We start from the raw sequence: 57,671 nt of genomic DNA on the forward strand, positions 1-57,671 counted from the left end.
AATTACATAATGAACTTTCCAATTATTATGTGACGGCCAGTGGCTTCAATTTAATGCAGTATGTAGCGGACGATTATGTTCGCGGAAGTAAACAACAACTAACATACGTGAAGAACAAGCATCTTTGGACAATTGTACCGAATGGTGTGCTGTTCAAATATGTTCAAAATGAACAACTAGTAATGGAAGCGAAAAGTTTAATTCGTCAAGGTATGGCTACAGATTCTATTTTTAATTATAAGGATATGAATGCAAAACGTTGGTTGAATGTCACGCTAGATAATTTAAGCTTTTATCGCAGCTATAAGAAATATTTTAATAACAAAGGTCTGTCTAACACATGAAAAAACAAACTTTAGGTATAATTGGTGGCGTTGGTCCACTAGCAACAATGTTTATTGGTGAAATGATTGTAAGACGTACGAAGGCACAAAAGGATCAGGAGCATTTACATACCATCATTGATAATGATACAAATATTCCTGACCGTACGGCTTTTATTTTAGATAATACAAAGGATAACCCAGTTCCTGTCATTATTGAGGATGCAAAAAAACTAGCTTCGGTAGGAGCAGACGTAATTGCTATCCCATGTAATACGGCACATACGTTTTATCATGAAATTGAAGAAGGTTCTCCTATACCTGTATTGCATATGATTCGCGAAACAGCGAAGCGTGCTGCTGATTTAGGAGCGAAGCGTGTAGGAATTTTAGCAACAACAGGCACGTTAACGTCACGGATGTATCAGGATGCACTTGAGGAATTTGGTATTACACCAGTTGTTCCAGATAATGAAATGAGATCCTATGTGATGTCGATCATTTATGATTACGTCAAGGCTGGGAAGGATGTTACGCTAGAAGATTGGCAACCGATAGAAGAGGCGATGCTAGCATTAAATTGCGATCGAATTGTTTTAGGTTGTACAGAGCTTTCTATTGTTAACAGAGATTTGAAGCTAAGTAATATTTATATTGATTCATTAATCGTTTTAGCTGAATGTGCCATTTTAGCTTGTGGTTATGAATTAGTCGATTAGTGTTAAATGAATTGAAAAGAATCTGCTTGCTTTTCACGGGTAAGCTACAATTCTTGAAAGAGTTGTGGTCAGCCGTGTTGAGTGAAGCAGATTTTTTATGAAAGCAAGCAATGTTTTCTTGAAACGATTAGACAATTGCTTACGTACATATAAAGTAGGAACCTACGGAGTGTGTTAAACTAGTGTCAAGTAGATAGAAGGTGGGAAATAACATGTCAGTCATTAATTTATTAAAAGAAGAACTACAAGCAAAATGGAACTTTGAAACACCTATGAAAATTCAAGATGAAATGATACCAGCTATGCTTGAAGGCAAAGATATTGTAGCGGAGTCACCGACAGGATCAGGTAAAACGTTAGCATATGTCTTACCATTATTAAATAAAGTGAATGGGGCAAAAAAGCAAACACAAGGACTGATCGTAGCTCCCTCACAAGAGCTTGCTATGCAAATCGTAGAAGTCATTCGTGAGTGGACAGCTGGAACAGACATTACTGTTCAGCAGCTGATTGGTGGTGCCAATTCTGCTCGTCAAATTGAAAAGTTGAAGAAAAAGCCAACAATTGTTGTTGGCACACCTGGACGTTTAAACGAATTAGCACGAGCAGGAAAGTTAAAACTCAAAGAAGTCGAAACGGTTATTTTAGATGAATGTGATCAATTACTAAGTCGTGAATACCGTGTTGTTATTAAATCCTTTATCGAAGGTTCTGCCTATGGCCGACAAGTAGTTGTTGTTTCGGCTACGATTACAGAGGAAATTGAATTAGTGGCAAGTCGTATGATGTTTGAGCCTCTACGTTTTAAAATTAAGCCTGAGGACATGTTAAAGGTCGGTAAAGTTGTCCATTCTTTTGTGAAGGTAGAAGAGCGTGATAAAACGGATTTCCTGCGCAGACTTTCCCATACTGAGGGTTTAAGGGCGCTGGCTTTTGTTAATAATATCGATCAATTATTAATGAAGGAAACAAAACTACAATACCGTTCAGCACCAATTGTTACGCTCCATTCTGATATGAAGAAAGAAGAACGTAAAAAAGCGTTAGATGCATTCCGTAAAGGGGACGCACGTATTTTAATTGCAACAGATATTGCAGCTCGTGGTTTAGATATTGCTGGTTTAACACATGTTATTCATGTTGATGTTCCACGAACAATTGAACAGTATTTGCATCGTTCTGGTCGTACTGGCCGTGCTGGAGCAGATGGTGAAGTATTAACCTTATTATCTTATCGTGATGAAAAAACCTATAAAAAATGGACAAGGGAACTTCCATGCAAGCCTGTGCAAAAAATATGGCATGATGGCGAGCTGATTGAAGGTAATTCTAAAACAATTGGACAGAAGCGAGGGAAATAGTATGACATTTGAAGAGAAATTACAGGCATATGCAGAGCTTGCAGTAAAAGTGGGTGTGAACATCCAACCAGGTCAGTACTTATTAGTCAATACATCTGTGGATGCTTTAGATTTTGCCCGTTTAGTTGTAAAAGAGGCTTACAAGGCTGGGGCAGGCCGTGTTCATGTAAACTTTTCCGATGATGAATTGGATCGTGCTTATTTTGAGCATGCTTCCGATGAGGAATTTAATCGCTTCCCTGAATGGGTTGTGAAAATGCGTGATGAACTGATTGAACGTAAAGGAGCTCTATTATGGATTGATGCAGCAGATCCTGATAAGCTAACAGGAATTCCAGCAGACAGACTAGCAACACATCAAAAAGTATCAGGGGCAGCATTGAAAAACTATCGCAATGCAGTCATGAAGGATTTAATTGCTTGGTCCATTGTAGCTGTTCCTTCAGTTAAATGGGCAGCAAAGGTATTCCCTCAATTACCAGAAGAGCAGCAGGTGCCTGCATTGTGGGAAGCTATCTTTAAAACAGTGCATATTGGGGAAGGCAATGCAGTTGATAATTGGCGTCAGCATGTAGCTAATTTAGAATCTCGTGCACAGCTTTTGAATAATAAAAAGTATGCAAAGCTTCACTATACAGCTCCAGGTACAGATTTAACAATTGCTTTAGCACCACAGCATAAATGGCTAACTGGTGGTAGTAAAACACCAGAAGATAATGTTTTTGTGGCTAATATGCCAACAGAAGAAGTTTATACACTTCCAATGAAACAAGGTGTAAACGGTTATGTTAGTAATACGAAGCCATTAGTCTATCAGGGCAATATCATCGATGGCTTTAAATTAACATTTGAAGAGGGCAAAATTATTAAGGCAGAGGCTGAAGTAGGGCATGATTTATTGCAAGAGCTTATTCAAGTGGATGAAGGCTCATCCTACTTAGGTGAAGTAGCACTTGTCCCACACGAATCACCTATTTCAGCGTCGGAGATTTTATATTTCAATACGCTGTTTGATGAGAATGCTTCAAACCATTTAGCCATTGGTGAGGCATATCCGACTTGCTTAGAAGGCGGTAGAGACCTAGAAAACGGTCAACTTGAAGCTTTGGGTGCCAATATTTCTGTGACGCATGAAGACTTCATGATTGGCAGTGGTGAAATGGACATTGATGGTATTTTACCTGATGGTACAGTTGAGCCAATTTTCCGCAAGGGTAGCTGGGCTTTTTAACCTTTAGTAAAAAGAAAAGAGGGAAGCAGATGAAACGAATATGTAGCTTGCTAGGTATGACAATATTATTCATAACTTTTTGGGTTTCATCTGCTTTTGCTCAAACAGAAAGCTATGTGGCGATTGGTGATTCCTTAGCAGCGGGTCAAACACCCTACAAAGAAATTGATGTAGGGTATAGTGATTTGATTGCCATGAAATTAAGTTCGATTGGTCAATTATCATTTTATACAAAAGAACTGGCTTTTCCTGGCTTTACAACGGCGGATGTATTAGAACGAATACGAACTGAGGAAGCACAAAATTTATTAGCAAATGCGACACTTATTACAGTTTCGGCAGGGGCTAATGATTTATTACGTCTTGTCCAGGTAAACCCAAATGCAGGAACCTTAGCTTTTTCACAGCTTCAGGTAGATTACGCTTTAAATTTGGCAAGAAAAAATATGATATCGATTTTGGCTGAATTAGAAGAACGTGCGCCTAATGCAAAAATCTATGTCATAGGCTATTATTTTGCTTATCCAACAGTTCATCCGACGCAAAAAGAAGGAACCAATGCACAGCTAGTTAGATTAAATACGATTTTACAACAACAAGCAGAGCAAGCTGGAGCGGCTTATATAAATGTCTATGATGCCTTTGGATTGAATGCAACTAACTACTTACCAAATAGTGCAGATGTCCATCCAAATTTTGAAGGCTATCGACAAATGGCTAACTCATTTTTACAGGTTTATAGTGGTAGTGGTGCATTAAACATCTCTTCATCAGAATTGCCAGAGCCAAATCCTATGTCATTTGAGGATATCCTCAAGCAACAATCCTCAGTGAAGCCTCAGCAGCAAAAAGTGGTACAACATCAATCTCCACGTACGACTTACGTGATTCAGGGATTCCCAGGATATAAGGCATTTATCAAATACATCTAAATAATTGATATCTAAGGCATCTTACCTAATAAGATGCTTTTTTCTATGAAAACCAATTTTGGCTAGAACTACTAAACCTTTAGAGAGCACTAGATGGGGAATAGTCATGCTAAAATATAGAGAAGACTAGGAGGTACTAGAATGAAAATATTTCATACAGCAGACTGGCATTTAGGAAAGCTTGTTCAAGGCGTCTATATGACAGAAGATCAACATTATATTCTTCAACAATTTATACAAGCAATAGATGAGGAAAAACCAGATGTAATTATCATCGCAGGTGATTTATATGATCGTTCGATGCCTCCTATTGAGGCAGTTAATTTATTAAATGATGTATTAGCGAAAATAGTATTAGAGAAGAAGATTCCTGTTCTAGCAGTGGCGGGAAATCATGATAGTGCAGGTCGTTTAAATTTTGGTAGTCGTTTAATGAGTGATAGTGGTTTATATATTAAGGGCCAATTTACAAAAAATCATGTACCTATTGTTTTGAATGATCAACATGGAGAAGTGCATTTCCATTTAGTGCCCTATGCGGAGCCAGCAGCTATTCGCAACATCTTTGAAGAAGAATCAATCCGTTCTCATCAAGACGCCATGCAAAAAATTATTGAGCATATCACGGAAGACATGGACACAAGTAAGCGTCATGTATTTGTTGGACATGCCTTTGTGACGAAGTATGGTGAGGAAGAAGCCAATACTAGTGATTCCGAGCGGCCACTTTCCATTGGAGGCTCAGATTGTGTGAATGCAGCTTTATTTAAGCCTTTTCACTATACGGCACTTGGACACTTACATAAGGCACATTTTGTCTTAAATGAAACCATTCGCTATGCAGGCTCTATCTTAAAATATTCATTATCTGAGCATTCACATGAAAAAGGCTTTTTAATCATCGAATTAGATGAACAAGGTAATACAACAGTAAGTAAAAGAAAGCTTGTGCCAAGAAGAGATCTGCGAGTAGTAGAAGGTCAATTAGAGGAGTTATTAACGCACACACCAAGTGAGGATTATGTATTTGTTAGATTGACGGATACAATATCTGTGACTTCACCGATGGAACGTATTCGTAGTGTATATCCCAACGCTATGCATGTGGAACGGAAGGTACTAAGGCAAGATACATCACGTGAACTACAAGTGGTAGAGGCTGAAAAACTAGAGGATATAGATTTATTCCGTTCATTCTTCACTAATATTATTGGCGTTCAGCCTGATGAAGATACGGAACGCTTATTCACAGAGATGTTACAGGAATTATTAGATGAGGAGCGAGAGACTGTAAAATGAAGCCATTAAAGTTAACAATTACTGCGTTTGGTCCATATAAAGACACGGAAGTAATTGATTTTCAAGAGCTAGGGGAGCATCGATTGTTTGCCATTTCTGGAAAAACGGGTGCAGGTAAAACAACTATTTTCGATGCTATTTGCTATGCTCTTTACGGATCAGGTAGTGGGGAGGATCGGCAGGATACAGCTTTACTGAGAAGCGGCTTTGCGCCTGATGATGTATATACAGCTGTAGAGCTCGTCTTTGAAATGCATGGGAAAGTCTATCAAATAGTACGACAGCCAGGTCATATTAAAGAAAAAAATAAAACGGTTACTGGGAAGAAAATAGAGCTAGCAGAAGTAAAAGAGGGAAAGCTGGATTATAGCATTGTAGAGAAACAGCAAACGCTTGAAGTCGATAAGAAGTTACAGGAAATTATTGGTCTCACAAAAGATCAATTTAGCCAAATTGTGATGTTACCTCAAGGTGAATTTAGAAAATTATTAACCTCTGATTCAACAAATAAGGAAGTAATTTTACGGAAAATCTTTAAAACAGATCGTTTCGGTGTCATGGCGAAAAAGCTTGATGCCAAGCGTAAAGAAGCAGAAAGTGATCTTGAGCGTGCCAAACAATTAAAAGAACATTTACTTGGTCAAATTGTGGGCGCCTTACCACAGCGTTCATCCGCTTTATTCACATTGATTGCTGATAATACAGAGAATCTACATCAACTGACAGAGGCGCTTGATGAGGAGCTTAGCTACTATAAGAAATGTGGAGAAAGTGAACTGCTACACTATGAAGAAGCGTATAGCCTTCATCAAAAAGAGCAGGAATATTATCGCTTAGCAAAAACGCTGAATGAGCAATTCGATGAGCAAGCTAATCGACAGCAGCGGTTGCAAACCCTTTTACAACAGCAGGATTTATACCAAGCAAAGGAGCAGGAGATTGCTTTAGCAGAACAAGCAGAGCGACTTACGCTGCAAGAACAACAATGCAAGGATTTACGTGCTGAACTGAATGTAAAAGAACTAGCTTTTCAACAAGCAAAGGTTAAGCAACAGCAGTCACAAGAACAGTTGCAAGAAGCACAAGAAAATTATGAGAGAGAAGAGGCTAAAGAATCTGAACGACAGCAAATCTTACAGCAGGAAATAGAGATGCTAGCGCTATTACCGAAATTTGAAGCGTATGAACACAATGTACAACAGCTGCAAATAGCAGAGCAGTATGCTGAAAATGCAAAACGAGCAGTACATGATAACCTCAAACTTTTGGAAAATGAACAAGAGCAATTACAGCATTTTTCTCAATCATTAGAAGGCTATGAGAAACAGGTTGAACCCTATGAAAGCTATTTAGAACAATTACCGAAACTACGGGAACAGGTTGCTTTAATCAAGCAAGCGGAGAAATATAAACATGCCGTAGAGTTAGCTAGGCAGGATGTAGTTGCTTCAGAAAGTCTCTATCAAGAAAGTAAAGAGGCTCTTCAACTTTTGCAGCAACGGTGGCTGACGAGTCAGGCTAGTATTTTAGCCAAACAGCTGAAGGAAGGAGAGCCTTGTCCTGTTTGTGGTAGTATGACACATCAGAAAGCACACAATGAGCAACTGGAAGTGATTGAGCTTACTCAAGTGGAAGCATTAAGAGCGAAGGCATCCGCAGACGAACGTAAGTATCTAGAGAAAGAGGCATTTTTAGCATCTACGCAGCAACTACTTCAAGATACTTGGCAACAACTTGAGGCCCAAAATATTAAACAAGAAGACCAATCACAAATCATCGCTACCTTACATGAAATGGAACAGGAGATTGCTGCATTAAAAGCTATTCATCATCAACTAGCTGATGTGCGATTAAAAATAAAGCATCAGCATGATCGAATAGAGCAACTACGGAATAAGCAAACAAAGCTAGAGCAATATTTAGCGGAGCAGATAAAAGAATGGACAAGATTAGAAGCAGTTGTAGAAGAACAGCTTAAGCAGATGCCTGCTAATTTACCAACTTTACAGCAATTAAAGCAACAACTTATGGATGTTAGCAAACAGAAAGAAGCGCTTCAAAAAAGTTGGCAAGCAAGTCAAGAAAATTTACATGCTGCAAAGGAAGCGGCTAGCAATGCAACACTAACTGTAGAAATTACCAAACAGTCCTTTGAGGAATTGCAGCTTAAAATAAATGAAAAGCTTCAGCAATTTACAGCAAATATGCAAGAAATAGGTTTCGAAAGCTATGAGGCTTATGCTACTGCTAAACGGAGTGTCATACAATTAGATGCACTTCGAAAAGCATGTAGCGACTATGCTTTACAAGTACACACGTTGCAAATCCAGATTACCGAAGGGGCTACATATCTTCAAGGGAAAGAGAAGCAAGATTTAGTGGCGATGGAAGCAAGGGTAGAACAGCATCGTATTTCCTATGAGGAAGCATTTAAACGTTTGCAACAGATGAATGGATTTGCACAAGCATGCCAAGGCTTTAGTGAAAAGGTGAAAGAAATAGCGAAAGAGCTTCATTTACTTGAACAAGAAGCAGGGCGAGTAAAGGAGCTCTATGGATTATTAAATGGACAAAACTCGAAAAAGCTATCCTTTGAGCGTTATATCCAAATTAATTACTTAGATCAAATTACAGTTGCTGCCAATATACGGCTATATCATTTATCAAACGGTCAATTTGAGCTTAGGCGCTCAGATAGGTTAGAAAAGCATGCGAAGCAAAGTGGACTTGGTCTTGATGTTTATGATGCCTATACGGATCAATTACGAGATGTCAAAACATTATCAGGTGGCGAGAAATTTAATGCTTCGTTAAGCCTTGCATTGGGGATGGCAGATGTGATTCAAAGCTTCCAAGGTAATATTCATATTGAAACGATGTTTATTGATGAGGGCTTTGGCTCACTTGATGAGGAATCACTAAATAAAGCAATTGATACATTAATTGATTTACAGGATTCTGGTCGCATGATTGGTGTAATTTCTCATGTACCTGAATTGAAATCTGCGATGCCAGCGGTTTTACATGTGGAAAAAACATTGAATGGCCATAGTCAAACCCATTTTGAAGTGAAATAAAACGAAGGCGTATTTCCAGAAAAAGGAATACGCCTTCGTTTTATTTTTTTCTAGCTGTGGTTGTAGGCGTTGTTCCCTTTTTTGCAGCCATTACTTTTTTTACGATAGGAATAACAATAGGTGCTAACTTGACGGCAGTTTTTACAACGTTTGATACTTTCATCCCAAAACAGCTCCTTTTACAATTACTACTACCTGTTTCACTTAAAAATAAAACATTAACGGATAACACGAACAGCCTGAATTATATTCCAAATCACAATACCTAGTGAGACGAGCGCATAGATGGCGAATGAAGTAAACCAAATAATCATCATGGTCTTGTTGCTGGAGGTTGGATCTAAACTAAATGTAGAAAAAACAAAGACAATAAAGAATAGAATGCCAAAAACAAAAGGTATTAAATGAGAGACAAGTGCACGAATCGAATGTCTTTTTACATCACTGTCTTTTGTCACAAAATAAACAATTAATGGAACGATAAAAGGGGCGAAGAAAATACTAAGATAACTAAAGGCAGCTAAAATTTTTTGATTCTCCATAGTTGTACCTCCTTTTTAAATATTTACGCATGAAAAACAGCAAAGTTTCAAAAAATATATTGTATAGAAGGTTGTAATCCTCCTATCCATTGCGTACAATGAGATTGTTCAAATAAATTCAGATGTAACGACCACAAGGGGAGCTGATGATGTCAGCTGAGACTGGGCACGTAATGCCTTGACTCTTCGAACCTGTAAGTTAACGCTTGCGTAGGGATGTGGATAGAAACCGACACTTGTACGATGTGAGGCTCTGTCCTGACATCGTTTTTTCATTCTTAAAGGAAAAAGGTGTCAGAAAGAGACATATCAGCGCTTTTCTATTCCTGCTCTTGTATCCTACATCGGAACAAAGGAGAGAATATGTATGGACAAAAAAAGACTATTAATGCTAGTGGAGATTGCGATTTTTGCAGCGATTGGTCTCGTACTGGATCAAGTTTCCTTTAAAGTATGGGCACAAGGCGGTTCAGTTAGTCTTGTTATGGTACCAATTATGTTAATAGCATTTCGCTGGGGCTTAGTAGCTGGGTTAACAACGGGACTACTTGTGGGTGTTATGCAAACAATGTTTGGTTCCTATATAGTGCACTGGCTACAAGGATTATTGGATTATGGAGTTGCTTTTACAGTTGTAGGTTTAGCGGCGGTTGTACGTGGACCAGTGTTAGACGCTGCTAAACATATGAATAAAACTAAAATGGCACTTTATATAATAATAGGTACCGTTTTCGCAGGCTTCTTACGATACACAGCACATACAATTGCTGGTGCTGTATTTTTTGCCGAATATGCGGGCGACCAAAATGCATGGATCTATTCCATCATCTACAATGGTACATATATGCTACCAGCAACTATACTAACGGCAATCGTTGGTGTTCTTTTATTCACAGCCGCTCCACAATTAATGCAAAGAAAAGCTTAATGCAAGTCCCTTCACATGAGTGGAGGGACTTTTTTGTCGTGAATAGCTCTTTTAGCACTTTGCAAAGTAGGTAAGCATACAATATTTAAAGCGTTTATCGTTATACGCATAAAAAGTTATGTTATATTAAAGAATAGATATTAGATGAAAGGGACGTTATACATGATTGTAAAAACGCAAGAAGAGATTGAAGCTTTTAAAAAAATAGGACGCATTTGTGCTGAAATTCGCGAAGCGATGAAAGCTGCAACAAAACCAGGTGTTACAACACTTGAGCTTGATGAAATTGCTGGCCGCATGTTTGCAGAGGCAGGCGCTATTTCTGGACCAAAGGGAGAATATGATTTCCCAGGGTATACATGTATTAGTGTTAATGAAGAAGTAGCACATGGTATTCCAGGAAAGCGTGTTATTCAAGAAGGGGATATCGTAAATATTGATGTTTCTGGCTCTTTAAATGGTTATTTTGCTGACACAGGAATTTCATTTGTTGTTGGTGATGGCTATGAGGACAAAGAAAAGCTTTGTCGTGTTGCCAAAAGCGCCTTTGATCGAGCAATGACAAAGGTAAAGGCTGGATCTAAATTAAATCAAATTGGTAAAGCAGTTGAACGCGAGGCAAATGCTAATGGCCTAACTGTTATTATGAATTTAACAGGTCATGGCTTAGGTCAATCTTTACACGATGAACCAAACCATATTTTAAATTATTACGATGCATGGGATTCTACCATTATGAAAGAAGGTATGGTACTTGCGGTTGAGCCATTTATCTCAGCAAATGCAGAGCATATCGTAGAAGCTGGTGATGGCTGGACATTCGTGACACCGGATAAATCACTTGTAGCTCAAATCGAACATTCAGTCATTGTGACAAAAGATAAACCGATTATCTTAACGTCATTGGACGAAGAATAGAATGAAATGAAAAATCCTGCTAACCAATTTATTTTTGGTAGGCAGGATTTTTTTTAATAAATAAAATGCCAACAAAGAGAACACCACATAAAAATAAAGCAGCTGTAGTGACAAGTAGCTCATCAAAACCATTATGTATGGCGATTCCAATATAAGCCCAAATAAAAACACTCGGAAACATAACATCAAAGTGATGGAAACGGATATGTAGTGCAATTACTCCTCCTAATGTCAGTAAAATCACTGCCCAAAGAGGCGTACTGAGACCAAAGCCATTCCAACCATAAGCCGTTAACGTAAAGCTTGTATTTGTTATAAAAATAAATGTCATCCATGCCAAATAAATGGAGAAAGGAATACGACCAGACAAGGCTTTGTCCTGAAGAGGGTACGTATTATACAACATAAATAAATACAAGACTAAGAGTAATGTAATGCCAAGAGAAACAATAAATAACTCATGATGCCAGACGTATAACGTCAATGCTTGTAATATATTTATGCAACTAAAAAGCGCAGACTGTTTCAAAGTTGTCTTTTTCATGTTCATAACTAACCAATAACCGAGTAAAAAATAAATGATAATCCAAATTACATGACTTACACTAACTGGTGCAAATACAACAGAAAAACGATTAGCGATTTCTAGCGAAGATTGACCGTTGATGTTCACGAAAAAGGATGAAAAGGTTAGGATGATTGAGACAAGATAAGAGATTGTCATCATAATAAACCGAGGCATGTTTTCCTCTCCCTTCGTGTTAGATTGTATAGGGAAAAGACAAATAAGTATAGTACTGTCACTTTTTTTATTATAACGGAAATTTCCAACAATGTATTGTGTTGTTTTACTATTTATACCTACAATTTACCATGTCTGATAGGCATCCATATCTTTCTTTAGTACAATAAGAATATCCAAATAAAAGGAGTGAAGTTTCATGACACAAAATTTGAAAAATCTAGATCTAACTGTTGAACTAGACAAAAAAATGTATAAAAAGAAATTAAAAGTACTCCAATATGAAATGTTGAACGCACAACAATTTTTATTAAAAAACAAGATTGGCTTGATTTTGGTATTCGAAGGAATGGATGCGGCTGGTAAAGGTGGCGCTATTAAACGATTAATCGAACGTGTCGATCCTCGCGGTTATGTTGTACATCCTATATCTGCCCCTCAAGCTCATGAATTACGCTACAATTATTTACAACGATTTTGGAGAAAATTGCCTCAGCATGGGCAAATCGCTATTTTTGATCGCTCGTGGTATGGTCGCGTATTAGTAGAACGCATCGAAGGATTTGCAACAAAGGATGAATGGTCTCGTGCTTATGAAGAAATTAATAATTTCGAGAAGATTTTAACTGCAGGAGATTACATAATTATTAAGTTCTGGCTTCATGTATCAGATGAGGAGCAATTAAAACGCTTTAAAGAACGTGAACAAAACCCTTATAAATCTTGGAAGTTAACAGCCGAGGATTGGCGCAATCGAGATAAAACACCTCAGTATATTGAAGCAGCAAACGCGATGTTTGAAAAGACAGATAAAAAAGATGCGCCATGGATCTTAGTAGCTGGAGATGACAAAAAGTATGCCCGTGTACAGGTGCTACAAGAAACCATTGCACACATTGAACGAGAGGCTCAAAAACGTGGTCTTCATTTAACAAATGTGTTAGACAATACACAACTAGAGGATGCTGATTCCTCCAGCTTAGAAATAGTAAACGAGAAAAAGAAAGAACAAAAAACTAAATAATTGAATTGTGCTGTTATGACAATAAGACATGAGCTGTTTTGGTTGTAGCAGCCTCTTTTTTTACATACAATAATATAAAAATAGGGTTTGGAATGACGGATTGACCAATGTAACAAAGAGAAATGTATTGATTTTTATTGGAAGGCTAGTGTGGAGAAATGGTGCTTAAAATTTGGAATCTATTAAGAAAAAAGGGTGGGAATGTGGTAACGATAAAGGGGGAAAAATGCTACATCCGCACATTCCAAGAAAAAGATGCACGAAGTTTAACGGGTCTCGTAAGCCGTAATAAATATTTTTGGTCTATATACGAGCCACTGCAAAGACCTGAATACTATACAGTCGATGCTCAATACAAAAAAATCCAAGAAAGTCTCTATTTAATGGAGTCAAAGCGTGAATTTACGTTTGGTATTTTTGAGCATGGTACAAACAATCTAATAGGGCATATTGCACTTTATGCTGTCAAACGCTTACCGTACTCGAGTGCATTTGTTGGCTATGCGATGGATGAGATTTATGTTGGAAAGGGCATTGTCACAGAAGCTGTGAATATGGTGGTTCGATTTGCATTTGAACAAATTGGTCTACATCGTGTAGAGGCCTATGTATCAACACAAAATAATGCCTCCATGCGTGTATTAGAGAAGGCTGGATTCCAGCAGGAGGGTCTGCTAAGAAAGCTACTGTATATCAATGGTCATTGGGTAGATCACTATATGTATGCACGTTTAGAGGATGAATAGAATAATAAGTGCCTATCTTCCACATAGTGAGGATAGGCACTTGTTCTTTTATGAATGTATCAAGAAATAATTTTATTGTTTATTACCATCTTCAATTAAATCTAGATGACCTGTATTTGGATCAATTATTAAACCATGAACAGGTACGTCTTTAACCATTAGTGGGTGATTACGAATTGTATCGACACTTTTCTTAACACTTGTTGCTACATCACCGAAACCTCGTAAAAATTCTTTTAAATCAAAACCGGAATATTCCAACATTTTGATTGTTTCTGGATCGATGCCTCGTTGTACCATTTCGCTAAGCATGGCATCAGGATCAACCGCACTCATACCACAGTCATAATGTCCAACGACATACACCTCATCAGCTTGTAGGCCATAAACAGCAACTAATAAACTACGCATAACTGCACCGAAAGGATGGCTTACTAACGCACCAGCACTTTTCACTATTTTTACATCGCCATTACGCAAATTCATCGCTTTTGGTAAAAGCTCTACAAGACGAGTATCCATACAAGATAAAACAACAATACGTTTATCAGGATATTTCGTAGTGATGAATGGCTCATATTTTTTTTCTTGTACAAACTCTTTGTTAAATTCTAGAATATCTTGTAACATTGTCATGAATATTGCTCCCTTCCTTACAAAAAATATTGTAGAGCAAAATTTCCAATATGCAAACAATAAAGACTGTATTCAGATAATTTTTACAATAAAGAAGCAGTTTCATACGCTTTAGTAGATGAAATAACTTATAAGCTATAAAAAAACAGCTACCTATAATAGTAGCTGTTTTTTACACATTAAAATTTTTCGTTTGGCTTTGGATCTACAGTTACTGAAGACTTGCTATCTAAACCAACTTGTAGGTAGTGGATGAAGAATCCCATTGAAATTAATAAAACTACTGAAAAGCCAAGAACAGTTGTAACGAACATTATTAGAGCTCCTCTCTACTTAAATGATCTACTAAAACTCCCTAAAACAATTATACAATAGGTTACTAGGAAAATCTAAGGATAATTTATGACAACCTTAACATACTTAGCCTAGAATACTATTAGTAGGAATGGATTATTTAGAATGCCCAATTTCCATCACGGAATATTGGGTCTATTTGATCATCATGTGTTATTCCGTTTATATTCATTTTATTCGAGCCAATCATAAAGTCTACATGTGTCAAGCTTTGATTAAGACCATGCGCACTTAGTTCCTCAGAAGTCATTTCTTTGCCGCCCTCAATGCAAAATGCATAGGCACTACCAATGGCTAAATGATTGGATGCATTTTCATCAAACAATGTATTGTAAAATAATAGGTTGGATTGTGAAATAGGTGATTTGTGTGGCACTAATGCTATTTCACCAAGGTAATGAGCACCTTCATCCGTTTCAATAAGAGAAGCTAAAATTTCTTGGCCTTGCTCCGCCTTGACGTCAATGATTCGACCATCTTTAAATGTTAAGGTGAAATTATCTATAATATTGCCGCCATAGCTTAAAGGCTTAGTGCTTGATACATAACCATTAACACCTGTTTTTAACGGTGCTGTAAAAATTTCTTCAGTTGGCATATTGGCCATAAATGTTTGGCCTTGTGTACTTTTACTACTACCTCCTGTCCACACATGACGTGGAGGCAGTTCAATTGTTAGATCCGTGCCTGGTGCCGTATAGTGCAGTGACTTAAATTGCTTTGCATTTAAGTAATCAGCTTTGCTATGTAATTCCTGATCATGGGCATGCCAAGCTTCAACAGGATTTTCAACGTCTATACGTGTGGCTGCAAAGATAGCTTGCCATAATGCATCTATTTGCTGTTCTTCTGGTAGGTGAGGGAAGACCTTTGCTGCCCAAGCTTTAGAAGGAGCAGCAATGACCGACCAGCTAAATTTATCTGCTTGCAACCAATGATAATAGTTTGCAAGTGCTTGGCCAGATGCTTTTTGGAATGCCATGATTCGATCACGCTCAATACCTTTTAATAAATCTGGATTTTGTGAGCTAATGCTTAAGAAGGCAGCACCGTGTTCAGCTAACCATTCACGTTCCTGCACTTTCCATGGTGGGAAAAAATCAAATGAGTCTTTTGGTGCTCCTTCATAGCGAGCACGTACAAGTTCATCATCGGATATATCGACAAAAACTTGTTTTGCACCATTTTTATAGGCTATTTTAGTAATTATTTGTGCGAGTTTTAGATTATCAGTCGAACAGCTTATATAAAGATACTGATCTTTTTGGATATTTACTCCTACTTTCACCGCTAACTCTGCATATTTTAGTAATTTTGTGTCAAACGATAATAACAAAATCATATCCCCCTTCAATTTAAGACAGTTAAGTGTATTATTCTTAATTCAATATAATCAAAAATGGTCGAAATGTGAATAAAAAGCATTAATTACATCGAAAAATATATGAAATACATTTATACTAGAAATATATATATTTAAAATATGGAAAAAAAGACGAAATAACATTAGATAGTAGAGATTTGGAGGTTCTAGAATGGATAAGTCGTCGATTATAGGGTTAATACTTGCTTTAGTAGCATTATTAACAGGGATGGTAATGAAGGGTGTAAGTTTATCTGCATTTTATAACCCTGCAGCTATCCTAATTATCATTTTTGGTACTATTTCCGCAGTAACAATTGCCTTTCCTATGCAGGAGTTAAAGCGTGTGCCAAAGCTATTTAAAATTCTTTTTAAAGAAACAAAATTAGCAAATGATATAGAGATTATTAAAATGTTTTCACAATGGGCTGACTTAGCTCGTCGCGAAGGGCTACTAGCACTTGAAAGTAAGGCTTCAGAGATTGAAGATCCATTTTTAAAAAATGGCCTTACATTAGCAATTGATGGTCAAAATGCTGACTACATACGTGATGTCCTAACAGAAGAAGTAGAAGCGATGGAAGAACGTCATACTAGTGGAGCAGCTATTTTTACACAAGCAGGTACATATGCACCTACTTTAGGGGTTCTTGGTGCAGTAGTAGGGTTAATCGCCGCATTGGCTGATATGAATGATATCGAAAAGCTAGGACATGCTATCTCAGCTGCCTTCATGGCTACATTACTCGGTATCTTTACAGGGTATGTTTTATGGCATCCATTTGCGAACAAGCTAAAACGTAAATCTGCTTTAGAGGTAAAACAAAAGAGAATGATGATTGAGGGTATCCTTTCAGTATTAGAAGGGGAGGCTCCACGTGTAATTGAACAGAAACTATCATCATACTTAACGATGGAAGAACGTCGTCAAATTTCTGGTGAAAGCGGGGCGGGTGGCCTTGGCAAAGAAAGCTAAGAAGAAAAAGCATGATGAACATATTGATGAATCTTGGTTAGTGCCATACGCAGATATTTTAACTTTGCTGCTAGCCGTGTTCATTATTTTGTTTGCCTCAAGTTCAGTCGATCAAGAAAAGCTAGAAAGAATGTCGGCAGTTTTTAGTCAAGTCTTTGATGGTGGAACTAGTTTTCTAGACCAGCCTGCACCAGTGCCTACTCCGAATGCGGATAGCGACCAAACGCCACAGCAAAACTCTGCCTATTTAAAGGATCAACAGGAGTTAGCTGAAATAAAAGATAGTGTGGATAATTTTATTGCAGTCAATGAAATGGAAGATCAATTTGCCACAGAAATGACGGATGAAGGGCTACTAGTGACTATCCGTGATAGTATTTTATTCGATCCAGGGCAGGCAATAGTTAAACCTGAGTATGTCCCTATTGCCAAAGAGCTATCAACAATGCTGGTATCTGATCCAGCCCGAAACATTGTTATTACAGGGCATACAGATAATGTACCAGCAGGTCCGAACTTTTCATCAAATTTTGAGCTATCTGTATTGCGTGCAACGAATTTTTTAAACCTTCTTATTGAAAGTAATGACCAATTAGATCCTACGCGCTTTAGTGCAAAAGGAAACGGCGAGTATCGCGCGATCGCACCGAATGACACAGCCGAAGGACGCGCAAAGAATCGTCGTGTAGAAGTATTAATTCAACCATTAGTTACTGAGGATGGTTCAGAAACGAAGAGTTCACAGTAATAAAGAAGCTATTAGCAGCAGACAAATGTCTTTAGCTAATAGCTTTTCATTTTACCTATTTACGTAAAGATCCTAATTCAGCAACAATCGCTTGCATTTCGCTTGGACTAAAAGTTTCTCTTTTCATAACCATTTCATATAGATACACTAAATCTTCATAATTTGCTTCATCGAAGTTTTCTGATTTCATTGCATCGACATTCACCATACGAAGCTTGTCCTTCATTTGATCAACCATATACATAACGTTTTCTTTAGATGGAACTGATAAATCCATTTTTTACCCTACCTTTCGTCATCCTCGCACATATCATTTCATTGAATAAAAAAAATGTCAACTCCGTATTTGGGCATTGCTTTAAAAATAGACTGTTATTGGGTAGAATAAGTGCAGAAGACTGTTTATTTATGAAATAATAGGGAATATCCAACTATACAAGCAGGGGGTTTTAATATGGGTCAAAGTAAATTATTAGCATCTATTGTAGCAGGAGCAGCAGTAGGAGCAGCATTAAGTATGTTAGATCGCGCTACACGTGAAAAAACAATTGCCTCAACAAAAAAGATGAAGGAAGCCATCTCATACTATGCAGCAAATCGAGAAGAATTGCAGGTTTTGGTTGAGGAAAAAGTACTCGCGGCAAAGGTGCTTTGTGAAAGCGTGTCAGATAATGTCAACACAATTGCTGAAAAGGTGGATGAATTTAAGGATTTACCTTCCACGATACAGGGAATGATTGAAGATACGAAAACAGCCTTTACGTTACCTCATAAGGAGTGAAGGGCGTTTTAGGAGGAATTGTATGGAAAAGAAAAAAGCAACATTGCATAATACTTTTGGATTTGTAAAAACGTTTGTCTCTCCAGATGAGGGAGCGATTGATATTATGACATCCAAGGGCTTTATCCAAGATTTAATAGGTCGACTCAAGCGAGTTGAAATATCTGCGCTTGCTGCACAATTGGCTTATTTCTTTTTACTATCGTTCTTCCCCTTACTTATTTTCTTGGTAACACTACTACCATATCTTAACTTGCAAACAACTCAGGTCTATTCATTTTTAGTGAATATATTACCAGATGAAGTGTATAAGCTTATTGAAAATACACTGAATGAGATTTTAACAAATCGAAACAGTAGTTTACTTTCCATTGGGGTTTTAGGTACAATTTGGTCTGCATCTAAAGGCATTAATGCACTAATTCGTGCCTTAAATAAAGCCTATGATACAGAAGGGAGAGCAGGTATATTAGATAGGGGCCTATCACTAGTTTTTACAATCGCCCTCGTTATTGTTATTGCCGTTGCTCTCTTATTGCCAGTCTTTGGTCAGCAAATTGGCCATTTCCTCTTCTCAATCGTCGGAATAGAGGAGCAGTTTGAATCAGTTTGGCATAGATTAAGATGGTCAATACCGCCATTATTGATTTTTATCGTATTAATGGGCATTTACTGGTTTGTGCCAAATACAAGTCCACGTTTGAAAATAATGGGCGTATGGCCAGGGGCGCTATTTGCCACACTTGCTTGGTTAGCAGTCACATATGGTTTCTCTTTTTATATTAATAATTTTGCAAATTATTCTGCTACATATGGGAGTATTGGTGGCGTCATTATTTTAATGCTCTGGCTATACTTTACGGGAATCATTTTAATCTTTGGTGGCGTATTAAACGCTACAATGCAGAAAAGAGCGCTTCAAAAGGAAATTCGTCGATAAGGAAATAATAAGCTTTAGCAAAAGCCTCGCTATACTCTTAATGAGTAGCGAGGCTATTTTATCTTGATTCAGCTGAAAACGTCCACCTCTATAAGTGGTGAGGTAAATGCACCAATTGTTCAATGGGTGTCCAGAAAACGCCTGAAACAAGATAAAAGCCCCAGCGGATATCACAGATTTTGAAGAGGAGCTTTCAAGCAAGCTTGAAAACAATCTGGACGTAATTACGCTGAGGCTTGATTGATGTTAAACATTTTTATTGAGCATACGTAAACCATTTAGAATAACTAGAATTGTACTACCTTCATGTCCGATTACGCCTAAAGGCAAGTCGACTACTTGTAAAAAGTTAGAGGCGATTAATAAGACAATTACCCCGATAGAGAAGAAAATATTTTGTTTCACAATACGTTGCATTTTACGTGATAAACGAACAGCATAGGCAATTTTTGATAAGTCATTTTTCATCAGCACAACATCCGCTGTTTCAAGCGCAACATCTGTGCCTTCACCCATAGCAATGCCAGTAGTTGCAGTAGCCAGTGCAGGGGCATCATTAATACCATCGCCGACCATACCTACGAATTGATGTTGGGTAAGTAATCGTTTCATTTCAGTTACCTTTGTTTCGGGCAGACACTCCGCAACATATTCCGTAACGCCAGCTTCCTTCGCGATAACTTTCGCTGTTTTTTCGTTGTCACCTGTAAGCATCACCACTTGAATACCAAGCTCTTTTAATAATGTAACAGCTTTCTTAGCTTCAGAGCGCACAGTATCTTTTAATGCTGTTAATGCAACAATACCATGTTGATCTCGAATGAAAATAACTGTTTTTCCCTCTGCTGCAAGTTTAGTTACAGCACTATTTGCAAAATTGTTGGCAAGTTGCGCATCAACAAACTCTGGTTTGCCTACTTGATACTCCTTGTTTTGAATCGTTCCTTTAATACCCCAGCCTGGAATATCTTCAATTGTTGCCTGTGGCAATACGTCGATTCCTTCAGCCTTAGCATATGAGGTAATAGCTTGGGCAAGGGGATGATTGGATTGAGATTCAATTCCTGCGAGAATTGCTAAAGCCGTATCACGTTCTACGCCATCACGAACAATAAAATCTGTCACAACTGGTTTTCCTTGAGTTAAAGTACCTGTTTTATCGACAGCCAATGCACGTAATACACTAAGATGCTCTAAGTGTAAACCACCTTTAAATAGCACACCATTTTTTGCACCATTTGATATCGTAGCAAGTGTTGCAGGCATAATAGACGCAACGAGTGCACAAGGAGAAGCAACTACTAATAACACCATTGCTCGGTAAAAGGTTGTTGTCCAGTCCCAGCCGAGCAAGAAGTGGGGAAGAAACATCATGACGGCAACACCAAGTAAAACAAATTTTACATAAGTCCCTTCAAATTTTTCAATGAATTGCTGAGAGGGAGATTTTTCACTTTGAGCACTTTGGACGAGCTGTATAATTTTTTGGAAAAGTGTCTCTGAATTCGCCTTTGTCATTTCCATTGTAATAGCACCATTTAAGTTTACTGTGCCTGCAAATACTTCGTCACCTTCACCTTTTGAGATAGGCAGGGGCTCCCCGCTTATAGCTGATTCATCAATGGAAGATTGACCCTTGAAAATAATGCCATCTGCAGGAATGCGTTCACCAGGTTTAATCAATAAATGATCCCCGATTTGTAATGTGGAAACGGACACCTTCATCGGCTCAAATCCACCACGCACTAACCATGCTTCTTCTGGCTGTAAATTCATAAGGGCTGAAATTTCACGATGACTTTTATTCATCGCATATGTTTCAAGTGCACCACTTACTGCAAAAATAAATATTAGGATGGCACCCTCAGTCCAATAGCCAATTGCTGCTGAGCCAATTGCTGCTAATACCATTAATAGCTCAACATTTAACTTTCGCTCTTCTATGGTTTCTTCAATGCCTTCTTTTGCTTTAGCGAATCCACCTACACAAAAGGCAATTAAATATAATAGAACAGAAGCTGTTGTTTGTCCACTTGAGTCTAAACGCCATGCAAGTAAGATGAAAATTCCAGCCATTAATGCAGCGATTAATTCTGCATGCTCTTTTACTTTCTCAATTAAGTTTATATTTTCTCGATTAGAGTATTCCATCTATATCCCTCCTGATAATGAAAATCAATATCAAAACCTTTGTAAAATAACATTATTTCGAGCTATTCAATTGAAAATGGATTTCAATTACTATCTGTATTATTTAGAATTATTATAACAAAGGAATTTATAAAAATAAAGTAGGAAGTTTGATGAATTTTAAACAATTAGACAAAGATTGTAAATTGAAAAAGGCACAGTTTATTCACTAGGAATATTCTGTGCCTTACAAAATTGTGCAATAAAACGAGTTACCGCTACTTACTATTTAATTAGAAAACTCTTTCTGCATGCAAAGCAAGTTTTTCTAATGATGATTTATCCACATCTGCATGTAGTGAGTTACCATGTGAATCCATTGTTACAACTGCTGTAAAGTTTTCAACATTTAAGTGCCACATAGCTTCAGGAATACCAAATTCCATTAAATCAACACCATCAACGCCTTTAATACAGTCCGCATAGTATTGTGCTGCTCCACCGATTGCATTCAAGTAAACGCCACCATGCTCATTAAGCGCTTTTAATGTTTTTGGTCCCATTCCACCTTTACCAATAACAGCACGGATACCGAATTTTTTCATGATATCGCCTTGATAAGGCTCCTCACGAATTGAAGTAGTTGGACCAGCCGCTTTTACTGTCCAATTGCCTTCTTCATCCTTAGCCATTACAGGTCCACAGTGATAAATAACTTGTCCATTTAAGTCAACTGGTGCATCGTGGCTCATTAAATGGTGGTGGATGGCGTCACGACCAGTATACATACGACCAGTAATAGAAACAACATCGCCAACTTTTAATGAACGAATTTGTTCTTCAGTAATTGGCGCAGTAAGTTCTACTACATCTGTAGTTGTATCTTCTGTTGTAGCAGCTACTTCATTCTCCTTGAAGGTAATTTTTTCACCTTCTTGGTAGTGCCAATTCAAAATTTCGCCAGTTTGAGGATCGATGTCCACAGCCATGCGACGGTAAGCCCAACAATTATATGCTACTGATACATAGAAAGAAGCTGGAATACGGTGCATGACGCCAATTTTACAGCCTAATAATGTTGCTTCACCACCGAAGCCCATTGTACCGATACCAAATGTGTTAGCTGTTTTAACAACATACTCTTCTAATTTTGCAAGATCTGCATTTGGATTTGTATCTTCAACATGACGGAATAATTGCTCTTTTGCTAAATCATAGCCAGAAGAACGGTCTCCACCAATACCTACACCAATGAAACCAGCAGAACAGCCTTGACCTTGTGCTTGGTATACGGAGTGTAAAATACATTTACGAATACCATCTAAGTCACGTCCTGCACGACCAAGACCTTCTAATTCGCATGGTAGACTGTATTGAATGTTTTTATTTTCACAGCCGCCACCTTTTAGAATTAACTTAATTGTAATGTAATCTTTTTCCCATTGTTCAAATTTCATCACTGGCAGACCATCACCAAGATTATTACCACTGTTTGCACCAGATAATGAATCCACCGCATTCGGACGTAATTTAGCATCTGCAGTTGTATCGTTGATTGCTTTTTTGATTGCAGCTTTAATTTCTAATTGGTTTACGCCAACAGGAGTATAAATTTTGAAAGTTGGTAGTCCTGTATCCTGACAAATTGGTGACACGTTATCTTCTGCCATAATAATATTATTTGCGATTGTGTCTAAGCTCATTGCTGCACGAGTACCAGCATTCTCAGCTTCTTTTGCTTTTTTAATAGCACGACGTACATCCTTAGGTAGATTCGTAGATGTTTCAGTAATTAAATCGTAAAGACTCTTCTCCAAAGTTTGTAGATTCATTGGTATTGCCCCCCATAGAAAAATTGATTATTTCCACGTTACATTATACTCTTTTCAACTAATGAAAAAAAGAGCCGTTATCTAAGAGCCCTAAATTAAAGCATATTTTAATAGTATGGAAGAGGGGATTGATTTTGTAGAACGTTTGTTCTAAAATAGAATAAATCCATTATTAGGAGGAACTTGCATGACTGCTAAAACTTTACTTGAATTACCAGAAGCTTTCGAACAATATAGACCTTTAATAGAAGGAACATTGAAGCCTGTAGTATTGATTGATACGGAGATAAGTAAAACAACTTTATTTCAAAGTAAGTTTGCAGGAGATCCTTATTTCCCGTTGGCAATGGACTATCCAAAAAACAAAAAGGGACAACCGTTAAAGCTATTAGCTCAAATTAACTTTGCAGAGGTTCCAAAGCATTTACCCAATTTCCCAAAAGAGGGGATATTGCAATTTTATATTGATGGTTATGACGATGTTTTAGGAATGGATTTTGATAATGGGCAAAATCAAGAAGGCTTTCGTGTAATATTTCATGAACAGGTTACGCAAGAGGAAGCACAGCTTATTCAAGATTTTTCTTTTATAGAAATAGATGATGAGGAATTATATTTTCCTGTCGAGCGTGAAATGGCATTATCCTTTACTACAGGCGTTGAGCCGATGTCGATTGATGATTTTAGAAGCAATGACAAGTATGCTAGCATCTTAACAGCTTTGGAGAATGATGAAGCATTAGAAGACAGCTTCTATGATACTATGACTGGTGATGGTCATAAAATTGGAGGGTATCCATTCTTTACGCAAGAGGATCCTCGAGCTTATGGAGATTATAAAGATTCAATCATTATGCTGTTACAGATTGATAGTGTCGGCGACAATATTCTTTGGGGCGATTGTGGCGTTGGCAATTTCTTTATCACAGAGGAAGAGTTAATGAATAAAGATTTTAGCAAGGTGCTTTATAATTGGGATTGCCATTAAAAAACAAGCGAGCACACGATGCTCGCTTGTTTTTTATTCATTATTGTTCACGAGCATGAAATTGCTCCATTTTGTCCTCTAAATCATCCATCATTTGGATTAAGCGATCAATATCTTCTAACTCAGCTGTTTCAGGATCAAGGGCATCTAATACTTCTAAAAACATCTCTAGACGCTCTTTTAAATAGGTTACTTGTTGCTCTTTATCAGTGATTGGCTTTGACATTCGTACACCTCATTTCATCCCTTTCATCGTAGCGGATTTGAGCTTAAATTTCAATGTTTAGGTAAACACCTAGGACTAAGAGATTAATTTTAAAAAACAATAGACAGAATATTTACAATATTGAGGATGTATGTTAAAGTTGTTTTAAGATAAAGTAAAGGAGCTGATTGAAAAAAAGTCATTTGCCAACGCTAACTCGAAAAGGAGGGAGTTTAAACAAGTAATCGGTAATATTCAAAAGCCGAAATTCGTGTTTATACAATTAAATGAGGATAAGTATTAGTTAAGCCTTAGCGTAAAATCACATGTGGTGAGCGCTAAGGCTTTTTGGTATGCTGTTCTTTGGAAGAATGACTTGATATTGGAGGAAAAAATGACGTACTTCTCAGATTACAGCAAAAAAAGATTTACCATTCTAGTATTAATTGTATCCATATCAGGCTTTTCTCAAGGGATGCTTTTACCGCTTATTTCGATAATATTTGAACGAGATGGGGTATCCTCTGCATTGAATGGCTTGAATGCAACTGGCTTATACATAGGGACATTACTAATTTCACCATTTATCGAGCAGCCCTTACGCAGATGGGGCTATAAACCGATTATTTTAATTGGTGGAGCACTAGTTTTTGCGTCTTTACTTACATTTCCTTTATGGAAAAGTGTGACCTTTTGGTTTGTCCTTCGTTTATTAATTGGTGTAGGCGATCATGCCTTGCATTATGCCACTCAAACATGGATTACAAGTACAGCAGATCATAAAAGCTTAGGGAAGGGGATGGCCATTTATGGCTTATCATTTAGCATAGGTTTTGCTGTTGGGCCACTTATGGTGAAGCTCATTGAAATTGCTGAAGCGCTACCGTTTATCGTATCTTCAATAATGTGCCTCTTTGCATGGTCTTTTGTATTTCTCTTACAAAATGAAAAGCCTGAGCGTTTAACAGGTGATTTAAATGCCAGAGGATGGCAACGGTATAAAATGGCTATTTTATTTGGGTGGATTGCCTTTTTAGGTCCATTTGTTTATGGTTTTCTGGAGTCTTCACTAAATGCCTTGTTTCCTGTCTATGCATTACGCAAGGGCTTTGAAGTCGGCATGATTCCTATCATTTTATCTGTGTTTACATTTGGTGGTATTTTAACGCAAGTGCCGCTCGGTGCACTAGGAGATAAAGTAGGGAGAAGGAATATTTTGATGATTGGTTCATTTGGTGGCGCAATTATTTTTGCGATTGCAAGCTTTTTAGAGCATTCACAATTCGCTGTAGCTGTCGCATTTTTCTTAACGGGTACACTGGTTGGCTCGATGTTTTCTTTAGGGATTACATTTATGGCTGATTTGACACCAAAGGAGCTACTGCCTACGGGGAATTTACTTTGCGGAATTGCTCTAAGTATTGGTAGCTTAACAGGTCCATTTTTAGGTGGAGTTTATTTAGAATATGTAAAAAATTATAGCTTCCTTTTACTTGTGGCTATGCTTTTGCTAGCCGTTGCAATCGTTTTATTTATATTTGGACGCCGCAAGCATCAACAACCAACGATGGCAAAATAAAAAGAGCGGGGCTCATCTCCCGCTCAAAAAACAAAAAACGCCCAGCAAATCCGTGCTGTTATGGCGTTTTTTGCGTAACAAGGATGTTCCGTCCATGTTACATAGGTTTGGCACCTAGAAAGTTATTATACAGACATGTTCTAATGAAAGCAATAAAAAAGAAAATGGAGATTTTTGGACATTATCAATCCTTCTATTTATAATAAAAGAACACTTGCTTAAAAAGGAGGTTTTAATCATGACAGAAATGAAAAAACTATCTATCCACCGTGCTTTAACAGAATTAAAAATGCTGACTCTACGAATTGAAGCAGCAACAAATGAGGTTAGCGCAGTCGTAGCTAATCGAAAAAGCAATCGTAAAATTAATGGTGTAGACATTCCTGAATATGAAAAACAAATGCAAGCATCCTATGATAAAGTGGTAGGTTTAATTTCCTATCGAAATAAAATAAAAGCGTTAGTTGTGCAGTCCAATGCAAACACAAAGGTGATGGTGGGCAAAGAGGAAATGACTGTAGCAGAGGCAATTGAACGGAAACAATCCATTCAATACGAAAAGAATTTGCTAGAAGTTATACAACATCAGCATCGTTCAGCTATTAATACAGTTGCCAAAGAAAATGATGCGTTACCTGCAAAGCTGGAAACCTATTTAATTAACATACTGGGCAATAAAGATAAACAATCACCAGAGGAAGTCAAATTACATACCGAAACATTTATGAAAAGAAATGAGTTTGAAATCATTGATCCCCTAAATGTTAAACAACAAATTGAGAAATTGAGCAATCGGATTGAAGAATTTGAATCAGAGGTTGACGCTGTCTTATCAGAGTCGAATGCCACAACCTTTATTGAAGTACAAGTTTAACAAAATTTGCATGGCCTAGCGAAAATGGAAAACGAAAAGTCGCTCGCGCTTCAAGGCATGTGTGCGAGTTAAAACGTAAAACATGCCTTACTCCAATATAACTTTCAACTAAACTGATTTGAAAGCTCAAAGGTAAAAGGTGAAAGTACAAAGTTTACGTTTTAAAGTTCTTTAGATAAAAGCTGAAAATTTAACATTTAATAGTCATTTAAATCCTGGGTTATTGGTTAAGGTATCGACTTTTCTGGACCATCCATCATCCACCAGGCAGCTTGTGCTGTGCATTAGAAAAAGGACGTTTCCAAAGGGATACGTCCTTTTCATATCATTTGTTTTTTAAAACAAGTTTTGCCACGCATTCCACTTGCGCAGTCTGTGCAAACATATCGACGGGCTGAATATACTCAACGTCATAAAGTTTCGCTAATTGTTGTAAGTCCTTTGCCAAAGTGGATGGGTTACAGGAGGTATAAACAAAACGCTTAGGTTTTAGTTTAAGGACTGTTCGAATAAACTCAGGTGCTAGTCCTGTGCGTGGCGGATCTACCGTAATTACATCTGGTGTAAATCCTTCCTTGCGCCATTTTGCTAGGACACTTTCCGCTGTACCCACCGCATATTTTGTATGCTTGAAGCCATGGTTGCGAGCATTTTTACGAGCATCCTGAATGCTTTCAGGGATGACATCCATTCCACGAACTTCCTTTGCTTTATCTGCTAACCATAATCCAATTGTGCCAACGCCACAGTATGCATCAACGACTGTTTCTTTTCCTGTTAAAGCAGCAGCCTTTTTAATTTCATCATATAGATGAACTGTTTGTGTTGGATTTAGTTGGAAGAAGGCGCGGGCAGATAAATCAAAAGCCAATTCGCCAAGCTCTTCATGAATTGTTTCTTTGCCATCAAGTACAATGGTTTCATCACCGAAGATTAATGATGTTTTTTCACGGTTAATATTTTGTGCAATGGATACAATACTTGGATCAATTTTTTTAATACGTGTAATTAATTCAGCTAAATGAGGGATTTCTTTTCGTGTTGTGACAAGAACAACTTGTGTCTCACCGGTACGAATCCCGGTACGTACAACAATCGTACGCACTAAACCATCTAGTGTACGACCATCGTAAATAGTAATATTTAGCTTTTGCAAGATTTTTCGAGTGGCGACGGTAATTTTAGAAGTAATTGGGTGCTGAACGAGGCAATCATTAATGTTTAATAGCTTATTACTTCCTTCAGCGAATAAACCCGCATAAACACGCTTGCCTTCTTTACGCACTTGGAATTGGCTTTTATTACGATAATGCCAAGGATCATCCATACCAAGAGTTTTTCGTACTTCAATTGTTTCGAGTAAAGGTTTGGCATAACGCTCTAATGCTTGTATAACAATGTCTCGCTTTTCTATTAGCTGTTTTTCATAGGTCATATGCTGAAGCTGGCAGCCGCCGCACTCATTGTACACTGGACAAGGTGCTTCCTGACGATGTTTTGAAGCTTTACGAATGGCTAAAATCTCTGCTTCAGCAAAATTACGTTGTGTTTTTGTTACTTGTGCTGTGATCTCTTCTCCAGGAATAGCTCCTTTTACAAATACTACATTGCGTTTATAAAATCCTACACCTTCACCATTAATACCTAGCCTTTTTATTGTTAGTGGGAATTTTTGTCCCACGGTCATTGTTGTTTGCTGCGTCAAACGTTCCACGTCCCTGCTCTATAATGTCATCTCCCCATTATAGCGAAGGAGCAGGCGATTGCAAAGCAACAGGGAAATCTTCGTATTCTAATACTAAATCGTCAAGTGATAAGAAAGTATAACCTTGCTTTTTAGCTTCTGCAATAAACATTGGTAATGCTTCTGCGTTATCCTGTGCTACTGTATGCATTAAAATAACAGCACCAGGATGCAATTGTTCCATAAGTGCATTATAAGCATAATCTGCACCACGACGTTCATCTTTCAACCAATCCTTAAAGGCCACAGACCAAAAAATATGGCGATAACCTTCAGCATTGCCCACTTCTAGCACTTTTGCATTAAAAATACCTTCAGGTGGACGAGCATATGTTGTACGATCGATGCCTGTCAATTCACGTAATTTGCCATCAAACTTTTGCCATTCTGCACGCATGCCATCCGGCGAAAGTCGAGCCATATTAGGGTGTCCATATGAGTGATTCCCGATAGTATGACCATCCTTCACCATGCGTTTCACCAAATCGCTAGCACTGTCTAAGTAATGGCCAGTTAAAAAGAAAGTTGCAGGTACATTTTCTTTTTTCAATGTATCCAAGATACTTTCAGTAAAGCCGTTTTCATAGCCATTATCAAATGTTAAATAGGCAATTTTTTTATCTGCCTTCCCTTTATAAATCGCACCATATTTGTCGAGTAACTGATCGAGCTGTGCGCCTGCTTCTGCCTGCTCTCCGTTTTGAGCGCGTTTAAAGCCCCAATGGTGTTCATCAGAACCGGCAGCAAAAAATGGATTAAAGCTAATTCCTGCGGCAATAATAAAAGTAGCAATTACCGCGCCTACAATATGTTGTTTCCACATAAAAAACGCATCCTTTCTTTTTCATTAGAATGCGTAATTTCTAAAAAAATTATCCAACTTAATTTTTTCTAATCTTGAGTCTTTAACAAATTTTCAAGTGCTTGCTTTAAATAAGGGAATTTAAATATAAAATGTTGTTGTTCTAAAAGGGTTGGTAGCACTTGTTGTCCTTCTAACACAAGTTTGCTTTGTTCGCCGAGAGCTAAACGCATCGCAAAGCTAGGAACAGCTAGCCAATGACGTCTGTCCATAACTTTTGCAATCATTTGACCAAATTCCTTCATTCTCATTGGATGCGGTGCTGTTATATTAAATGGACCATGTATATTTTCATTTGTAATAGCGAAATAAATCGCACGTGCTACATCTTCAATATGTACCCATGAAAGCCACTGCTCTCCAGAGCCAATCGTTCCACCCACATGCATTTGATAGGGCAATAGCATTGGTGGAAGTGCGCCACCATTTCTACCTAAGATGACACCAAAGCGTGCAAGTGCTACACGAATGCCTAATGCTTCTGCTCGTTTCGCATGTCGCTCCCAATCGTGGACTGTGGTGCCTAAAAAATCAGTTGCGTAATCCGTAAAATCTTCATCATAGATGGTTTCTGTGGAAGTTGGGTAAATACCAACGGCACTAGCATTGATAAGGACTTTTGGCTTTATTGTGAGCATGTCCATTATTCGTACTATTTCTAATGTGGCATTCATTCGGCTCCAATAGATTGCTTTCTTTTGCTTTTTTGTCCATCGACCATTATTTAATGAAACACCTGCTAAATTCACAAAGGCATCCACACCTTCAAAGATTTCCAAAGGTTGCTCCTGCTGCTGTAGCCATTGAACATAGTGAACGCCGTTTTCTAGCCTAGACTTATGACGTGTTAAGACAAAAAGGTCATGTCCGTTGTCCTGCAATAGCTGTATAAGAGCTTTTCCAACAAAGCCAGTACCACCTGCAATCACAATTTTCATAACAAGCACCTCTTTTCTCGAATAAAAAAGCTTACTAATAAGTTTATCATGTAACCAGAAAGTAAACATCTTTAGGCATTCATTGCGAGCAGGAAGTTTACCCGTGGAAGGGAAGAGAATACCCGCAAACAGAGGGGAATTAACCGCGCTAATTGTCAGATTCCCTATAAAGAAATGCTATAATGACAATAGTGAGGTGTTTGCTATGCGTATGATCACGAAAATTGCACGTCAAAAAAACAATCCTGAACGCTACAATATCTATTTAAATGAAGAGTATGCTTTTCCGGTTGATGAAGCCATTCTTATTCAGTTTGGTTTAACAAAGGGAAAGGTGCTCGATGAATTTGAAATCCAAGAAATTGCCTATGAAGATGAGATACGTAAGGCATTTAATAAGGGGCTAAACTTCTTATCTTATCAAATGCGAAGTGAGCATGAGGTTAAGAAAAAACTACTCGCCTTAGAATTTGGAGAAGCTGTAGTGTTAGAGGCGATCCAAAAGTTAAAATCCTATGGCTTTATTAATGATGAAAACTATTCAAAGGCATTGCTTGATACAAAGAAAGCCACTATGAAAAAAGGGCCGAGAGCCATTAGACAAGACCTGATCAAAAAAGGCATTGAGAAAAACTTGCAGGATGAGGTGCTTGCTACTTATAGTTTTGAGGAACAAGTAAAACTTGCTAAGCAACTTGCTGAGAAAATTGTTCGTGCGGAGAGCAAGAGGACGCCAACACAAATTAAGACCAAAATTCAAGATTACTTATTAAGAAAAGGTTATGCTTTTTCGATAGTGGAAGAGGTGCTTAGCCAAGTTGAGATAGGGCAGGATGATGACAACTGGCAGCAGTTACTCGATGCTCAAGGCGAAAAAGTTTGGAAAAAGTACGTATCGAAGTATACTGGTTATGAGCTAAAGATGAAGGTTAAACAGGCGCTCTATCAAAAAGGGTTCCCTATAGAAGTAATAGACCGTTTTATAGAAGAGAAGGAGAATGAAGAATGAGTGAAAAAAATTATGCAGCTATGTCTGAACATGAATTGCGAGAGGAAATTGCTTTTCTAAAAGAGAAAGCTCGAAAGGCAGAACAGCTAGGAATCATCAATGAATTTGCTGTTTATGAACGCAAAGCTTTAATGGCTGCGGCTTATTTAGTGGATCTTGATACGATCGTTCCAGGAGAAATGTATCGTATTGATGGTTCAGATAATGAGTTTTTCCAAGTAGATTATTTAAAGGGACGCTTTGCTTGGGGTCACCGTTTAGGCGGGGACAAATACCAAGAGGCACTACCAGTATCTATCCTTTCTCCAGTAAAGGTGGGCAAATAAATGGATGAAAAAATTGAGAAACTAACAGCAGAGTTACTTGCAAAGAATCCTCAGATGTCTGTTGGACGGGCGCAGGTTTGGGTAGAGTTGTTATGGAGTGATTTTGAATCAACTGCCGCGAAAGCAGGGTATGATTATCGTGGAGCAGAGTATACAGAAAATCTTGTTCGTCAATTAATTGCTAGCTACGGTGATAAACTACACGCATTTGCCGGGCGTAATCCGAAATATATACATTTACTAGATGCTAGTGATGATATGGTACAATAATAAAACCCTGACCAATATTGGTCAGGGTTTACTGCTTAATTACTTGCACCAATTTGAAGTTTTTTCTGGAGCTTATCTTCTGTAAAGATCCAGCCTGTGTAAGACGTAATGATGTCATTCGCCTCATTTAAATGTGCTACGGCCACGAAAGGATAACGATTGTCACTACGGTAACGCAGATCGATTAACCGTACTTCTATTAGGCCGTTTTCAAGCTCTGAAATCTCCCATCGGTACATAGGGGAGAAGGACACAAATGCAGCTAAGTTAGGATCTTTCATTGCAGCATCTACAAGGGCCGTTTTAGGCAAAGGCTTAATTTCGAATTTATCATAAATATTAACAGTCCTTCCATATGCACGCCCAACATAATAATGAGTTTTGGACTTGGCTGCGATTCGCCAGTGAAAAAAGCGCATAGTAGGTGCTACAATGACATATTCTTCATCTTGAATGGTATGATGCACCGCATTTTTTACTGCTTTTTGCACGGCAAATCGTAAAATATAGTAAATCACGATAACGATATACATGATACTGAATGTCCATACTGGATTTGTACCAAATGCCCATAACACAATTCCGACACAATGTAAGGAAAAGATTATGGGATCGAATGTATTAATGACACCTAATGCAACCCATTTTCGAGAGAAGGGTCGAATTGCTTGTGTACCATATGCGTTAAAAATATCGACAAAAACATGAAGCGCCACAGCTAAAAATGTCCAAAGCCATAAATGTAACACATTCACGTCTTGCAAAATTAGTGATAAAACAATGGTAATTAAAATAGGCCAAATAGCTACAGCTGGTAGTGAGTGTGTAATTCCTCGATGATGTCGAATATAGATGGCGTTATTACGTAGTTTTAACACAGTGTCAACATCTGGAGCTTGTGAGCCAATAATTGTACCTGCCATTACTGCTGTAAAAGTCATTGAATGATCGGCTACTACAGGGTCGGCTAATGCAAGACCGCCAAGGGCAATACCCATAACGAAATGTGTACCTGAATCCAAAAATATCCACTCCTAGTATGCATTAAAATCGAGTACAATGTGCATACAACTTATTTCAAAAATAATAAAAGGTATATTTAAATATTTTGACATTCATGTGAAAGAGACGATTATTGTCGATCTTTCACGAATATTCTTTACTTCATTATTGTATACCCTTTTCATCATAAATTAAATCGTAAAAACAACGGAGGTCACTGTGAATTACCCATATGTAACAGAATTTCGACAATCATTAGTTGACTGGTTTAACACAGAGAAGCGTGATTTACCGTGGAGACACACAACAGACCCTTATAAAATTTGGGTATCTGAAGTGATGCTACAACAGACACGTGTCGACACAGTTATTCCTTATTACAATCGCTTTATGGAAAGTTTTCCAACATTAGATTTGCTTGCGGAAGCACCCCAAGAATACTTATTAAAGCATTGGGAAGGTCTTGGCTATTATTCCCGTGCTCGCAATTTACAAGCAGGTGCTCGTGAGGTTTTAGAAAATTACGGCGGTATAGTACCTGACAATCGCCATGAAATATCTAAATTAAAAGGTGTTGGTCCCTATACTGCAGGCGCTATTTTAAGTATTGCCTATAATAAGCCTGAACATGCAGTTGACGGTAATGTTATGCGGGTTCTTAGTAGAGTGCTTGATATACATGATGATATAGCCCTTCCGAAAACGAAGAAAATTTTTGAAGTGGCGGTTGAGGAACTAATTGATCCTCATCATGCTTCATCGTTTAACCAAGGCTTAATGGAACTAGGTGCACTTATTTGTACACCTACCTCTCCAAAATGTTTATTATGCCCAGTCAGAGAGTATTGCACCGCTTTTAATGAAGGAGAGCCAGAAAAATTACCTGTCAAATCAAAAAAGATAAAAATGAAGCATCTCACATATGATGTGCTCGTATATGAAAATGACAAAGGTCAATTTTTAATGCAGCAACGTCCTGAGGAAGGTCTGCTAGCTAACCTATGGCAATTTCCAATGATTGATACAAGTCAATCTTCAGCAGAAAACTTTACAAAGGAATATACAGTCAATGCACAGGCCAAACAAGAGCTACTTACATTTAAACATGTTTTTTCACATTTAACTTGGCATTTAAATAGCTATTATATAAAATCCGAGTCCACTGAGCTAGGTGATTGGCTAAGCCGTGAGCAAATAGAATTATTACCGATGCCTGTTCCTATGCTAAAAATTTGGGAGGAAGTAAAAAAGCAAACCGCAGGAAAATAAATCCTTCTTAAAATCATCAAATCATGAGCATAAAAGTAATCACCTCCGTACACAATAACTAGCGTGGAGGTGAATGAAGGATGAAAAAACAAAACAACCAAAATTTCCAACCGAATAAAAACATGCAACGTCAAAGTGAAGAATTTGGTTATGAAACAGACGTAAATGAAGTGCAAAAGCAAAATGCGAAAGCAGAGCAAAAGAAAGCTCCAGCTTCTGGTCGTTTCTCAAAAACTAACCAAGATTTAGGTGAGTAACACTTTGTAACTGCATAATTGCATTTACCTCTAAGGGGCTGTCTTAAATCCGAAAAGATGAAAAAGACAGCCCCTTTTAAATTGTTTAGGTAAGTAAATCGTCAGCTGTAAAGGAAATCCTCTAAGTAATTAACTAAAAAATCCCATCAAAGCTGACATTATAATAAAATTCGCTTATAATTGACTAAATTTTATACAAATTCAAAATAGCGTAGTGAAATTTGTGGTTTTCTAACTACACCTTTCGCGTACACATTGCTATAATATACTAGAGACTGCTAGATTTAGGTAGCATAGACGAAAAGGTGGGCTAACAAAATGGCATTACCGGTAGAAGGAGAAACGATACAAATACATAGTTATAAGCACAATGGCCGTATCCACCGTGTTTGGCAAGAAACGATGGTTTTAAAAGGAACGAAAAATATCGTAATCGGTGCAAATGAACGGACACTTGTGACAGAATCCGATGGTCGTACATGGCTAACGAGAGAGCCCTCTATTTGCTACTTCCATGCGGAACACTGGTTTAACATCATCTGTATGCTACGTGAAGACGGTGTGTATTATTATTGCAATCTAAGCTCACCATTTGTTTTCGATAATAATGCCATTAAATATATCGACTATGATTTAGATATTAAAGTTTTTCCTGACATGTCTTATACCCTTTTAGACGAGGATGAATATGAGCTCCATCGTAAGGAAATGTCTTATCCTGATGTCATAGATAAGATTTTAAAGCGCAATGTCGATAAATTGATAAGCTGGATTCAACAAAAAAGAGGACCTTTTGCACCCGATTTCATCGATGTCTGGACAAATCGTTACAAATTCCAGCTTGATATGCAGTCAGATGATCGTTCATGACACCTATTAGTTTAACTAATAGGTGTTTTTTATTGGTGGGGAACAGAGAGCTGTAAAGGCAAAATCGAAATAGTTCGCTATAAAGTCACTATAACTGTATTTTAATCAAAATATTGCTATAATACTTAGGGCATTCATCTTCGAATGTCTGTTTCTTTTTGTAAGGATGTGATGATAAATTGGGAAGCATTAAGCGATATATGCGCTTTGTTAAACCATATACATGGGAAATTATTTTAACGATTATCATTGGTATAGTAAAATTTGCTATTCCACTATTTATTCCACTGCTCATTAAGATTGTATTGGATGACATTATTGCAGCAGATGACTTAACAGATGTAGAAAAAACAAAAGAATTATTTTACTGGCTAGGTGGAACTATTATTGTGTTCTTTATTATTCGTCCACCTATTGAGTACTATCGACAATATTTTGCACAACACGTAAGCAACAAGGTGCTTTTTGATATCCGTAAGGAAATTTATGCACATTTACAGCGTTTAAGTTTAAGGTACTATGCCAATACACGTGCAGGTGATGTTATTTCAAGGGTAATTAATGATGTTGAGCAAACAAAAACCTTTGTCATGACGGGGTTAATGAATGTTTGGTTAGATCTGGCGACGATTGTAATTGCGATTGCCATTATGTTAACCATGGATGTGAAGCTAACGCTAGTCGCATTGATCGCATTTCCATTTTATGCCTTCAGTGTGAAGTACTTTTTTGGCAAATTGAGAGATTTGACACGGAAACGTTCTCAAGCACTTGCGGGTGTACAAAGCTATTTACATGAACGTGTAGCTGGTATGAGCATTATTAAAAGCTTTACTTTAGAAAAGCATGAACAAAAATTGTTCGATTCAGCAAACGGTGAGTTTTTAGAAAAAGCACTTGATCAAACAAAGTGGAATGCAAAATCATTTGCTGTCGTGAATACTATTACAGATGTAGCGCCATTGCTCGTTATCGCCTATGCGGGCTATCAAGTAATAAATGGGTCACTTTCAGTTGGAACAATGGTTGCTTTTATTGCTTATATTGAACGTCTGTATGGCCCACTTCGTCGACTTGTTAGCTCTTCCACAACTTTAACGCAGTCAATCGCTTCAATGGATCGAATGTTCGATTTAATAGATGAGCCTTATGAAGTGAAGGATAAGGACTATGCTCGTGAACTCCCACGTGCAAATGGGCAGGTTCGCTTTCACAATGTATCCTTCCAATATGAAGAAACTGGCTCCCCTATTATAGATGCTATCGATTTAACGATAAATCCTGGAGAGACTGTTGCCTTTGTAGGGATGAGTGGTGGTGGTAAGTCAACGATTATCAGCCTAATTCCTCGCTTTTACGATACAACAAGCGGGCAAGTGACCATTGATGGAAACGATGTACGGGATGTCACTTTACATTCCTTACGATCTCAAATTGGTATTGTCCTGCAAGATAATATACTTTTTAGTGATTCTGTCAAAGAGAATATCTTAATGGGGAGACCAGATGCAACAGATGCACAAGTCATCGAAGCAGCGAAAGCGGCAAATGCCCATGACTTTATTATGAGTCTACCTAATGGTTATGACACAAAGGTTGGAGAAAGAGGAGTAAAGCTCTCTGGCGGACAAAAACAACGAGTTGCTATTGCGCGTGTGTTTTTAAAAAATCCACCGATTCTAATCCTGGATGAGGCTACTTCTGCATTAGATTTGGAAAGTGAGGCACTGATTCAAGAATCATTAGACAAGCTAGCTCATGAACGAACAACTATTATTATTGCGCACCGTCTTTCTACAATTACACATGCTGACAAGATTTTCGTTATCGATCATGGTCAATTAATCGAAAGTGGAACACATGAACAGTTAATGGACAGTCAGGGGACCTATTATAATTTATTCCAAGTACAGCATTTAGATTAAAATTTTCCGTAAATTACACGGTTTAAGAATTTTTTTCAAAAAAAAGTCTTTCATTTATTTGAAAATGGAAGGCTATTTTTTTTTGAAAAGTGTAAAAAATTATCTCTTTATAAGATTTTATTATTATCGAAGGCGATTATTGTAGAATTTCTATGTAATTTGCAGAATATTAATGATTGAAAGAGTAAGGATTTTTAGTTAGAATTATCTGAAAATAAGGAATTTAACGAAAGTTATAGTATTCTATTAATATTATTATACATTTAAGTAAAATATAGGTAGGGTGGGGCGTTACACATGAGGAAAAAACTACTAGAAATAAAAGGTTTGAAAACAACCTTTTTCACAGATAATGGGCAAATTCCTGCTGTAGACGATATCGATTTTTCTGTCCATGAAGGAGAAATTTTAGGGATTGTAGGAGAATCGGGAAGTGGTAAAAGTGTTACGTCGCTGTCCATCATGGGATTAATTCCATCACCACCAGGTAAAATAACGGGTGGAGAAATTTTGCTAGATGGCAAAAATATTGCTAAATATACGGATAAACAAATGCAAAAAATACGTGGAAAAGACATTGCAATGATTTTCCAAGAGCCAATGACTTCGCTAAACCCTTTGTTCACGATTGGTGACCAGTTAAAGGAGGCTATATTAATACATAATCCAAAATGGTCGAAAAAGGAAGCGTTTGCAAGAGCGGTTGAAATTATGAAATTGGTAGGTCTACCACGTGCTGAGGATTTGCTAAAGGACTACCCACATCAGCTGTCTGGCGGTATGCGTCAACGTGTGATGATTGCCATGGCACTTGTCTGTGACCCTCAAGTATTGATTGCAGATGAGCCTACAACTGCATTGGATGTTACAATACAAGCCCAAATTTTACAGCTTATGAAAGACTTAAATAAACGATTGAATACAGCTGTGTTGTTAATTACACATGATCTGGGGGTTGTCGCGGAAACCTGTGAGCGAGTGATTGTTATGTATGCAGGACAAATAGTGGAAGAGGCGCCGATTCATGAAATTTTCACTAATCCTAAACATCCCTATACACAAGGACTTATTCAATCAGTACCTGACATGCGTTATAAAAAGGAAAATTTATACTCCATTCCTGGAAGTGTACCGAAACCAGGAAGTATTCAGGTAGGCTGTCGTTTTGCGGCACGCTGTGAATATGCAATGGAACGTTGTTTACAGGAAACACCACCTTTATTTGAAGCAGCAGAGAATCATAAATCGAGATGTTTTTTACTAGAAAAGCAGGAGGTGGAGCAACGTGTCGAAAGCGTTATTAAAGGTTGAGGGGTTAAAAAAATATTTTCCGATTCGAAAAGGAGTCCTTAATTCACATGCCGGGGATGTAAAGGCTGTAGATGATGTTTCCTTTGAAGTATTTGAAGGAGAAACATTAGGAATTGTTGGCGAATCAGGCTGTGGTAAATCCACAACGGGTCGCTTATTAATGCGTTTACTAGAGCCCACTGGAGGCAAGATAGAATTCGCAGGCAAAATGATTTCAGAATTATCCAATAATGAAATGAGGAAGGCACGTAGAGATATTCAAATGATTTTTCAGGATCCCTATGCCTCACTAAATCCTCGCCATAACATCGGCAAAATTTTAGAGGAGCCTCTTATTGTTCATGGGATAGGTAATGCCAAAGAGCGAAAACAAAAAGTGTTGGAGCTACTTGAGATTGTTGGATTGAATGAATATCATATCAAACGCTATCCGCATCAATTTAGTGGAGGGCAAAGGCAACGTATTGGCATTGCTAGAGCCCTGATGACCAATCCACGCTTAATTATTGCGGACGAGCCAGTATCTGCACTTGATGTATCCATCCAGGCACAGGTTTTGAATTTATTGCAAAAGCTGCAAAAGGATTTAAGGCTAACTTATATTTTTATTTCCCATGATTTAGGGGTTGTGCGTCATATTAGTAATCGAGTTGGCGTTATGTATTTAGGTAAATTAGTTGAGCTGACAGCGAGTGAGGACTTATATGCTGAACCGCTTCATCCATATACACAAGCACTTTTATCTTCGGTTCCTGTTCCAGATCCTACGTTTGAACGGGAACAGATCATCATTTCTGGAGATATTCCAAGTGCATCAAATCCGCCAAGCGGTTGTACATTCCATACGAGATGTCCATTTAAAAAGGATCAGTGCTCACAGGTAGTACCTAAAATGCAAGAAGTGAAACCAGGTCATTATGTTGCTTGCCATCTTTACGAGGCGCTACAACATTAAATGATATAAAAACTCATAGGGGGAAATTCGATGAAGAAAAAGAAGTTTTGGACTTTAGGTGTAATGCTACTCCTTATTCTCTCGACAATCTTAGCAGCATGTGGCGGCTCAGATACTAAGGATACGGGTAGTAAAGATACTTCAACTGGTGGCGATACTGCTAGCAGTGGAGAACCAAAAATTTTAGTGTATGGTCGTGGTGGAGATTCTGTAGCACTTGACCCTGCTGTTGTTACAGACGGTGAATCCTTCACGGTGACAGCTAATATTTATGAAACACTTGTAAACTTTGGAGAGCGAGATGTCACAATTCAACCAGGCTTAGCTAAATCATGGGAGGCATCAGAGGATGGTTTAACGTATACTTTCCAGCTACAAGAAGGTGTGAAATTCCATGATGGCACAGATTTCAATGCTGAGGCTGTTGTTAAAAATATTGAACGTTGGAAAACAGGTGCAGATAAACACCCTTACTTTAGTTCGCAATTTGTCGTTGGTGACAAGCAAGTAATTGAATCAGTAACTGCAGAGGGAGACTACACAGTTGTCTTTAAGTTAAGCCAACCTCAAGCACCATTCCTGAAAAATTTAGCAATGTCTCCATTTGCGATTGCTTCTCCAACAGCATTTGAAGCAGATGAAGAAGGTTTATCTGCAAATCCTGTAGGAACAGGTCCATTCAAATTTGTTAGCTGGGTACGTAATGATTCAATCACAATTGAGAAAAACCCAGATTACTATATTGATGGCTATCCTAAATTAGATAAAGTAATTTATCGTTCTATTCCAGAAAACTCAGCACGTTTAAATGATTTATTAGCAGGCAATATTGATGTAGCTGATGGCTTAAGCCCATCTGATAAAGCAACAATCGAAGGCGATGCTAATTTACAGTTAATCGAACGTCCATCTATGAACGTTGGTTACCTTGGTTTAACTGTTACACGTCCTCCTTTTGATAATGTAAAAGTGCGTCAAGCAGTCAACTATGCAATTGATAAACAAGCATTAGTAGATGCATTTTATGAAGGGCTAGCTGAGCCAGCGAAAAACCCAATGCCACCAGTAATTTCTGGTTATAACGATGAAGTGACAGGCTATACGTATGATCCTGAAAAAGCGAAAGCATTACTTGCTGAAGCAGGCTACGATGGCAAGGAAATTGAGCTATGGGCAATGCCAGTACCACGTCCATACATGCCAGACGGACAAAAAGTGGCTGAAGCGATTCAAAAGAACTTAGAAGACGTGGGTATTAAATCTAAAATTGTGTCATTTGAATGGGCTACGTATTTAGAAAAAGCTCAAAACGGTGAAGCAGATGCATTCCTACTTGGCTGGACAGGCGATAATGGGGATGCGGATAACTTCCTATACACGTTATTAGACGGCGATAATATTGGCTCTAATAACTATACGTTCTATGATAATCCAGAATTACACAAGATCTTAACAGCTGCTCAAACTGAGATCGATGAAGACAAGCGTAATGAACTTTATAAGCAAGCTCAAGTAATTATTTCTGAGGATGCTCCATGGGTTCCACTTGCTCACTCTATTCCAATTTTAGCTGCTAACAAGAAAGTTACAAATTACATTGCGCATCCTACTGGCTCTGACCGTTTAGATGCAGTAGATATTCAATAGTAAATTTCACCATTTTTAATTGAACAAATAAATGTAATGTGAAGAATCTGCTTGCTTTTCTGCGGGTAAGCCGTGGAAATCTCGCAGATTCTTTTCAAGTAAAGATAATGATTATTTCCTGTATGAAAGATCTCAACTAAACATTCAAAACCGTTTAGTGAAGGCTCAACCTTTCAACAGTATATAAAGACTTCACAGTAGATTATGAAAATCATAGAGAGGTGATGAAAATGCTTCACTATATGGGGAGACGTTTACTTCAACTAATCCCAGTTTTGCTTGGAATGACTTTTATCGTCTTTATGTTGATACGAGCAATTCCTGGAAATCCAGCACAAGTTATTTTAGGACAACAGGCAACAAAAGAGGCGGTCGAGGCGTTAAACGCAAGTTTAGGATTAGATAAGCCCTGGTATACACAATATTTTAGTTACTTAGCAGGTATTTTTCAGGGAGATTTAGGGGTTTCCCTACGTACGAAACTACCTGTATCAGAAGAAATTTTCCCATACTTAGCAGCAACGGCTGAACTTGCACTATTTGCGATGATTATTGCAATTGTTATTGGTGTGAATGCGGGCATTATTTCTGCATGGTTCCAAAATTCTTGGTTTGATTATACAGCAATGATTATAGCGTTAATCGGTGTATCTGTACCCGTGTTCTGGCTTGGATTGATGGAGCAGTGGACATTTAGTAGTAAGCTTGGTTGGCTGCCTACTTCTGGTCGAGAAGATGTGCGAAATCCAATTACCGCCATAACCCATTTTTATTTATTGGATACGCTCATTCAAGGCCGCTTTGATCAATTCATCGAAGTCATAAAGCGCTTAATATTACCAGGAGTAGCACTTGCAACGATTCCAATGGCTATCATTGCCAGAATCACAAGGTCTTCCATGCTGGAAGTTATGCGCTCAGATTATGTGCGGACTGCAAGAGCAAAAGGACAAAAAATGTTTATTGTTGTTTATAAACATGCATTAAAGAATGCGGTTATTCCTGTGCTAACGGTAATTGGTCTACAAACAGGATTACTGTTAGGTGGGGCCATTTTAACAGAGACAATTTTTAGTTGGCCAGGAATTGGTCGTTATATTTATGATGCGATTGGCTTCAGGGATTATCCTGTGATTCAATCAGGTATTCTAATCGTTGCATTTATTTTCATCATGATTAACTTAATCGTGGATTTACTGTATACAGTAGTCGACCCACGTATTAAATACAAATAGAAGGGAGTTGCAATGATGACTGGAGCAATCGATATAAAAAAAGAAGCAGCACCAGTTCGAGAAAAGGCAGTAGGCCCATGGCTCGAAGGCTGGCGTAGTTTTAAAAAGAGCAAAGTATCCCTTGTAGGAGCAGGAATTGTTATATTTTTTATTTTACTGGCTGTCATTGGTCCGTTCATTGCACCACAGGGCATCAATGAACAAGATTTAACGAAGCGTTTACTGGCACCATCCGCTGATCATTGGTTTGGAACGGATGATTTTGGACGGGATATTTTTTCGAGGATCATTCACGGTGCAAGGATTTCGCTATGGGTAGGCTTTTTCTCTGTTATTTTGTCCGTGATAATTGGTAGTTTACTTGGCATCATTGCAGGTTATTATGGTAAATGGGTTGATACGATAATTTCACGTATTTTTGATATTATGCTAGCTTTCCCTAGTATGCTACTAGCGATTGCAGTAGTGTCAGTGTTAGGTCCATCTTTACAAAATGCATTAATCGCTATTGCTATTATTAACGTACCGAATTTTGGGCGCTTAATCCGTTCTAAAGTTTTAAGTGTCAAGGAAGAAGAGTATATAGTAGCGGCAAAAGCAATTGGTATGCGTGATGCGCGAATTCTATTTTCACATATTTTGCCGAATTCCATAACCCCAATAATTGTACAGGGAACACTAGCAATTGCGACAGCCATTATTGAAGCGGCAGCATTAGGCTTCCTTGGGCTAGGGGCTCAAGCTCCAGCACCAGAATGGGGAAAAATGCTAGCGGATGCACGTAAGTTTTTATTAAATGCTCCGTGGACGATGATTTTCCCTGGTTTAGCTATTATGTTAACAGTTCTTGGCTTTAATCTAATGGGTGATGGACTACGAGATGCACTTGATCCAAAAATGAAAAGTTAGTAAATAGGAACAATAACCTTCTACAAGTTAGAAGGTTTTTTTAGCTACTTGGACCAATGGATATAAAAGGAACATTTTTACTACAAAAACGTTCTATGCTATAGAAAAAGGCATAAGGGGCTTTCTAAAATAAGTGAAAAAACCTTTTCGGAGCCATTAATTGAATTTTTTGTCACGTTATTTTAGACTTAATTTAAGTAGAAATCTTTTAGCTTAGTAGATTATTGCTTACCATAAAATCTTTCGACTGAAATACATATTTTAGGAGGGTGTTAAAATTGGGGATTAATTTACAAAAAGGACAAAGAGTTGATTTAACAAAGGGTAACGCAGGATTAAATAAAATAAAAGTAGGTTTAGGGTGGGACCCTGTAGGTCAAGAGAAAAGTGGCGGCTTTTTAGGTGGTTTATTTTCCAGCAGAAATAGTGGCAGTGGCAGAAGTATCGACTGTGATGCTTCGGTATTGATGTTACAGGATGATAAGGTTGTTGCGGGTGACGATGTTGTTTATTTCGGGAAATTAACAAGTAGCTGCGGTTCTGTTCGACATTCAGGTGATAATTTAACAGGTGACGGCGATGGTGATGATGAGGTAATTACAATTGAGCTATCATCTGTACCTACGCAATATAACAAGCTTGTGTTTGTTGTAAACATTTATGATGCGGCAGGTCGCAATCAACACTTCGGTATGATTCAAAATGCATATATTCGTGTGTATGATGATAGGACAGGAAGCGAACTAATTCGCTATAATTTAACTGATAATTATTCGAATTTAACGACGTTAGTATGTGGAGAAATTTACCGTCATAATAATGAATGGAAATTTGCTGCGGTTGGTACGGGAACAAATGACATAAAGCTTGGCGACGTTGTTCGAAGATATCAATAAATAATTGACTAAATAGGAGGAATAAAAATTATGGGCATTTCACTACAAAAAGGTCAAAAGGTAGATTTAACTAAAACAAATCCAGGATTAACGAATGTTGTTGTAGGTTTAGGCTGGGATACAAATAAATATGATGGTGGTCATGATTTTGACTTAGACTCCTCTGTATTTTTACTTGCTGATACAGGCAAAGTTGCAGATCAAAATGATTTTATTTTCTATAACAACACTACAGGTGGCAATGGCTCAGTTGAGCATTCAGGCGATAATTTAACAGGTGTAGGCGAAGGTGACGATGAAGTGGTGAAAGTGGCATTAACTCAAGTACCTGCACATGTTCAGCGACTAGCCTTCACTGTAACAATCCATGATGCAGAGTCTCGCAGTCAGAACTTCGGTATGGTGTCTAATGCCTATATTCGTATTATAAATGCTGCTTCCAACGAAGAAATTATTCGCTATGATTTAGGCGAGGATTTCAGTATCGAAACAGCGATTGTTGTAGGGGAATTATATCGCCATAACGGAGAATGGAAATTTAATGCGATTGGTGCAGGCTATCAAGGTGGCTTAGCTGCTTTATGTAATGATTATGGCTTAAGTGTAAACTAAAATTTCATCTTTGGACAGAAAGGGAGATTTTTGAATGGCTATACAATTAAGTAAAGGGCAACGTATTGATTTAACAAAGCAAGATCCAGGCTTAAATAGCATTGGCATTGGTTTAGGCTGGGATGTAAAGCAATTTGACGGTGGGCAAGACTTTGACCTGGATGCATCTGTATTTTTACTAGATGCTTCAGGTAAATGTCGTAATGAACAGGACTTTATTTTCTATAATAATTTAGCGAGCCCAGACCAGTCTGTTGTCCATACGGGAGATAATCGTACAGGTGCAGGGGATGGGGATGATGAAAAAATTCTTGTCAACCTAAAGCAAGTATCACCTCAAATTGAAAAAATTGTAGTGACGGTTACTATTTACGATGCCGAGGGACGTCATCAAAACTTCGGGCAAGTTTTAAATGCCTATGTACGATTGACGAACGAAGAGTCGGGATCAGAGGTATTGCGTTACGATCTAGGCGAAGATTTCAGTATTGAAACGGCTGTAGTATTTTGCGAGCTGTACCGACATAATGGTGAGTGGAAATTTGCTGCAGTAGGCTCAGGTTACCAGGGTGGACTAGCTGCATTAATCAATGCATATGGCTTACAGTAACTAGTTTGAGAAATAGGTACATGACGAAGGATCTTGATTTTGTTTGGATGTATTAAATACATATGCTCACTGGCAGATGTGTGGACTTGTTTTAATAGATTCAGTATCAGGGCGCCAATCGTAATGCACTAAAAATATTTGCTAGTTTTTCGGGCTACCATCTTTCACATGAAATTATCGTTATTATTTTAATTGCTGCATTCTTATTGACATTTGTTATTTACAAGTTGAAGAAGAAAACAGCAGTGTAAACAAGGCACTGTATTGGTCTGTATGGAACAGGCTGATACAGTGCCTTTTTCACAAAAGGTATAGTTACTGGGGAGAGGATTAGATGCAACACTTTGCAACAGAAGCAGAGACGATTTTTTATAAGAAGCCACAGCCGTTTACAAAATGGGAATCACCAGATATTTTGTCGTATGCTCTAGGTGCGACATTGTACATGCCAGCTTCCATGCCTACAATTGTGAGCTTGATTCGATCACAAAAATATAAGCAACTCACATCCCTCGTCATTGATTTGGAGGATGCAGTAGGAGATGCAGAGTTAGTAGATTGTGAAGCTAAGCTGATAGAAGATATTAGTGAACTATACGCACTCTATCAGCAAAAACAGCTATTGCTTCAGGAGCTCCCATTACTTTTTGTTCGAGTCCGACATGTTGAGCAATTTCAAAAGTTAACGACTGCTTTAGGGAAAAAGCAAGAAATATTAACAGGCTATGTCTTTCCAAAGTTTACAGCAGAACAGGGTTCATGCTATTTTGAACTGCTTGAACAAACCATTTTAGAAAATGATTTAATTTTATATGGTATGCCGATTTTGGAGAGCCGTGAGGTACTATATAAGGAATCTCGCTTAGAAGCATTATTAGACATTAAAGCAGTTCTACATCAATACAGAGCCCGTGTATTAAATGTGCGAATAGGTGCCACTGATTTTTGTGGTATTTACGGAATTCGCCGCCGTATGGATTCTACCATTTATGATATTAGTGTCATTCGAGATTGTATTGCAGATATTGTCAATATCTTAGGTCGTGAGGAAGATGGTTTTATTATCTCAGGGCCTGTGTGGGAGTATTTTAATAATCAACGTGTATTAAAGCCCGCACTTAGAGTGACACCATTTAGTGAGAAAGGTGCGCTCGATACAAGGAAAGCGTTGTTAGACGATTGTTTAGATGGATTAATGAAAGAAGTTTTAATGGATAAACAAAACGGCATAGTGGGAAAAACTATTATTCATCCGAGCCATATCCGTGTTGTGCATGCCCTCTATGCTATTTCGTATGAGGAATACTTAGATGCACTAAGTATTATAGAAAATAATGATGGACAAAAAGGTGTTATGAAAAGTCACTATGCTAATAAAATGAATGAAATTAAGCCACATATGAGATGGGCACAGCGGATTTTAAAACAGGCTCATGTCTATGGTGTCTATCATGAATCTGTCGATTTTGCCTCACTTTTATTACAGTCTGAAATAGGTGGTAGTCTATATGCAACAACAAATGAGTAAATTAAGCATTTTACCGAATTATTCAATAGATATTGAAATTACCTACAATCCACATAATTTTGCGCTATCCAATTTGTTTAAAATGGCGGCTCGGATTAATAAGAAAAGACAATTTTTGTTTGTAAGCACAGTACTAGGCAAACATTTGGCTGTCCGTCCGCAAATCCCTTTACTGACAGGAACTCTTTTAGCTATGCTGTATCAGCAGCATCTTACTGGACAAAAGGTAATGGCTAAGTCTGTCGTAAAAGCTTTAAAAGACGGGGCTAATTTGGATGTAGTACAAAAATCCATAGAAGGAACCCTAGAATTAACGGATGAAACATTATTTATTGGCTTTGCAGAGACGGCAACAGCACTTGGACACGCAGTATTTAATGCCTTTCACTCGAATGCTATGTATATCCACACAACACGTGAAGTGCTGCCTGATTTTGAGCCATTTGTTACGTTTGAGGAAGAACATTCTCATGCGACAAGCCATAGAATTTATACGGAGGAACCAGAATTTTTACTGCAAGCTAAGCGCATTGTGTTAATTGATGATGAGATTACGACGGGGAATACGGTCATTAATATTATTGAGACATTAAGACAGAAATTTCCTTTAGTGAGACAGTATGCGGTACTATCTATTTTAGATTGGCGTTCAAAACAGCAGCAATCCATCTTTAAGCAATTAGAAGTACAATGGGATATCTCTATAGAATTCATCTCCATTTTGAGTGGGAATTTTAGCTGTTCAGGTATGCCAAGCTTAACAAGCACGCAACCAAATTTACAAACACAGGCTACAGAGGATATAGAACTATGGCCAATTCAGGCGCCTGTTGATCGCAAATTCTATCAATCTGTTGCGGAGAATGGTTTAGTAAATAATCAGCCTTATCTAGTAGCGACAGGGAGGTTTTTGCTCACTTCAAAACAGCATGTTGCACAAAAGAAATCGTTACAAGCTATCGCTAAGCAATTACAAGAGCTAAGAACAATCGGGCCAGCGCTTGTTATTGGCACGGGTGAGTTCATGTATGTTCCTATGCAAATTGCCTCTTATTTAGGAAATGATGTTTACTTTCAATCAACTACTCGTAGTCCAATCTATTGTACGGATGATTTGGGATATACGATTAACGAAAAAATAGCCTTTGAAAGTCCAGAAAATAACGGGGTTACTAATTATTTATATAATCTTCAAAGCCAGTCTTACACGGAACTTTTCTTCATTGTGGAACGTATAGCAAGTAAAGCGGTAGTTGCTCGTGTGGTGAAGGCATTACAAGAAGCCACTAAAGCCAAAGTATACGTAATTAGTATGCATGAATTGGAGGGAGAACGATGATATCGACTTTGCAGCCAGATAAAATGGGGAGTTATGCACCAGAGGACGTTATTTTTTTATTGCGTGATATTGGAAGTGCATTCCTTGAAATGGATAATGAGAAACGTGAACAGCTCATTCAATCGGGCATACATTATTCGGAAATGCTGCCAGTAGAGCAGCAACCATCTGATACCTACATGAATCTTTTTTATAAAGCGCTAGATGCTTATGCAGAAAGAATAGCAATCGCAGTTGGCGTAGTGGCAGAGCAAATCATTGAAAATAGAGGGTTAGAAAATTTAATTCTTGTGAGTTTAGCTCGTGCAGGTACACCCATTGGTATTTTAATCAAACGGTATATAGCCATACGTTATCATGTGAATGTTCCACATTACTCCATTTCTATACTACGAGGTCGTGGTTTTGATGAAACGGCAATTCGTTATATTTTGACACAGCACCCTCTAGGAAGTCTTCAATTTATTGATGGTTGGACAGGAAAAGGGGCAATTACCAATGAATTAATTCAATCCTGCCAAAAGTTTAACTTACAATATCAAGCACAGTTAAGCGCCAAATTAGCTGTTCTGGCTGATCCTGGCCATTGTGCCGCTATTTATGGAACTCGTGAGGATTTTTTAATACCTTCTGCTTGTTTAAATTCAACTGTATCTGGTTTAGTGAGTAGAACGGTATTAAATTTGCAGTTTATGGATGCAAACGATTTTCATGGTGCAAAATACTACAAAGAATTAGAGGCCGTAGATGTCTCCAAGCTGTACATAGAACGTATCGTCACATGTTTTGAACAAGTACAGAGTAAAATTGTGCAACAAATTCAAGAGCAAGAAATCTCTCCAATTACTTGGGAGGGTATGAAGTCCGTACAAACAATTCAACGAGATTTTGGTATTGATAATATTCATTTCATTAAGCCAGGTGTTGGGGAAACGACAAGAGTTTTGCTGCGAAGGATAACTTGGAAGATTTTAATTAATCCACAGTACATGCATGAATTGAAACATATTTTATTATTAGCACAGGAGAAAAATGTATTGGTTGAAGAGTATTCGAATATGTCCTATGCATGTTGTGGTTTGATCAAAGAATTATAGAGGAGAATATGATGATATTATTTACATCTGATTTAGATAGAACCCTTATTTATTCTAAACGCATGATGGAGATGTTTCCGCCAGCTACAGAGACAATCGTCGTTGAACACAAGATTGAAACTGCAATGAGTATGATGACGCAGGCAACAGCACCCCTATTGCAACAGGTGCACCAACAAGCTCTATTTGTACCTGTTACAACAAGAGCATTACATCAATATAAAAGAATCCATTTTATTCATGATTTATGCCCTGCTTTTGCAATTACAAGCAATGGGGGTACAATAGTAGAAAAGGGTCAGCCATATGAAAAATGGACACAAACATTATCTAGACGCATTGAAGATTCTTCAATTCCTCGTATGGATATGCTAAAGCTTTTTCAGACGATTAAATCTGATACATGGCTACAACGTTCTTTGTATATTGATGAGCTTTTTTACGTACATCATGTAGATATCAACGTTTTACCATCCGATGAATTACAAGCGATGATTCGAGAGTTTGATGTGCATGGTTGGTATGTTCTATTACAAGGGAAAAAATTGTATTTTATGCCTAAGGTGCTGACAAAGGAAGCGGCTATAGAATATATAAAGGAATTCTGTACATACGATATGCATATCGCAGCAGGTGATTCTATTATGGATTATGGCATGCTTGCAATGGCTGATTTAGCTTTTACACCAAATCATGGAGATTTAAAGGATAAACAGCCAAAAGTTTTACAAAATACAACTTACTCGCCTCTCTACGGCGAAGCATTTACAAAAGATTTATTGGAAGCGGTTTTAAAGATGGCATCACAACATACGGTCATATAAAAGTTCAAATATTTTTTGTTGTCATTAGGTGAGGCGCCCTATGACAAATGAATGCTTCCACATAGGCTGAGGATGATTTTTAGGAGGTGCGTTTGTATGCAAACAATCACAATTAAATCAGTGTTGGAGCGTCATCCTGATGATTGGCTACAGGCGTTTCAAGATTCACCAAAGAATCGTGCATTTTATGAAAAAACAGAGCAACAAGTGAGTTTTAGTAGAATTGCTGTACGTGTATTGGGCGTACCAATCGAAGAAGATGATTACTTCAATTCATTATTTACATTGTCACAAAACGCTAACATCCATATTTTAAGTGAAGAATTAAATAAACATATTGAACCAAAAGACTTTCAGGCAATACAAGCAATCCTTTCACAGCATCAACAAACTCCACAAGGTCTATCTATTAATCGTTTAGTGGCAATGATGTATGGTTATCAATTAATTCCTAAACATGATGATAGTGTAATGAATCGCCATTTACAGTTAGCAACCATTAAAGTAGTAGAGCTCTTTCAAAAACAGCAATCGTTAGGTTTGCTAGCAAATGACTTTCGCCGTTTTTTAATTGATATGGTGAAATGGTTAAAAAATCATTGGATTCTATGGACAAAATCCATGAAACCAACAGATGATTTTCCTAAAGTAGTTTGGTACGGGGAAGCAACACTTAGTCAGCGCTATTTCTTATTATTATTAATGGAGCTAGGTTGTGACGTATTAATTTTTCATCCAGCTAAAACGGATGAATTTGCTGAGATTGATCCTAATGATTCTTTCTCCATCACATATGCATATTCCAATCAAACAGCTTTACAGCCATTTCCTGATAAGTTGCGTGATCGGCAGGCAACGGTCGGATATCGATCGAGTCAGCATTTTGAACAATTAATGCATGATCAGCAATCAGGTGTCTATAAGCCTTGGCAGTTTAAAGATTTTATGCCACGCTCCTTAACATTACGGATGACATATGACGATATTTTTATTTATGCAAAAGAGAAAGCTTTGGTTCGACCACAGTTTGAAGTGGTTGGAGATGAGGTTGTCATACCAGTCATATTTGCAAAAATTAGTGGGGTTTCGAGCCAACGTGAAGAATACTGGCATTATATGCATCAGTTATTAGCAAATCCGCAAACTGTTTTTGTCCAGAAATTCCCCTATGCATCAACGAGCAGAGCCAATTTCCACTTTCACTATAAGCATTGCCTAGTAAATGGAGAGCTGTCAGTAGAGCGTATTATGCAAAGTGATTGGTGGCAATATGGGGAGTTAACATTGGAGCTACAGCGTGCAATTGCACATACGATAAAAACTTCCTGTGAGCAGCCCATGTTGAAACAACAGCCGAATGAGTCCTTATATGATTTACAGTTATTTTTATTTAAACAAATGACGATGATTCCTCCGGAGGTACTGCGATTACTACAAAGCTTTGATTATTCACAAGAGGTACCGAAGCTGGTATTATTCCAAGCACCTCAACAACCAGCTTTATCACGTGAGGACATGGTATTATTGGCCTTTTTAAATCGATTTGGTGTGGATATTGTTTTTTATAACCCGACAGGACAACTAGATTTAGAAAAACATTTACGAGAAGATAGTTACGATGTACATCGTTTAGAGCATATGCTATTTGACTTGCACTATGAAGAACCAAAGCCACAGAAAACTGCACCCGACAAAATCATAAAAAAACTCTTTAATCGTTTTTTCTGATGATAGGAAGGAGGCGGCACAAATGTCAAATAACTCGTTGACGCTGAAGCAGCTAACGCTGGAAACAGCAGAAGCCTTCAAAGAACAGTTACGGGATCATGCACAGGTAAAGCAAATTGCCAATCAAATTGATATAAAAAATCAGTTAGAGCTATTAGCTTTGGGAAAAGAGCCGGCTACAAAATTAGCTACATTTGCAGATCAAATTTTAGCAATCATCACCCAGTCAACAACTTTCGAATCAAATGAATTATTTAAGCAGCTTGAAGCCCTTATGCAAACATTCGACAAACAAGATTTTACAGAACAAAAGGGCTTTTTTAAAAAGCTATTTGCACGGAAGACCAAAAATGATGGTGATTTATTTACGAAATACAATGGACTGGGGAGAGAGATTGAGAAAATCCATTATCAATTTGTGCTGATGGAAGAAGAATTAGCGAAGGATAATCGAGTACTTGCACGCTTATATCAAGAGGACCTCATGTACTATCTTGAGCTAGAAAAGTATATCGTAGCAACTGATATGAAACTTCATGAGGTCCAAACAACATTGATTCCGATGTATGAAAAACAGAGTGAAGCAGGTAATCAGCTGGCGAAAATGGAGCTAAATCGTTTGCAAGCTATTGCAGAGATGCTCCAGCAAAAAATAGATGATTTAGAAAAATCGCGTATGGTGGCTATTATCACAGCTCCCCAAATCGATATGCTACGTAATGGTAACAGTGAATTGATTGAACAAATTAATGGGGCTTTTGTTAAAACCATTCCTGTTTTTAAAATGGGTTTGATGAATGCAGTTAATGAAAGACGTCAACAATTACAAAGTCAATCAGCCTCTGCCTTTGAAGACCGTATGAAGCAATTTGGGGGAGCTAGCAAGGAAGCGGTGCAATTAAGTACTGCCATGGCTCAACAATCCAGCACTACCCAGACTCTTGAAGAAATGTGGGATACTATTGTATCAGGCATTGCCAATTATCAGCAATTACGTGATGTACAAACGGTCAAACGCCAACAAGCAGAGCAACAACTGCTAACATTACGTTCTTAGCTCCTTTCCTCTAAGTAGATTACTACTTGGAGGTTTTTTGTATAGAAAAAGCAACAGACTTTTCTTCATTCAAAGGGTGATCAAAAGCCCCTAGAATCAAGGTAATCTGTTGCCATAAAATGCTAGCTAAATGAATTCTTCTTCAAATTCTACATTGATTTCATGTCCATGATAGCTTTGGTAGGACACAATGAGTGTATCGAGATGTTCTAGGTTTTCCTCATAATCTAAAATACGCGATAATATATAGAGTAGGTGATAGCTAGAAAACTCCGTATCGCCCTCTTCACGAGCAAAGTTGATTTGCTTGATAAAAATTTCCATCAGCTCATTACGTTGGACATAGTCAATGCTTTTACTCCACTCCGAATGCTCAGGCTTTAGCTTTCCTGTATATTTTAAGAGCAATTGCTCATGGTATGTTAACAAGGAATCAAGTCTCTCCTGAATCATTAAATGAAATTGTGTAGGGAGCTGAGCTAATTCATTTTCGTGATTATGCAAACGCTGTAGCAATTCCAAGCTTTTCTTGGAAGTTAAAATCATTTGACGATAGACTACTAGTTTGCGTGCTTTCACATATTTTTTATTTTTTAAGTAATTACGCTCTTCCTTATAAAAATCATACAGCGTATCCACTCGTAGCATACGGTTTTTAAACTTACTTAATGCTGTTTTTGTGGATGTATGCTCAGAAGCTTGCCGTACAGCCAGTCGTGTCCAACGAATAATATCATCTTGTAAAATATAAATTTTGCGAAATAGTTTTACCTCGTATTTAGGTGGTAAGAACACAAGATTTACGACAAATGCTGCTAATACCCCAACTAATATCGTAACAAAGCGTATCAAACCAAACGTTAAAAAGTCATCCCCTTGAAATTCCATAATAGCTACAACTGATACCAACGCTAGCGAAAGTGATTTTTCGAGTTTAAACTTTAACATTAAACCAATAGCTATTATGACGGCTATACCAATGGCAACGACATGATGGCCAAAAAGTAAGCCGAAAATGACGGCAATTGTCGCACCTATAATATTCGCTTGTACTTGCTCCACAATGGTTTGGTAAGAACGATAAATAGAAGGCTGAATAGCAAAAATAGCTGCAATTCCAGCAAAAACAGGTGAAGGTAGTTTTAACAACTCTGCAATAAATAATGCAAATACGATAGCTACACCAGTTTTAAATACACGGGCACCTAATTTCATAAAGATGTCCTTTCTGTCTAATATTTTTTAGCTTCTTTACATTATAGAAGGAAGTACTCATAAAATACATAGATTTGCATGGATGAATAAGAAAAAGGCGACTTCTACTTGCAAGTCGCCTTTTTCTTGTCAAGATTACAATTGAGAAAACGCAATATCTACTGCTTTAATTGTTTCCTGAATGTCTGCTTCTGTATGCTCAGTTGTTAAGAACCATGCTTCATATTTAGAAGGAGCTAGATTAATACCTTGCTCAAGCATGTGTTTAAAGAAGCGTCCAAAAATTTCACCATCAGAGCTTTCAGCTTGTTCATAGTTTTCTACCTTCACATCTGTAAAGTAAATAGTAAGCGCTCCTTTAAGACGATTTAACGTGATGGTTACGCCATGTTTTTTAGCGGCAGCTAAAATACCTTCTTCTAAAATTGCGCCTAATCTATCCATTTCCTCATATATACCTGGTGTTTGTAGCACTTCTAGGCAAGCAATACCAGCTTGCATAGATGCAGGATTTCCAGCCATCGTACCCGCTTGGTATGCTGGGCCGAGTGGTGCAACAGTATCCATAATCTCTTTGCGTCCGCCATATGCACCGATTGGTAAACCACCACCAATAACTTTACCAAGTGCAGTTAGATCAGGTGTTAGGCCAAGTAAATTTTGAGCGCCACCATAGTGGAAGCGGAAGGCCGTGATGACTTCATCGTAAATCGTTAGGGCCCCTTTTTCCTTTGCTGTAGCATGTACTAATTCAAGGAAACCTGGCTTCGGTTCAACAATACCGAAGTTTCCTACTATTGGCTCGATTAAAATAGCTGCAATCTCCTCGCCCCATTTATCCATGGCTTCTGTAAAGGCTTCAGGGTTATTAAAAGGTACAGTAATAACTTCTTCAGCAGTCGAAGTTGTAACACCTGCTGAATCAGGTGTTCCTAATGTTGCTGGACCTGATCCAGCAGCCACTAATACTAAATCGAAGTGCCCGTGGTAGCAGCCAGCAAATTTCATGATTTTTGTACGGCCTGTATAGGCACGTGCCACACGAATCGTTGTCATAACAGCTTCTGTGCCAGAGTTGTTAAAGCGTACTTTATCCATCGAAGGGATGGCTTCCTTTAACATTTTTGCAAAAGTAACTTCATATTCAGTCGGTGTCCCAAACAGTGTACCATTTTCAGCTGCGTGCGCTATGGCCTTTGCAATATGTGGATGGCCATGGCCAGTAACGATTGGACCATATGCTGCTAGGTAGTCGATATAGCGATTGCCATCTACATCCCAAAAATAGGCGCCTTTTCCTCGCGCCATGGCTACAGGAGAACCGCCACCTACTGCTTTATATGAACGAGAAGGGCTGTTTACACCACCAACAATATGCTGTAAAGCCTCTGCATGTATTGCTTCAGATTTTGCATGATTCATAGAATTGCCTCCTAACTTTTTATACGTAATCTATTGTAGACCTATCACTGTAAGAAATCCAAAGAAATTAAGGGATATGACTTGATTTGTTACTTAGAGTAAAATAGAACCTACAGAGGAGGAGATTGTATGACTTTACTAGAAGGACAAAAGGCGCCAGATTTTTCTCTAATGAACGAAAAGGGCGAGATGGTGCATTTAGCTGATTTTAAAGGGAAGAATGTTATTTTATATTTTTACCCAAAGGATATGACACCAGGCTGTACGACAGAGGCATGTGATTTTCGCGATAAGTTTGAGGACTTCAGTCATTTAAATGCTGTTGTTCTTGGTGTTAGTCCAGATAACGAGAAAAAACATGCAAAATTTATTGATAAGCATGGCTTGCCATTTTCATTATTAGTGGATGAGGATCATGCTATTGCTGAAGCATATGATGTATGGACTTTAAAGAAAATGTATGGACGTGAATATATGGGCATAGAGCGTTCAACGTTTTTAATTGATACTGAGGGGAAGCTTGTAAAAGCTTGGCGCAAGGTTCGAGTAAAAAATCATATTGAAGAAGTTTACGCTTATTTAGCAGAACAGGAGGCAAAACAATGAGAATCTATTTTACATTTGAACCTAGACCAGATTTACGAGAGCCATTATTAGCAGAATTTCCACAGGTTGAATTTATCTTTGAAAAGAGCTTATCAAATGAAGAGCTTCAACAAGCGGATGTCTTAGTTACATATGGTGAAGATTTAACAGAAGAGAGTATTCAATATGCGACGAAGCTAAAATGGATTTTTGTTGCATCGGCAGGTATAGAAAAAATGCCGGCTCAGGCTATTATCGAACGCGGCATTCTAGTTTCAAATGTTCGGGGCATTCATAAAACGCCTATGGCTGAATCCATGCTTGCTCATATTTTAGCCATTAAACGAGCTTTGCCTTGGATGTATGAGCAGCAAAAGAAAAGTGAATGGTCGAAAAAAGCACAACAAACGGAATTACGAGATAGTACGGCACTTATTTTGGGACCGGGTGCCATTGGTTCGGAAGTTGGGCGTTTATTGCAAGCTTTTGGTGTTACGACGATTGGCTGTAACCGCTCTGGTAAAGAAGCGGCCTATATGAATACGATGATTAGCTTTGCTCAATTAAAAGAGGCTCTACCTCAAGCGGATATTGTTATTTCTGTATTACCAAAAACAACAGAAACGACCCATTTATTAGAAGAAGAGCATTTTGCTGCGATGAAAAATAATGCGATCTTCATGAATTTTGGTCGAGGTAATTTAGTGGATGAAAAGGTACTCATTCAAGCGATCGAAACAAAGCAAATAGGACACGCAGTTTTAGATGTATTCGAAGAAGAGCCTCTGACATCTGACAATCCATTATGGACATTACCAAATGTCATAGTATCACCCCATGTATCCAGTCATTCTTCTCGATATGTCGAGCGTAGCTTAGAAATCTTCAAGCCAAGCCTAACAAAATGGCTAAAAGGTGATACTGATTTAGAAAATGTCATGGATCTATCAAGAGGATATTAAGGAACAGCCATTGATTTAT

The 57,671-nt window shown here is 37.9% G+C and carries 57 protein-coding genes and 1 riboswitch (1 of these 58 cut by a window edge); of the genes, 41 read left to right on the forward strand and 16 right to left on the reverse strand.

What is annotated here, in order from left to right; translation table 11 throughout:
* The 7 genes from V1L66_RS03790 to V1L66_RS03820 all read left to right on the forward strand — a co-directional run.
* Window positions 1–344 carry the 3' end of a hypothetical protein gene (locus tag V1L66_RS03790; protein WP_036076939.1) on the forward strand. Its footprint begins 889 nt before the window's first position, so the window shows 344 of its 1,233 coding nt (coding positions 890–1,233); its start codon lies beyond the left edge, outside the window; the stop codon is at window positions 342–344.
* The gene (locus tag V1L66_RS03795) at window positions 341–1,042 is read left to right on the forward strand and encodes an aspartate/glutamate racemase family protein (protein ID WP_016993481.1); all 702 of its coding nucleotides are present in this window, start codon (window positions 341–343) and stop codon (window positions 1,040–1,042) included. The genes V1L66_RS03790 and V1L66_RS03795 overlap by 4 nt, the downstream gene beginning before the upstream one ends.
* A gap of 212 nt (window positions 1,043–1,254) precedes the next feature.
* Entirely contained in the window at window positions 1,255–2,403 is a 1,149-nt protein-coding gene (locus V1L66_RS03800) for a DEAD/DEAH box helicase (RefSeq protein WP_016993482.1), read from the forward strand.
* Window position 2,404: 1 nt separating this feature from the next.
* Window positions 2,405–3,634 (forward strand): aminopeptidase, encoded by a 1,230-nt coding sequence (locus V1L66_RS03805; RefSeq protein ID WP_016993483.1) that lies wholly within the window; start codon window positions 2,405–2,407, stop codon window positions 3,632–3,634.
* Between the two features lie 29 nt (window positions 3,635–3,663).
* The gene (locus V1L66_RS03810; RefSeq protein WP_016993484.1) at window positions 3,664–4,566 is read left to right on the forward strand and encodes a GDSL-type esterase/lipase family protein; all 903 of its coding nucleotides are present in this window, start codon (window positions 3,664–3,666) and stop codon (window positions 4,564–4,566) included.
* 141 nt (window positions 4,567–4,707) lie between these two features.
* Window positions 4,708–5,865, forward strand: a complete 1,158-nt coding sequence (locus tag V1L66_RS03815; protein WP_333004940.1) for an exonuclease SbcCD subunit D — start codon at window positions 4,708–4,710, stop codon at window positions 5,863–5,865.
* Entirely contained in the window at window positions 5,862–8,942 is a 3,081-nt protein-coding gene (locus tag V1L66_RS03820; protein WP_333004938.1) for an SMC family ATPase, read from the forward strand. The genes V1L66_RS03815 and V1L66_RS03820 overlap by 4 nt, the downstream gene beginning before the upstream one ends.
* 40 nt (window positions 8,943–8,982) lie before the next feature.
* Here the strand turns inward: V1L66_RS03820 and V1L66_RS03825 are convergent, their stop codons facing one another.
* Window positions 8,983–9,105 carry a hypothetical protein gene (locus tag V1L66_RS03825; protein ID WP_312124440.1) on the reverse strand — a complete coding sequence of 41 codons (123 nt, stop codon included), beginning with the start codon at window positions 9,103–9,105 and terminating at the stop codon, window positions 8,983–8,985.
* 55 nt (window positions 9,106–9,160) lie between these two features.
* On the reverse strand, window positions 9,161–9,484 hold the full coding sequence (locus V1L66_RS03830; protein WP_036076947.1) for a DUF4870 domain-containing protein: 324 nt from the start codon (window positions 9,482–9,484) through the stop codon (window positions 9,161–9,163).
* A gap of 126 nt (window positions 9,485–9,610) precedes the next feature.
* Window positions 9,611–9,718: riboswitch (TPP riboswitch) on the forward strand.
* 133 nt (window positions 9,719–9,851) lie between these two features.
* Here V1L66_RS03830 and thiT point away from each other — a divergent pair.
* Complete coding sequence (thiT, locus tag V1L66_RS03835; RefSeq protein WP_036076950.1) at window positions 9,852–10,412, forward strand: energy-coupled thiamine transporter ThiT; 561 nt, start codon at window positions 9,852–9,854, stop codon at window positions 10,410–10,412.
* Window positions 10,413–10,574: 162 nt separating this feature from the next.
* Window positions 10,575–11,330: a type I methionyl aminopeptidase gene (gene map / locus V1L66_RS03840; protein ID WP_004225600.1), complete on the forward strand. Its 756-nt coding sequence runs from the start codon at window positions 10,575–10,577 to the stop codon at window positions 11,328–11,330.
* Between the two features lie 28 nt (window positions 11,331–11,358).
* On the opposite strand, the gene V1L66_RS03845 is transcribed toward map, so the two are convergent.
* Window positions 11,359–12,072, reverse strand: coding sequence for a hypothetical protein (locus V1L66_RS03845; protein WP_333004933.1), 714 nt, complete (start codon window positions 12,070–12,072; stop codon window positions 11,359–11,361).
* Between the two features lie 199 nt (window positions 12,073–12,271).
* Between V1L66_RS03845 and V1L66_RS03850 the strand changes: the two genes are divergently transcribed.
* Window positions 12,272–13,096 (forward strand): polyphosphate kinase 2 family protein, encoded by an 825-nt coding sequence (locus V1L66_RS03850; RefSeq protein ID WP_036076955.1) that lies wholly within the window; start codon window positions 12,272–12,274, stop codon window positions 13,094–13,096.
* Window positions 13,097–13,254: 158 nt separating this feature from the next.
* The gene (locus V1L66_RS03855) at window positions 13,255–13,842 is read left to right on the forward strand and encodes a GNAT family N-acetyltransferase (RefSeq protein WP_016995361.1); all 588 of its coding nucleotides are present in this window, start codon (window positions 13,255–13,257) and stop codon (window positions 13,840–13,842) included.
* A gap of 72 nt (window positions 13,843–13,914) precedes the next feature.
* Here V1L66_RS03855 and V1L66_RS03860 read toward each other — a convergent pair whose 3' ends face one another.
* The 3 genes from V1L66_RS03860 to V1L66_RS03870 form a co-directional block, all read right to left on the reverse strand.
* Window positions 13,915–14,478: a carbonic anhydrase gene (locus tag V1L66_RS03860; RefSeq protein WP_004225593.1), complete on the reverse strand. Its 564-nt coding sequence runs from the start codon at window positions 14,476–14,478 to the stop codon at window positions 13,915–13,917.
* Between the two features lie 179 nt (window positions 14,479–14,657).
* The gene (locus V1L66_RS03865; protein ID WP_016995362.1) at window positions 14,658–14,792 is read right to left on the reverse strand and encodes a hypothetical protein; all 135 of its coding nucleotides are present in this window, start codon (window positions 14,790–14,792) and stop codon (window positions 14,658–14,660) included.
* Between the two features lie 140 nt (window positions 14,793–14,932).
* The gene (locus V1L66_RS03870; RefSeq protein ID WP_333004926.1) at window positions 14,933–16,174 is read right to left on the reverse strand and encodes an aminopeptidase; all 1,242 of its coding nucleotides are present in this window, start codon (window positions 16,172–16,174) and stop codon (window positions 14,933–14,935) included.
* A gap of 193 nt (window positions 16,175–16,367) precedes the next feature.
* On the opposite strand from V1L66_RS03870, the gene motA reads away from it, so the two are divergent.
* Together motA and motB are read left to right on the forward strand one after the other, a co-directional pair.
* Window positions 16,368–17,171 carry a flagellar motor stator protein MotA gene (gene motA / locus V1L66_RS03875; protein ID WP_004225583.1) on the forward strand — a complete coding sequence of 268 codons (804 nt, stop codon included), beginning with the start codon at window positions 16,368–16,370 and terminating at the stop codon, window positions 17,169–17,171.
* Window positions 17,155–17,919, forward strand: coding sequence for a flagellar motor protein MotB (gene motB, locus V1L66_RS03880; RefSeq protein WP_036076959.1), 765 nt, complete (start codon window positions 17,155–17,157; stop codon window positions 17,917–17,919). The genes motA and motB overlap by 17 nt, the downstream gene beginning before the upstream one ends.
* A 55-nt stretch (window positions 17,920–17,974) precedes the next feature.
* Here motB and V1L66_RS03885 read toward each other — a convergent pair whose 3' ends face one another.
* Entirely contained in the window at window positions 17,975–18,196 is a 222-nt protein-coding gene (locus tag V1L66_RS03885) for a DUF1128 domain-containing protein (RefSeq protein WP_004225580.1), read from the reverse strand.
* A gap of 177 nt (window positions 18,197–18,373) precedes the next feature.
* Between V1L66_RS03885 and V1L66_RS03890 the strand changes: the two genes are divergently transcribed.
* Together V1L66_RS03890 and V1L66_RS03895 are read left to right on the forward strand one after the other, a co-directional pair.
* Complete coding sequence (locus V1L66_RS03890; protein ID WP_036076961.1) at window positions 18,374–18,700, forward strand: hypothetical protein; 327 nt, start codon at window positions 18,374–18,376, stop codon at window positions 18,698–18,700.
* A gap of 22 nt (window positions 18,701–18,722) precedes the next feature.
* Window positions 18,723–19,640, forward strand: coding sequence for a YihY/virulence factor BrkB family protein (locus V1L66_RS03895; RefSeq protein WP_016995369.1), 918 nt, complete (start codon window positions 18,723–18,725; stop codon window positions 19,638–19,640).
* Between the two features lie 246 nt (window positions 19,641–19,886).
* On the opposite strand, the gene V1L66_RS03900 is transcribed toward V1L66_RS03895, so the two are convergent.
* Both V1L66_RS03900 and V1L66_RS03905 read right to left on the reverse strand, forming a co-directional pair.
* Complete coding sequence (locus V1L66_RS03900) at window positions 19,887–21,791, reverse strand: heavy metal translocating P-type ATPase (protein ID WP_016995370.1); 1,905 nt, start codon at window positions 21,789–21,791, stop codon at window positions 19,887–19,889.
* 272 nt (window positions 21,792–22,063) lie between these two features.
* Window positions 22,064–23,602 carry a fumarate hydratase gene (locus V1L66_RS03905; protein ID WP_016995371.1) on the reverse strand — a complete coding sequence of 513 codons (1,539 nt, stop codon included), beginning with the start codon at window positions 23,600–23,602 and terminating at the stop codon, window positions 22,064–22,066.
* 187 nt (window positions 23,603–23,789) lie between these two features.
* On the opposite strand from V1L66_RS03905, the gene V1L66_RS03910 reads away from it, so the two are divergent.
* Window positions 23,790–24,590 carry a YwqG family protein gene (locus tag V1L66_RS03910; protein WP_333004919.1) on the forward strand — a complete coding sequence of 267 codons (801 nt, stop codon included), beginning with the start codon at window positions 23,790–23,792 and terminating at the stop codon, window positions 24,588–24,590.
* 40 nt (window positions 24,591–24,630) lie between these two features.
* On the opposite strand, the gene V1L66_RS03915 is transcribed toward V1L66_RS03910, so the two are convergent.
* On the reverse strand, window positions 24,631–24,816 hold the full coding sequence (locus V1L66_RS03915) for an SE1561 family protein (RefSeq protein WP_016995373.1): 186 nt from the start codon (window positions 24,814–24,816) through the stop codon (window positions 24,631–24,633).
* Between the two features lie 373 nt (window positions 24,817–25,189).
* On the opposite strand from V1L66_RS03915, the gene V1L66_RS03920 reads away from it, so the two are divergent.
* On the forward strand, window positions 25,190–26,374 hold the full coding sequence (locus V1L66_RS03920) for an MFS transporter (RefSeq protein WP_258860028.1): 1,185 nt from the start codon (window positions 25,190–25,192) through the stop codon (window positions 26,372–26,374).
* Between the two features lie 238 nt (window positions 26,375–26,612).
* Entirely contained in the window at window positions 26,613–27,248 is a 636-nt protein-coding gene (locus V1L66_RS03925) for a hypothetical protein (RefSeq protein ID WP_036076970.1), read from the forward strand.
* A 325-nt stretch (window positions 27,249–27,573) separates the two neighbouring features.
* On the opposite strand, the gene rlmD is transcribed toward V1L66_RS03925, so the two are convergent.
* The 3 genes from rlmD to V1L66_RS03940 form a co-directional block, all read right to left on the reverse strand.
* Entirely contained in the window at window positions 27,574–28,953 is a 1,380-nt protein-coding gene (gene rlmD / locus V1L66_RS03930; RefSeq protein WP_333004916.1) for a 23S rRNA (uracil(1939)-C(5))-methyltransferase RlmD, read from the reverse strand.
* 37 nt (window positions 28,954–28,990) lie between these two features.
* A complete protein-coding gene (locus tag V1L66_RS03935; RefSeq protein WP_016995377.1) occupies window positions 28,991–29,815 on the reverse strand; it encodes a polysaccharide deacetylase family protein in 825 nt (274 codons plus the stop codon).
* Window positions 29,816–29,883: 68 nt separating this feature from the next.
* Window positions 29,884–30,792: a TIGR01777 family oxidoreductase gene (locus tag V1L66_RS03940; RefSeq protein WP_258860026.1), complete on the reverse strand. Its 909-nt coding sequence runs from the start codon at window positions 30,790–30,792 to the stop codon at window positions 29,884–29,886.
* Between the two features lie 205 nt (window positions 30,793–30,997).
* On the opposite strand from V1L66_RS03940, the gene recX reads away from it, so the two are divergent.
* From recX to V1L66_RS03955, 3 genes are read left to right on the forward strand one after another with little or no spacing between them, the layout of a single operon-like run.
* Window positions 30,998–31,801, forward strand: coding sequence for a recombination regulator RecX (recX, locus tag V1L66_RS03945; protein ID WP_036076974.1), 804 nt, complete (start codon window positions 30,998–31,000; stop codon window positions 31,799–31,801).
* Window positions 31,798–32,127 (forward strand): YfhH family protein, encoded by a 330-nt coding sequence (locus V1L66_RS03950; protein WP_036076977.1) that lies wholly within the window; start codon window positions 31,798–31,800, stop codon window positions 32,125–32,127. Before recX ends, V1L66_RS03950 begins: the two co-directional genes overlap by 4 nt.
* Entirely contained in the window at window positions 32,128–32,397 is a 270-nt protein-coding gene (locus V1L66_RS03955; RefSeq protein WP_016995383.1) for a YfhJ family protein, read from the forward strand.
* A 35-nt stretch (window positions 32,398–32,432) separates the two neighbouring features.
* On the opposite strand, the gene V1L66_RS03960 is transcribed toward V1L66_RS03955, so the two are convergent.
* Window positions 32,433–33,419 carry a metal-dependent hydrolase gene (locus V1L66_RS03960; RefSeq protein ID WP_016995053.1) on the reverse strand — a complete coding sequence of 329 codons (987 nt, stop codon included), beginning with the start codon at window positions 33,417–33,419 and terminating at the stop codon, window positions 32,433–32,435.
* 199 nt (window positions 33,420–33,618) lie between these two features.
* Between V1L66_RS03960 and mutY the strand changes: the two genes are divergently transcribed.
* The 18 genes from mutY to V1L66_RS04050 all read left to right on the forward strand — a co-directional run bounded on the left by mutY (window position 33,619) and on the right by V1L66_RS04050 (window position 53,468).
* Window positions 33,619–34,668 carry an A/G-specific adenine glycosylase gene (gene mutY, locus V1L66_RS03965; RefSeq protein ID WP_258860024.1) on the forward strand — a complete coding sequence of 350 codons (1,050 nt, stop codon included), beginning with the start codon at window positions 33,619–33,621 and terminating at the stop codon, window positions 34,666–34,668.
* Between the two features lie 80 nt (window positions 34,669–34,748).
* Window positions 34,749–34,925: a gamma-type small acid-soluble spore protein gene (locus tag V1L66_RS03970; protein ID WP_008173504.1), complete on the forward strand. Its 177-nt coding sequence runs from the start codon at window positions 34,749–34,751 to the stop codon at window positions 34,923–34,925.
* Between the two features lie 318 nt (window positions 34,926–35,243).
* Window positions 35,244–35,795, forward strand: coding sequence for a DUF402 domain-containing protein (locus V1L66_RS03975; protein ID WP_016995055.1), 552 nt, complete (start codon window positions 35,244–35,246; stop codon window positions 35,793–35,795).
* A 179-nt stretch (window positions 35,796–35,974) separates the two neighbouring features.
* On the forward strand, window positions 35,975–37,720 hold the full coding sequence (locus V1L66_RS03980) for an ABC transporter ATP-binding protein (RefSeq protein WP_036076981.1): 1,746 nt from the start codon (window positions 35,975–35,977) through the stop codon (window positions 37,718–37,720).
* A 297-nt stretch (window positions 37,721–38,017) separates the two neighbouring features.
* A complete protein-coding gene (locus V1L66_RS03985; protein ID WP_333004906.1) occupies window positions 38,018–39,031 on the forward strand; it encodes an ABC transporter ATP-binding protein in 1,014 nt (337 codons plus the stop codon).
* Complete coding sequence (locus V1L66_RS03990) at window positions 39,006–39,986, forward strand: ABC transporter ATP-binding protein (RefSeq protein WP_112116672.1); 981 nt, start codon at window positions 39,006–39,008, stop codon at window positions 39,984–39,986. Before V1L66_RS03985 ends, V1L66_RS03990 begins: the two co-directional genes overlap by 26 nt.
* 30 nt (window positions 39,987–40,016) lie before the next feature.
* Window positions 40,017–41,633, forward strand: coding sequence for an ABC transporter substrate-binding protein (locus V1L66_RS03995; RefSeq protein WP_016995059.1), 1,617 nt, complete (start codon window positions 40,017–40,019; stop codon window positions 41,631–41,633).
* Between the two features lie 230 nt (window positions 41,634–41,863).
* Entirely contained in the window at window positions 41,864–42,868 is a 1,005-nt protein-coding gene (locus tag V1L66_RS04000; protein ID WP_004230491.1) for an ABC transporter permease, read from the forward strand.
* A gap of 12 nt (window positions 42,869–42,880) precedes the next feature.
* Window positions 42,881–43,777: a nickel transporter permease gene (gene nikC / locus V1L66_RS04005; protein WP_258860939.1), complete on the forward strand. Its 897-nt coding sequence runs from the start codon at window positions 42,881–42,883 to the stop codon at window positions 43,775–43,777.
* Between the two features lie 278 nt (window positions 43,778–44,055).
* Window positions 44,056–44,673 (forward strand): TerD family protein, encoded by a 618-nt coding sequence (locus V1L66_RS04010; RefSeq protein WP_016994005.1) that lies wholly within the window; start codon window positions 44,056–44,058, stop codon window positions 44,671–44,673.
* A gap of 30 nt (window positions 44,674–44,703) precedes the next feature.
* Entirely contained in the window at window positions 44,704–45,285 is a 582-nt protein-coding gene (locus tag V1L66_RS04015; protein WP_016994006.1) for a TerD family protein, read from the forward strand.
* A gap of 34 nt (window positions 45,286–45,319) precedes the next feature.
* The gene (locus V1L66_RS04020; RefSeq protein ID WP_016994007.1) at window positions 45,320–45,895 is read left to right on the forward strand and encodes a TerD family protein; all 576 of its coding nucleotides are present in this window, start codon (window positions 45,320–45,322) and stop codon (window positions 45,893–45,895) included.
* 334 nt (window positions 45,896–46,229) lie between these two features.
* Window positions 46,230–47,423: an HpcH/HpaI aldolase/citrate lyase family protein gene (locus V1L66_RS04025; protein ID WP_333004901.1), complete on the forward strand. Its 1,194-nt coding sequence runs from the start codon at window positions 46,230–46,232 to the stop codon at window positions 47,421–47,423.
* Window positions 47,404–48,762 (forward strand): phosphoribosyltransferase family protein, encoded by a 1,359-nt coding sequence (locus tag V1L66_RS04030; protein WP_333004900.1) that lies wholly within the window; start codon window positions 47,404–47,406, stop codon window positions 48,760–48,762. The genes V1L66_RS04025 and V1L66_RS04030 overlap by 20 nt, the downstream gene beginning before the upstream one ends.
* On the forward strand, window positions 48,759–49,859 hold the full coding sequence (locus V1L66_RS04035) for a cysteine protease StiP family protein (protein ID WP_333004899.1): 1,101 nt from the start codon (window positions 48,759–48,761) through the stop codon (window positions 49,857–49,859). The genes V1L66_RS04030 and V1L66_RS04035 overlap by 4 nt, the downstream gene beginning before the upstream one ends.
* Window positions 49,860–49,870: 11 nt before the next feature.
* On the forward strand, window positions 49,871–50,683 hold the full coding sequence (locus V1L66_RS04040) for an HAD family hydrolase (RefSeq protein WP_333004897.1): 813 nt from the start codon (window positions 49,871–49,873) through the stop codon (window positions 50,681–50,683).
* 96 nt (window positions 50,684–50,779) lie between these two features.
* Entirely contained in the window at window positions 50,780–52,411 is a 1,632-nt protein-coding gene (locus V1L66_RS04045) for a YceG family protein (RefSeq protein WP_333004896.1), read from the forward strand.
* Window positions 52,412–52,433: 22 nt separating this feature from the next.
* Window positions 52,434–53,468, forward strand: coding sequence for a toxic anion resistance protein (locus tag V1L66_RS04050; protein ID WP_333004894.1), 1,035 nt, complete (start codon window positions 52,434–52,436; stop codon window positions 53,466–53,468).
* Between the two features lie 126 nt (window positions 53,469–53,594).
* Here the strand turns inward: V1L66_RS04050 and V1L66_RS04055 are convergent, their stop codons facing one another.
* Together V1L66_RS04055 and V1L66_RS04060 are read right to left on the reverse strand one after the other, a co-directional pair.
* Window positions 53,595–54,683 carry an aromatic acid exporter family protein gene (locus V1L66_RS04055; protein WP_016994014.1) on the reverse strand — a complete coding sequence of 363 codons (1,089 nt, stop codon included), beginning with the start codon at window positions 54,681–54,683 and terminating at the stop codon, window positions 53,595–53,597.
* 135 nt (window positions 54,684–54,818) lie between these two features.
* The gene (locus V1L66_RS04060; protein ID WP_036077004.1) at window positions 54,819–56,105 is read right to left on the reverse strand and encodes a glutamate-1-semialdehyde 2,1-aminomutase; all 1,287 of its coding nucleotides are present in this window, start codon (window positions 56,103–56,105) and stop codon (window positions 54,819–54,821) included.
* 129 nt (window positions 56,106–56,234) lie between these two features.
* On the opposite strand from V1L66_RS04060, the gene bcp reads away from it, so the two are divergent.
* Complete coding sequence (bcp, locus tag V1L66_RS04065) at window positions 56,235–56,711, forward strand: thioredoxin-dependent thiol peroxidase (RefSeq protein WP_036077006.1); 477 nt, start codon at window positions 56,235–56,237, stop codon at window positions 56,709–56,711.
* Window positions 56,708–57,652 (forward strand): D-2-hydroxyacid dehydrogenase, encoded by a 945-nt coding sequence (locus V1L66_RS04070; RefSeq protein ID WP_036077007.1) that lies wholly within the window; start codon window positions 56,708–56,710, stop codon window positions 57,650–57,652. The genes bcp and V1L66_RS04070 overlap by 4 nt, the downstream gene beginning before the upstream one ends.
* Window positions 57,653–57,671 lie beyond the last annotated feature (19 nt).

This window comes from Lysinibacillus sp. IITD104 (genome assembly GCF_036698265.2).
Taxonomy (GTDB): Bacteria; Bacillota; Bacilli; order Bacillales_A; family Planococcaceae; genus Lysinibacillus; species Lysinibacillus boronitolerans.

Excerpts from the sequence above, each read along its gene's own strand:
- V1L66_RS04040 (WP_333004897.1), top strand. The coding sequence starts at position 49,871 with ATGATATTATTTACATCTGATTTAGATAGAACCCTTATTTATTCTAAA.
- V1L66_RS04035 (WP_333004899.1), top strand. The coding sequence starts at position 48,759 with ATGATATCGACTTTGCAGCCAGATAAAATGGGGAGTTATGCACCAGAG.
- nikC (WP_258860939.1), top strand. The coding sequence starts at position 42,881 with ATGATGACTGGAGCAATCGATATAAAAAAAGAAGCAGCACCAGTTCGA.
- V1L66_RS04000 (WP_004230491.1), top strand. The coding sequence starts at position 41,864 with ATGCTTCACTATATGGGGAGACGTTTACTTCAACTAATCCCAGTTTTG.
- V1L66_RS04050 (WP_333004894.1), top strand. The coding sequence starts at position 52,434 with ATGTCAAATAACTCGTTGACGCTGAAGCAGCTAACGCTGGAAACAGCA.
- V1L66_RS04025 (WP_333004901.1), top strand. The coding sequence starts at position 46,230 with ATGCAACACTTTGCAACAGAAGCAGAGACGATTTTTTATAAGAAGCCA.
- V1L66_RS03890 (WP_036076961.1), top strand. The coding sequence starts at position 18,374 with ATGGGTCAAAGTAAATTATTAGCATCTATTGTAGCAGGAGCAGCAGTA.
- V1L66_RS03975 (WP_016995055.1), top strand. The coding sequence starts at position 35,244 with ATGGCATTACCGGTAGAAGGAGAAACGATACAAATACATAGTTATAAG.
- V1L66_RS03850 (WP_036076955.1), top strand. The coding sequence starts at position 12,272 with ATGACACAAAATTTGAAAAATCTAGATCTAACTGTTGAACTAGACAAA.
- motA (WP_004225583.1), top strand. The coding sequence starts at position 16,368 with ATGGATAAGTCGTCGATTATAGGGTTAATACTTGCTTTAGTAGCATTA.
- V1L66_RS03795 (WP_016993481.1), top strand. The coding sequence starts at position 341 with ATGAAAAAACAAACTTTAGGTATAATTGGTGGCGTTGGTCCACTAGCA.
- V1L66_RS03805 (WP_016993483.1), top strand. The coding sequence starts at position 2,405 with ATGACATTTGAAGAGAAATTACAGGCATATGCAGAGCTTGCAGTAAAA.
- V1L66_RS03905 (WP_016995371.1), bottom strand. The coding sequence starts at position 23,602 with ATGAATCTACAAACTTTGGAGAAGAGTCTTTACGATTTAATTACTGAA.
- V1L66_RS03910 (WP_333004919.1), top strand. The coding sequence starts at position 23,790 with ATGACTGCTAAAACTTTACTTGAATTACCAGAAGCTTTCGAACAATAT.
- V1L66_RS03895 (WP_016995369.1), top strand. The coding sequence starts at position 18,723 with ATGGAAAAGAAAAAAGCAACATTGCATAATACTTTTGGATTTGTAAAA.
- V1L66_RS03820 (WP_333004938.1), top strand. The coding sequence starts at position 5,862 with ATGAAGCCATTAAAGTTAACAATTACTGCGTTTGGTCCATATAAAGAC.
- bcp (WP_036077006.1), top strand. The coding sequence starts at position 56,235 with ATGACTTTACTAGAAGGACAAAAGGCGCCAGATTTTTCTCTAATGAAC.
- V1L66_RS03950 (WP_036076977.1), top strand. The coding sequence starts at position 31,798 with ATGAGTGAAAAAAATTATGCAGCTATGTCTGAACATGAATTGCGAGAG.
- V1L66_RS03885 (WP_004225580.1), bottom strand. The coding sequence starts at position 18,196 with ATGGATTTATCAGTTCCATCTAAAGAAAACGTTATGTATATGGTTGAT.
- map (WP_004225600.1), top strand. The coding sequence starts at position 10,575 with ATGATTGTAAAAACGCAAGAAGAGATTGAAGCTTTTAAAAAAATAGGA.
- V1L66_RS03940 (WP_258860026.1), bottom strand. The coding sequence starts at position 30,792 with ATGAAAATTGTGATTGCAGGTGGTACTGGCTTTGTTGGAAAAGCTCTT.
- V1L66_RS03815 (WP_333004940.1), top strand. The coding sequence starts at position 4,708 with ATGAAAATATTTCATACAGCAGACTGGCATTTAGGAAAGCTTGTTCAA.
- V1L66_RS04030 (WP_333004900.1), top strand. The coding sequence starts at position 47,404 with ATGCAACAACAAATGAGTAAATTAAGCATTTTACCGAATTATTCAATA.
- V1L66_RS03800 (WP_016993482.1), top strand. The coding sequence starts at position 1,255 with ATGTCAGTCATTAATTTATTAAAAGAAGAACTACAAGCAAAATGGAAC.
- thiT (WP_036076950.1), top strand. The coding sequence starts at position 9,852 with ATGGACAAAAAAAGACTATTAATGCTAGTGGAGATTGCGATTTTTGCA.
- V1L66_RS03995 (WP_016995059.1), top strand. The coding sequence starts at position 40,017 with ATGAAGAAAAAGAAGTTTTGGACTTTAGGTGTAATGCTACTCCTTATT.
- V1L66_RS03920 (WP_258860028.1), top strand. The coding sequence starts at position 25,190 with ATGACGTACTTCTCAGATTACAGCAAAAAAAGATTTACCATTCTAGTA.
- V1L66_RS03925 (WP_036076970.1), top strand. The coding sequence starts at position 26,613 with ATGACAGAAATGAAAAAACTATCTATCCACCGTGCTTTAACAGAATTA.
- V1L66_RS03955 (WP_016995383.1), top strand. The coding sequence starts at position 32,128 with ATGGATGAAAAAATTGAGAAACTAACAGCAGAGTTACTTGCAAAGAAT.
- V1L66_RS03900 (WP_016995370.1), bottom strand. The coding sequence starts at position 21,791 with ATGGAATACTCTAATCGAGAAAATATAAACTTAATTGAGAAAGTAAAA.
- recX (WP_036076974.1), top strand. The coding sequence starts at position 30,998 with ATGCGTATGATCACGAAAATTGCACGTCAAAAAAACAATCCTGAACGC.
- V1L66_RS04060 (WP_036077004.1), bottom strand. The coding sequence starts at position 56,105 with ATGAATCATGCAAAATCTGAAGCAATACATGCAGAGGCTTTACAGCAT.
- V1L66_RS04020 (WP_016994007.1), top strand. The coding sequence starts at position 45,320 with ATGGCTATACAATTAAGTAAAGGGCAACGTATTGATTTAACAAAGCAA.
- V1L66_RS03810 (WP_016993484.1), top strand. The coding sequence starts at position 3,664 with ATGAAACGAATATGTAGCTTGCTAGGTATGACAATATTATTCATAACT.
- V1L66_RS03935 (WP_016995377.1), bottom strand. The coding sequence starts at position 29,815 with ATGTGGAAACAACATATTGTAGGCGCGGTAATTGCTACTTTTATTATT.
- V1L66_RS03970 (WP_008173504.1), top strand. The coding sequence starts at position 34,749 with ATGAAAAAACAAAACAACCAAAATTTCCAACCGAATAAAAACATGCAA.
- V1L66_RS03985 (WP_333004906.1), top strand. The coding sequence starts at position 38,018 with ATGAGGAAAAAACTACTAGAAATAAAAGGTTTGAAAACAACCTTTTTC.
- V1L66_RS03860 (WP_004225593.1), bottom strand. The coding sequence starts at position 14,478 with ATGACAATGTTACAAGATATTCTAGAATTTAACAAAGAGTTTGTACAA.
- V1L66_RS04015 (WP_016994006.1), top strand. The coding sequence starts at position 44,704 with ATGGGCATTTCACTACAAAAAGGTCAAAAGGTAGATTTAACTAAAACA.
- V1L66_RS03845 (WP_333004933.1), bottom strand. The coding sequence starts at position 12,072 with ATGCCTCGGTTTATTATGATGACAATCTCTTATCTTGTCTCAATCATC.
- V1L66_RS03870 (WP_333004926.1), bottom strand. The coding sequence starts at position 16,174 with ATGATTTTGTTATTATCGTTTGACACAAAATTACTAAAATATGCAGAG.
- V1L66_RS04070 (WP_036077007.1), top strand. The coding sequence starts at position 56,708 with ATGAGAATCTATTTTACATTTGAACCTAGACCAGATTTACGAGAGCCA.
- V1L66_RS03865 (WP_016995362.1), bottom strand. The coding sequence starts at position 14,792 with ATGTTCGTTACAACTGTTCTTGGCTTTTCAGTAGTTTTATTAATTTCA.
- V1L66_RS03915 (WP_016995373.1), bottom strand. The coding sequence starts at position 24,816 with ATGTCAAAGCCAATCACTGATAAAGAGCAACAAGTAACCTATTTAAAA.
- V1L66_RS03825 (WP_312124440.1), bottom strand. The coding sequence starts at position 9,105 with ATGAAAGTATCAAACGTTGTAAAAACTGCCGTCAAGTTAGCACCTATT.
- V1L66_RS03830 (WP_036076947.1), bottom strand. The coding sequence starts at position 9,484 with ATGGAGAATCAAAAAATTTTAGCTGCCTTTAGTTATCTTAGTATTTTC.
- V1L66_RS04045 (WP_333004896.1), top strand. The coding sequence starts at position 50,780 with ATGCAAACAATCACAATTAAATCAGTGTTGGAGCGTCATCCTGATGAT.
- V1L66_RS03855 (WP_016995361.1), top strand. The coding sequence starts at position 13,255 with ATGGTGCTTAAAATTTGGAATCTATTAAGAAAAAAGGGTGGGAATGTG.
- V1L66_RS04055 (WP_016994014.1), bottom strand. The coding sequence starts at position 54,683 with ATGAAATTAGGTGCCCGTGTATTTAAAACTGGTGTAGCTATCGTATTT.